We start from the raw sequence: 49,740 nt of genomic DNA, 5'->3' as shown, positions 1-49,740 counted from the left end.
CGGCAGCGCTGCGTTTTCAGCAGCAGAGAAGCGAGATTATGAATCGTGTTTCGCAGCTCGTCAACAACTTTCTGCACGACATCGTTGCGACTGCGGGGCCATCTTCCTGTGCCGTCGGGCTCGTTACTTCCGAACCTCAACAGCACCACTTCCCTTCCTCCCGCGCCGTGTTTCCGTTGGCGCGAAAGAGGCGTGATTCTATGCATCCGCCCCCGTCCACGCAAGCCTTTTGTGAAGAAAGTTTGAAAAAGCCTCCGTGCGCTACCGCGCACGGAGGCTAGGGTGCGACGCACGATGTCGCGCTATCGGCTCGCAGGCCGTCGGCAATCTTTCTCTCTATATATAGAAGCCAGAAGCGCGTCACTTGCCGCCCGCCGCAGCCCGCAGTTGTTCGATCGGCACCGCGTCGGCCATCGCCGCGTAGCCCGCATCGCTCGGATGGATACCGTCGCCGCTATCGTATCGGCGCGGCAGCACGCTCGGGCGCGCCGGATCGCGCAGCACCGCGTCGAAATCCACCACGCCGTCGAACCCGCCGCCGCTGCGGATCCACCGGTTCACCTCGAGCCGAATCGCTTCGCGTCCGGCCGGCAACGCCGCCGGCGTGAGCGTCGCGCCGAAGACCTTCACGCCCTGTCGGTGCGCCGCCTCGATCAGCCGGCGATAGCCGTCGATCAACGACGCGGCCGTCACCTGCGTATGCGGGTGATCGCAGTCGAGCCCCGCGCGCGGCGGCATCGCCGCGAAGTTGATGTCGTTGATCCCGATCAGCACGATCGCCGCCTTCACGCCCGAGCGTGACAGCGCGTCACGCTCGAACCGCGACGCCAGCGATGTGCCGTAGCACGCGGAATCGCTGAGCAACCGGTTCCCGCTGATGCCGAGATTCACGACGCCGATCGAATCGGCGCCCGACGCCATCAGCCGGCGCGCGAGCGCGTCGGGCCAGCGACGGTTCCGGTTCACGCTGGAGCGCAGCCCATCGGTGATGGAGTCGCCGATCGCGGCGACGCTGGCATGCGCGGAACCGACTTCGACGGCCAGCTCGGTCACCCACGCATATTGAGTAAAACGGGTGCGAAACGCGGCGGCGGCCGGATCGCTCACATGATCGCCGGGCCCAGACACATAGTTGAACTGGTTCGACACGCGATGCCAGACCGTCATCCTCTGGTTGGGCCCCATCCGGAGATCGATCGCATACGGCTGCGCGGCCGTCACGTCGATCGTCACCGGATCGCTTTCGAGCTCCTGACCCGGCGCGAGCGTCACCGACGCCTTGCCGCCGAACCGCACCGGCGCCGCCGCGCCGCCGGCCAGTGCCGCCCCTTCGCCGGCGCGCGCAAGGCTCGCGGCCTCGACGACCAGCGGCGCACGACCGTATGCGTTGCTCACGCGAATCCGCGCGGCCCGCCCCGACACGGTCGGGTAGACGATCTGGCGCACGGTCCGCCCGGCCACGTCCGGGGCGCGGTAGAGCGGCGGCGGGGAGGCGAGATCGGGAATCGGCTGCAGCGCGGTTGCCCACGCGGCGACCCAACCGGCCGGCGCGGCCGACGCCGCAAGCGGCGACACGAAAACGGCCGCGCCCAGCGCTACCGCGGCGAAACTGCTTCGAAATGACATCGGCAAAATCCTCATCGGAAAGCGGGCATTGTGCCGCAGAAGACCCGAGGCTCACTTGCGAGGCCGCACTCGCGGCGCCTGATCTCAACCCAATTCCCCTCGTTTACCCGAGTCTCGCTGCAAATCCTCAAGAAATTTATTAACCGACCGGTCGGTTGGTTTATACTTCGCAACACATTCAACCGGACGAGAGCTTTCGCCATGTACACGCAATCCCTCGACATCCCCGGCAACGTCGCGCCGCTCGACGCCGCAGCCGAGTCGCCCGAGCAGGCGCGGTTCGATGCGGTGATGGCCGCGGACGGCAAGATCGAACCGCAGGACTGGATGCCCGACGCGTATCGCAAGACGCTGGTACGCCAGATCTCGCAGCACGCGCATTCGGAAGTCGTCGGCATGCTGCCGGAAGGCAACTGGATCTCGCGCGCGCCGAGCCTGAAGCGCAAGGCGATCCTGCTCGCGAAGGTGCAGGACGAAGCCGGCCACGGCCTCTATCTTTACAGCGCGGCCGAAACGCTCGGCGTATCGCGCGATGCGCTGATCGACGCACTGCACGCCGGCAAGGCGAAATACTCGAGCATCTTCAACTATCCGACGCCGACCTGGGCCGACGTCGGCGTGATCGGCTGGCTGGTCGACGGCGCCGCGATCATGAACCAGATCCCGCTGTGCCGCTGCACGTACGGCCCGTACGCGCGCGCGATGATCCGCGTGTGCAAGGAAGAGTCGTTTCACCAGCGCCAGGGTTTCGATGCGCTGCTGTCCATGATGAAGGGCAGCGACGCGCAGCGCGCGATGGTCCAGCAGGCCGTCGACCGCTGGTGGTGGCCGGTGCTGATGATGTTCGGCCCGAGCGACGCCGATTCGGTCCACAGCAGCCAGTCCGCGAAATGGGGCATCAAGCGGATCTCGAACGACGATCTGCGGCAGAAATTCGTCGACGCGACGGTCGACCAGGCGAAGGTGCTCGGCGTGACGCTGCCCGACCCCGACCTGAAATGGAACGAGGCGCGCGGCCACCACGACTACGGCACGATCGACTGGGACGAATTCTGGCGCGTGGTCAACGGCGACGGCCCGTGCAACAAGGAGCGCCTCGCGACTCGCGTGAAAGCACACGAGGACGGCGCCTGGGTGCGCGAAGCCGCGCTCGCGCACGAAGCGAAGCGCCGCGCCCGCGCCGAACAGCACGCCGCCTGAGCGGCACCCCTCGAATTCAGGAATCAGGAGAAAGCGATGAACAAGGAATGGCCGATCTGGGAAGTGTTCGTGCGCAGCAAGCAGGGCCTCGACCACAAGCATTGCGGCAGCCTGCACGCCGCCGACGCGACGATGGCGCTGCGCATGGCGCGCGACGTCTACACGCGTCGCCAGGAAGGCGTGAGCATCTGGGTGGTGCCGTCGTCGGCGATCACCGCGTCGGATCCGAACGAAAAGGCCGAACTGTTCGAGCCGGCGGGCGACAAGATCTACCGTCACCCGACGTTCTATACGCTGCCCGACGAAGTCAACCACATGTAACGCGCGCGCCATGACGATCACGCCCGAACACCTCTCCTACGTGCTGCGCCTCGCGGACAACGCGCTGATCCTCGGTCAGCGCAACGCCGAATGGTGCGGCCACGGCCCGATCCTCGAGGAAGACATCGCGCTCACCAACATGAGCCTCGACCTCATCGGCCAGGCGCGCATGCTGTATACGCACGCGGCCGAACTCGAGCGCCAGCTCACCGGCGCGACGAAGACCGAGGACGACTACGCGTACTTCCGCGCCGAGCGCGAGTTCGCGAATTTCACGCTCGCCGAGTTGCCGCACTACGGCCCGGTGTCCGGCACCGCGCACGCCGACAAGGACTACGCGGTGACGATCGCGCGCAACTTCCTGTACGCGGCGCTGATGCTGCACGTATGGAGCGCGCTGGAAACGTCGACCGACACGCAACTGGCCGCGATCGCCGCGAAATCGGTGAAGGAAACCCGCTATCACGTCCAGCATGCGCGCGAATGGCTCGTGCGCCTCGGCGACGGCACCGACGAATCGCACCGCCGCGCGCAGGCCGCGCTCGACTACCTGATGCCGTACACGCGCGAATGCTTCGCCGCCGATGCGATCGACGACGCGATCGCCGCCGCGGGCATCGGCCCGGCACCGGCCGCGATCGAGGCCGCGTGGCGCGCGGACGTGGACGACGCGCTCGCGGAGGCCACGCTGACGCTGCCGGCGCCGGTGAAGCATGTGACGACCGGCAAGCGGGGCGAGCACTCGGAACACATGGGCTATCTGCTCGCGGAAATGCAGAGCCTCGCGCGCCAGCACCCCGGCGCGAGCTGGTAACCGGCCCACGCCACGGAGCCCGACGATGTCCGCCCAGACCGCTGCCCCCGCCCCCGCCGCGCACAGCGACGATCCGCTGCTCGCCCGTGCGTGGGACGTGCTGGAAGCCGTGCCCGACCCGGAGATCCCGGTCGTGTCGATCCGCGAGCTCGGCATCCTGCGCGACGTCCGCCGCGCCGACGACGGCCGGCTCGAAGTCGTGATCACGCCGACCTACTCGGGCTGCCCGGCGATGTCGCAGATCGCCGAGGACATCGCCGCCGCGCTGCAGGCCGCCGATCTGCCGCCGCACCGGATCGAGACGGTGCTCGCGCCCGCATGGACGACCGACTGGATCACGCAGGAAGCGCGCGACAAGCTGCGCGCGTACGGCATCGCGCCGCCGGTCGGCCAGTGCGGCAGCGCCGCGCCGCGGGAGAACGTCGTGCGCTTCGTGCCGCGGCCGGTCGCGGCGCCCGCCTGTCCGCGCTGCGGCTCCGTGCGCACCGAGCGTCTCGCGCAATTCGCGTCCACGGCCTGCAAGGCGCTGTATCGCTGCGTGGACTGCCGCGAACCCTTCGACTACTTCAAACCCTACTGAATATGGCGACCCCGCAATTTCATCCGCTGCGTATCCGCGACGTGCGGCCCGAGACCGCCGACGCCGTGACCGTCTCGTTCGACGTGCCGCCCGAGCTGCGCGACGCGTACCGCTTCACGCAGGGCCAGTTCGTCACGCTGAAGACCCACATCGACGGCGAAGAGACGCGCCGCTCGTATTCGATCTGCGTCGGCACGACGGACTACGACCGTGACGGCGAACTGCGCATCGGCATCAAGCGCGTGCGCGGCGGCCGCTTCTCGAACTTCGCGTTCGACACGCTGAAGCCCGGCCACACGATCGACGTGATGACGCCGGACGGCCGCTTCTTCACGCACCTGAACGCCGACCACGGCAAGCAGTACGTCGCGTTTTCCGGCGGCTCGGGGATCACGCCGGTGCTCGCGATCGTGAAAACGACGCTCGAACTCGAGCCGCGCAGCACGTTCACGCTGATCTACGGCAACCGCAGCGTCGACGCGATCATGTTCGCGGAGGAGCTCGAGGACCTGAAGAACCGCTACATGAACCGCTTCGTCCTCTATCACGTGCTGTCCGACGACCTGCAGGACGTCGAGCTGTTCAACGGCGTGCTCGATCAGGCGAAGTGCGCGGAGTTCCTCGCGACGCTGACGCCGGCCGACGCGATCGACGAGGCGTTCATCTGCGGCCCGGCGCCGATGATGGACGCCGCCGAAGCCGCGCTGAAGGCGGCCGGCGTGCCGCAGGCGAAGGTGCACGTCGAGCGCTTCGGCACACCGCTGCCGCAGGCCGGCGCACCGGTCGTCGAGATCACCGACCAGACGCCGGCCGCCGACCTCGAAATCGTGCTCGACGGCAAGAAACGCAAGCTGCGTTTGCCGTACGAAGGCGTGAGCCTGCTCGACGTGGGCCTGCGCGCCGGCCTCGCGCTGCCGTACGCGTGCAAGGGCGGCGTGTGCTGCACGTGCCGCGCGAAGGTGGTCGAAGGCGAAGTGCGGATGGAGAAGAACTACACGCTCGAGGACCACGAAGTGAAGGACGGCTTCGTGCTCACGTGCCAGTGCCACCCGATCAGCGACAAGGTCGTCGTGAGCTTCGACGAACGTTGAGCGGCATCGCGTCGCGGCGCCCGACGGTTTCTCGCCGTCACACATCTCGCTTACACTAGGGGCCGCCAGCCGGGCGGACGTTGCGACGTCCGCCCGGCTGGCGGTTTTCTTTTGTTGACGACAGGCCGATGAGTACCATTCATGTGATTCAGGGCGGCACCGCCGCCGCGTCGCTGCGCGAGGCCCTCGCGCAAGCCGGACGCGACGAGCGCGTCGTCGGTTTGCTCGACGATCTCGGCGTCGGGCCGCTGAAGGGCGCCGACGAGACGCCCGACACGCGCGCCGCCTTCTGGCAACACGTGCTCGGCGACCAGATTCCCGACTGGAACGCGGAAATCGAAGGCGAATTCGCACGCCTCGGCCAGCTCGCGACGGAGACCGGCCAGGTCGTCGTGTGGCACGCGCCGAGCGTCGGCGACAAGCTGCTGCTGCGCCGCGTCGCCTATCACCTGCGCAACGTGCCGCAGCGCCTGAACGAGGTGCGGCTGTCGGCCGCCGATCTCGACGCCGCGCAGCGCGCGTCGCTGTCGCGCACCGACCAGGCATGCGCGACCGGGATGTTCTCGCCCGCGGAACTGGCGCGCAAGCGGCCGGCGGCCGCGCCGGTCTCGGTCCTGCGCATCGGCCGCCTCGCGCTGGAATGGCAGGAAGCGAAGCACCTGAACGCCGAACTGCGCTATTGGGTCAGCAACACGATCAAGAGCGGCCACTACGCCGATCTCGACGCACTGATCGTCGCGCGCGCGGAAACCGACTGGCAGCCCGCGCGGCGCCTCGTCGGCAGCATCATGGCCGCCGCCGACCGCGGCGGGCTGTTCGTCAGCGACTCGATCGCCTGGTGGCGTTGCCGCGAGCTGGCGGTCGCCGGACGGCTCGAACTGCAGGACGACGCGCCCGACGCCCTCTCTTCCACGCAGGTGCGCGCAGTCCGCGCCGCGTCGCACCGCTAATCTTCCGTATTCGACCATGGCCCGAACCCGAGCGCCCGACCACGAATCCCAGCGCGAGCAGATCCTCGACCTGGCCGCCGAGAAATTCGCGCAGACAAGCTACCCGAGCACGTCGATGTCCGATCTCGCGACCGCGAGCGGCACGTCGAAGGCGCGGCTCTATCACTATTACGAGAGCAAGGAAGCGATCCTGTTCGATCTGCTCGACCGCTACACGAAACGGCTGATGCTGATCATCGCCGAGGTCGAGGGCGCGAGCCAGCGGCGCGGCCTCAGCGAGCGCGACGCGTTCGCCGAACTCGTACGCGCGTTCCTCGCCGAATACGAGACGTCGCACAGCCGCCACGTCGCGCTGCTCAACGACGTGAAGTATCTCGAGGACGCGCAGCGCGAAATCGTGCTCGACCGCCAGCGCGACATCGTCGCGGCATTCACGCGGCAGCTCGCGCGCGCGTACCCGGACCGCATCTCGAAGGAAAACCAGACCTCGGTGACGATGATGGTGTTCGGGATGATCAACTGGACCTTCACGTGGCTGAAGCCGGGCGGGCGCCTCGGCTATCGCGACTTCGCCGAACAGGTGATCGACCTGATCGAGCGCGGGCTGTCGACAGCCGCCTGATTGCCGCGTAGCAGCATGCGTTGCGTGGCGGGCACAGTGCGGCCGCCCGTCGCGCATTTCATATGATGAATTTTATATCCGTTAAAAATCAAACAGATAGAGAATGAACTAAGCGGATTTAGAATTCCCCCTCGGCATAAACACTGTCAAATACGGGTTTTCCCCAACCCCGCTCGGGTAAAATGCTGTTGCATTGCACAACCCGTTTGTGCGCCCACACTGAGGAACCCACGATGAACACGCAATTCAACGGCCGTGCCGATGCTGTCGGCAAGGTCGGTACTGCGCCGGTTCTCGTCAGGGAACTGGCTTCCAAAGACCGTGAGCACATGCTCACCCACTTTCTCTCGCTCGACGAAGAGGACCGCCTGCTGCGCTTCGGCCAGATGGTGCCCGACCACGTGATCGAGAACTATGTCCGCACGATCGACTTCGGTCGCGATACCGTGTTCGGCGTGTTCGACCACGACCTCGAACTGATCGGCGTCGGCCATCTGGCCTATCTGCCGGCCGAGGGCGACACGCGCACGGCGGAATTCGGCGTGTCGGTGCTCGAAAGCGCGCGCGGCCGCGGCGTCGGCTCGAAGCTGTTCGAGCGCGCGGCGATCCGCAGCCGCAACACGCACGTGACGATGCTGTACATGCACTGCCTGTCGCGTAACGCGACGATGATGCACATCGCGAAGAAGTCCGGGATGCGGATCGAGTACGCGTACGGCGAAGCCGATGCGTACCTGTCGCTGCCGCCGGCCGACCACTCGACGATCATCGCCGAGATGCTGCAGGAGCAGGCCGCGGTGTTCGACTACGCGATGAAGCGCCAGGCGCGCCGCACGACGAAGTTCATCGAATCGCTGATGCCCGCCGCACTCACGGCCTGACGTCGACCAGCCGGGCCGCGCCTGCGGCGCGCCCGGCGCTCTCCCTTCCCCGCCGCGCTAGCGCACCGAACGAATCGGCAACGCCGTCGTTTCCTTGAAGCAATCGAGCGAAAAGCTCGTTTTCACGTCGATCACCGACGGATGATGCAGCAGATGCTCCTGCACGAAGCGGGAGAAATGCGCCATGTCCTCGACCTGCACGCGCAGCAGGTAATCCATGTCGCCCGTCATCGCATGGCACGCGACCACTTCCGGCCAGGCCTGCACGGCCGCGCGAAACAGTTCCGCGTGGGTCGCGCCCGCGCGCGCCGACGTCTCGTCGGCCCGCATCGGCGCGAGGCCGCCGCGCTTTTCGAGCCGCACGCTCACGTAGGCCAGCAGGTCGAGCCCGAGCTTCTGCGGATTCAACAGCGCGACGTAGCCCGTGATCACGCCGATTTCCTCGAGCCGCCGGATTCGCCGCAGGCACGGGCTCGGCGACAGGTTCACGCGTTCGGCGATCTCCTGGTTCGACAGGCGCCCGTTCTCCTGAAGAATCGCGAGAATTCGCCGATCGATGGCATCCAATTCGGCCTGCGCCATCTTCTGCCCTCCGATGAGTATTTTGAGACTGGAAATTGCGCCATCGTAGGCCCGGGCGATTAAGTTCGCAAGTTTCCGCTCGCAGCCGCCCGCTACACTCTGTCGCATGCTTCGACTCGCCGCGCACGCGCGCTGCCGGCGCGGCCGTCGACATCGAACCACGCCGGGCACGCGCACGCCGCCCCGGCCGATCGCCCCGCACAGGAGACACGACATGCAGATCCCCACCTGGGACAACCCCGTCGGCACCGACGGCTTCGAATTCATCGAATACACGGCACCGGACCCGAAAGCACTCGGACAACTGTTCGAACGGATGGGTTTCACCGCGATCGCGCGCCATCGCCACAAGGACGTGACGGTGTACCGCCAGGGCGATATCAATTTCATCATCAACGCCGAACCCGATTCGTTCGCGCAACGCTTCGCGCGGCTGCACGGCCCGTCGATCTGCGCGATCGCGTTCCGCGTGCAGGACGCCGCCAAGGCGTACCAGCGCGCGCTGGAGCTCGGCGCATGGGGCTTCGACAACAAGACGGGCCCGATGGAGCTGAACATCCCCGCGATCAAGGGCATCGGCGACTCGTTGATCTACTTCGTCGATCGCTGGCGCGGCAAGAACGGCGCACAACCGGGCGCGATCGGCGACATCAGCATCTACGACGTCGACTTCGAACCGATTCCCGGCGCGAACCCGAACCCGGTCGGCCACGGCCTCACCTACATCGACCATCTGACGCACAACGTGCATCGCGGCCGCATGCAGGAATGGGCGGAGTTCTACGAACGCCTGTTCAACTTCCGCGAAGTGCGCTATTTCGACATCGAAGGCAAGGTGACGGGCGTGAAGTCGAAGGCGATGACGTCGCCGTGCGGCAAGATCCGCATCCCGATCAACGAGGAAGGCTCGGATACGGCCGGCCAGATCCAGGAATATCTCGACGCGTATCACGGCGAAGGCATCCAGCACATCGCGCTCGGCGCGAGCGACATCTACCGGGCGGTCGACGGGCTGCGCAGCAAGGAAGTGAAGCTGCTCGACACGATCGACACGTATTACGAGCTGGTCGACCGCCGCGTGCCGAACCACGGCGAATCGCTGGACGAGCTGAAGAAGCGCAAGATCCTGATCGACGGTGCGCGCGACGACCTGCTGCTGCAGATCTTCACCGAAAACCAGATCGGGCCGATCTTCTTCGAAATCATCCAGCGCAAGGGCAACCAGGGCTTCGGCGAAGGCAACTTCAAGGCGCTGTTCGAATCGATCGAACTCGACCAGATCCGCCGCGGCGTCGTGCAGGACAAGGCCTGACGCTGCCGCCGCGCGGCGGCAGCCCCAGGCAACGGGTGGCCGCGCGATCCGGCGGCACAAAGAAAAAGGGCGGGAACCCTGGGATTCCCGCCCTTTTTGCATTCCGGCGCAGCCCGCGGGCCGCGCGATCGCATCAACGCACGTTCGCCTTCGACTCGGCGGCACGTTCGGCCGACGGCTGGGCTGCGGTGTCCTGGGCCGGCACGATCTGACGCATCTGCGCGCCGGCTGCCGCCAATGCGCTCGCGCCGCGCGCGTGCACCGGGCCGGTCATCGCGAAAAACGCGGCGGACACGATCAGGAAACTCTGGATATGACGTGTGTTCATTGCACCTCCTGTAAAACTGCCGGCGCCTCCCCGACTGAGTCGGAACGAACCGACGCGGCCGGGCACCTCCGGCAGGCCGACAAGATTAACGGCATTTGCCGGCAGATCAACGCGGCTTTACATGCTTTTACATGATGTAACGCATCATCCCGCCCTGTTTTGCGGTGCGCCGCCCTCATTTCCCCGCGTTGCGACCGATGGGCGGCGGGTTTGCCCCAGTGCTACCATCCGTTGAAACCGGCGAACATGCCGGCCACTGCTGACGCGTCCAAAAGATGCCGACGCAACCGAAGTTTTGGTGATCCCAGACCGGGTGGAGGAGACAGTTAATGAATGCCCCGCTAGACGCAGACCAACGCGCGTCGCTAGAAGCCGCGCTGAAGTCCGTCACGCTTGACGACAAATACACGCTGGAACGCGGCCGCGCGTACATGAGCGGCATCCAGGCCCTCGTGCGCCTGCCGATGCTCCAGCAGGAACGCGACCGCGCCGCCGGCCTCAATACGGCCGGCTTCATCTCCGGCTACCGCGGCTCGCCGCTCGGCGGCCTCGATCTGTCGCTCTGGAAAGCCAAGCAGCATCTGGCCGCCCACCAGATCGTCTTCCAGCCCGGGCTCAACGAAGATCTCGCCGCCACCGCCGTGTGGGGCTCGCAGCAGGTGAACCTGTACCCCGGCGCGAAATACGACGGCGTGTTCGGCATGTGGTACGGCAAGGGCCCGGGCGTCGACCGCACCGGCGACGTGTTCAAGCACGCGAATTCGGCCGGCTCGTCGCAGCACGGCGGCGTGCTGGTGCTCGCCGGCGACGATCACGCGGCGAAATCGTCGACGCTCGCGCATCAATCCGAACACATCTTCAAGGCCTGCGGGCTGCCGGTGCTGTTTCCGTCCAACGTGCAGGAATATCTCGATTTCGGCCTGCACGGCTGGGCGATGAGCCGTTATTCGGGCCTGTGGGTCGCGCTCAAGTGCGTGACGGACGTGGTCGAATCGTCGGCGTCGGTCGACATCGACCCGCATCGCACCGAGATCGTGCTGCCGACCGATTTCATCCTGCCGGAAGGCGGACTGAACATCCGCTGGCCCGATCCGCCGCTCGTGCAGGAAGCGCGGCTGCTCGACTACAAGTGGTACGCGGCGCTCGCGTACGTGCGCGCGAACAAGCTCGACCGGATCGAGATCGACTCGCCGCATGCGCGCTTCGGGATCATGACCGGCGGCAAGGCGTACCTCGACGTGCGCCAGGCGCTGATCGACCTCGGCCTCGACGACGAAACCTGCGCGCGGATCGGCATCCGGCTCTACAAGGTCGGCTGCGTGTGGCCGCTCGAAGCGCAGGGCGCGCAGGCGTTCGCGCGCGGGCTCGACGAAATCCTGGTCGTCGAGGAAAAGCGCCAGATCCTCGAATACGCGATCAAGGAAGAGCTGTACAACTGGCCCGACGCGCAACGCCCGCGCGTGTTCGGCAAGTTCGACGAGAAGGACGGCGCCGGCGGCGAATGGTCGGTGCCGATGGGCAACTGGCTGCTGCCCGCGCACTACGAGCTGTCGCCGGCGATCATCGCGAAGGCGATCGCGACGCGGCTCGAGAAGTTCGAATTGCCGTCCGACGTGCGCGCGCGCATCGCCGCGCGGCTCGCGGTGATCAACGCGAAGGAAATGGCGCTCGCGAAGCCGCACGTGCAGACCGAGCGCAAGCCGTGGTTCTGCTCGGGCTGCCCGCACAACACGTCGACCAACGTGCCGGAAGGCTCGCGCGCGATCGCCGGGATCGGCTGCCACTACATGACCGTGTGGATGGACCGCAGCACGAGCACCTTCAGCCAGATGGGCGGCGAAGGCGTGCCGTGGATCGGCCAGGCGCCGTTCACGGACGAAAAGCACGTGTTCGCGAACCTCGGCGACGGCACCTATTTCCATTCAGGCCTGCTCGCGGTGCGCGCGGCGATCTCGTCGAAGGCGAACATCACCTACAAGATCCTCTACAACGACGCGGTCGCGATGACGGGCGGCCAGCCGGTCGACGGCGTGCTGACGGTGCCGCAGATCACGCATCAGCTCGCGTCCGAAGGCGCGAAGAAGATCGTGATCGTCACCGACGAACCGGAGAAGTACGACAGCCAGAAGGCGCTGCTCGCGCCGGGCGTGACGATCCATCACCGCGACCGGCTCGACGACGTGCAGCGCGAGCTGCGCGAGATCGAAGGCACGACGATCCTGATCTACGACCAGACCTGCGCGACCGAGAAGCGCCGCCGTCGCAAACGCGGCACGTATCCGGACCCGGCCAAGCGCGTCGTGATCAACGAAGCGGTGTGCGAAGGCTGCGGCGACTGCTCGGTGCAGTCGAACTGCCTGTCGGTCGAACCGCTGGAAACCGAATTCGGCACGAAGCGCCAGATCAATCAGTCGAGCTGCAACAAGGACTTTTCGTGCGTGAAGGGCTTCTGCCCGAGCTTCGTCACGGTCGAGGGCGGCCAGTTGAAGAAGCCGAAGGCCGTGTCGGTCGACGGCAGCGCATTGCCGCCGATCCCCGAGCCGACGCTGCCGGACATCGAGCGCGCGTACGGCGTGCTGGTCACGGGCGTGGGCGGCACGGGCGTCGTCACGATCGGCGCGCTGCTCGGCATGGCCGCGCACCTGGAAAACAAGGGCGTGACCGTGCTCGACGTCACCGGCCTCGCGCAGAAAGGCGGCGCCGTGATGAGCCACGTGCAGATCTCGCACGCGCCGACCGACATCCACGCCACGCGGATCGCGATGGGCGAAGCCGATCTCGTGATCGGCTGCGACGCGATCGTCACGGCCGGCGACGAGTGCACGTCGCGGATGCGGCACGACGCGACGCGGGTCGTCGTCAACAGTGCGCAGACGCCGACCGCCGAGTTCATCAAGAACCCGAACTGGGCATTCCCCGGCGTGTCCGCCGAGAACGACATTCGCGCGGCGGCGGGTGACGCGGTCGACTTCATCGACGCGAACCGCTTCGCGGTCGCGCTGCTCGGCGACGCGATCTACACGAACCCGTTCGTGCTCGGTTACGCCTGGCAGAAGGGCTGGCTGCCGCTGACGCTCGCGTCGCTCGAACGCGCGATCGAGCTGAACGCGGTATCGGTCGAGAAGAACCGCGCGGCGTTCGACTGGGGCCGCCGCGCCGCGTACGACCTGGCCAGCGTGAAGCAGGCCGCGGCCGGCGACGCCCGCCCCGCGCAAGGCGCCACGGTGATCTCGCTGCACACGAAAAAGGCGGTCGACGCGCTGATCGCGAAGCGCGTGGCATTCCTCACCGCGTACCAGAACGCCGCGTACGCGTCGCGTTATGCGGCATTCGTCGACAAGGTGCGTGCCACCGAGCGCGCGCTGGCGGACGGCGACACCGTGCAGGAACCGCTGACCGAAGCGGTCGCGCGCAACCTGTTCAAGCTGATGGCGTACAAGGACGAATACGAGGTCGCGCGGCTGCAGTCCGATCCAGCGTTCCTCGCGTGCCTGACCGCGCAGTTCGAAGGCGACTGGAAGCTGAAATTCCACCTCGCGCCGCCGCTGTTCGCGAAGACGGATGCGCACGGCCATCTCGTGAAGAAGGCGTACGGCCCGTGGATGATGACGGCGTTCCGGCTGCTCGCGAAGGCGAAGTTCCTGCGCGGCACGGGGCTCGATCCGTTCGGCCGCACCGCGGAGCGCCGCACCGAGCGCGCGCTGATCGGCGAGTACGAAGCGCTGATCGGCGAGGTGCTGGCCAAGCTGAACGCGGCCAACCGCCCGCTCGCGCTCGAGCTCGCGGTGCTGCCGGACGGCATTCGAGGCTACGGTCACGTGAAGGAGAACAACCTGCGCGCGGTGCGCCAGAAGTGGCACACGCTGCTCGCGAAGTGGCGTTCGCCGGCAGGGGGCGAGTCGCACCAGCAGGTCGCGTAACGGTACGCGGCGGGCGACGCGTTCGCGGCCAGAACGACCCGCCCGCGCCGCCCTTTACGGTTCACCCGAAAAAAAACGCCACGGAACGCAGGTTCCGTGGCGTTTTTCATTGCGCCGCGCCTGACGCGCGGCACACGTGGGCGTGGACTTACTTCGTGTTCGCGTTCGCGGCGGCAACGGCCGTCATGTTGATGATCCGGCGCACGGTCGCGGCCGGCGTCAGGATGTGGACCGGCTTCGCCGCGCCGAGCAGGAACGGGCCGACCGTCACGCCTTCGCCGCCGACCATCTTCAGCAGGTTGTACGCGATGTTCGCCGCTTCGACGTTCGGCATGATCAGCAGGTTCGCTTCGCCCGACAGCGTCGTGCCCGGGAACGCCTGCTTGCGGATCATTTCCGACAGCGCCGCGTCGCCGTGCATTTCGCCGTCGACTTCGAGGTTCGGCGCACGTTCGACGATCAGCTTGCGGGCCTCGGCCATCCGGCGCGACGACGCCGACGGCGCGCTGCCGAAGTTCGAGTTCGACAGCAGCGCGGCCTTCGGCGCGATGCCGAAGCGCTCGATCTCGGCCGCGGCCTGGATCGTCATGTCGGCGAGCTGCTCGGCGCTCGGCTGCTCGTTCACGTACGTGTCGCACACGAACAGGTTGCGGCCCGGCAGCATCAGCAGGTTCATCGCGGCGAAGTGCTCGGCGCCCTTCGCACGGCCCAGCACCTGCTCGATGAACTTCAGGTGGCTGTGGAACGTGTCGATCATCCCGCAGATCATCCCGTCCGCATCGCCCAGGTGCACCAGCATCGCGCCGATCAGCGTGTTGAACTTGCGCATCGCGGCCTTCGCGACTTCCGGCGTCACGCCGTCGCGCGCGCCGATCTCCTGATACGCCTGCCAATAGCGGTGGTAGCGCGCATCGTCTTCCGGATCGACGATTTCGAAATCGGTGCCGGCCTTCAGCTTCGAACCGATCTTCGCGAGACGCATGTCGACGACCGACGGACGGCCGATGATGATCGGCTTCGCGATCTTCTCCAGCAGCACGAACTGCGCGGCACGCAGCACGCGCTCGTCCTCGCCCTCGGCGAACACGATGCGGGCTTCCTTCTGCTTCGCGGTCGCGAACACCGGGCGCATCACCATGCCGGTGCGGTAGACGGTCGCGCCGAGCTGCTCGCGGTAGGCGTCCATGTCCTGGATCGGGCGCGTGGCGACACCCGAATCCATCGCGGCCTGCGCGACGGCCGGCGCGATCTTGATGATCAGGCGCGGATCGAACGGCTTCGGAATCAGGTATTCCGGGCCGAATTCGAGCGAATGGCCTTCATACGCCTTCGCGACTTCCTCGCTCTGGTCGGTTTCCTCGGCCAGCTCGGCGATCGCGCGCACGCACGCGAGCTTCATTTCTTCGGTGATCGTCGTCGCGCCGACGTCGAGCGCGCCGCGGAAGATGAACGGGAAGCACAGCACGTTGTTGACCTGGTTCGGGTAGTCCGAACGGCCGGTCGCGACGATCGCGTCCGGGCGCACGGCCTTCGCGTCTTCCGGGCGGATTTCCGGTTCCGGGTTCGCGAGCGCCAGGATCAGCGGGCGATCGCCCATCGTCTTGACCATGTCCTGCTTCAGCACGCCCGCGCTCGAGCAGCCGAGGAACACGTCCGCGCCGACGATCGCGTCGGCGAGCGTGCGCGCGTCGGTGTTCGCCGCATAGCGCTGCTTCGACGGATCGAGGTTGCCGCGCCCTTCGTAGATCACGCCCTTCGAATCGGCGACGAGGATGTTCGACTTCGTGAGGCCGAGGTTCACCAGCAGGTCCAGACACGCGATCGCCGCGGCGCCCGCGCCCGAGCACACGAGCTTCACTTCCGACAGCTTCTTGCCGACGACCTTCAGGCCGTTCAGGATCGCGGCCGACGCGATGATCGCGGTGCCGTGCTGGTCGTCGTGGAAGACGGGGATCTTCATGCGCTCGCGCAGCTTCTGCTCGATGTAGAAGCATTCCGGCGCCTTGATGTCCTCGAGGTTGATGCCGCCGAGCGTCGGCTCGAGCATCGCGATCGCCTCGACGAGCTTGTCGGGGTCGGACTCCGAGAGTTCGATGTCGAACACGTCGATGCCCGCGAATTTCTTGAAGAGGCAGCCCTTGCCTTCCATCACCGGCTTCGCGGCGAGCGGGCCGATGTTGCCGAGACCGAGCACGGCTGTGCCGTTCGTGATGACGCCGACGAGGTTGCCGCGCGACGTGTACTTCTGCGCGTCGAGCGGATCGGCGTGGATCGCCTCGCACGCGGCGGCGACGCCCGGCGAATACGCGAGCGACAGATCGAGCTGGTTCGACAGCGGCTTGGTCGGGGTGACCGAAATCTTGCCGGGTTTCGGGTTCAGGTGATAAGCGAGAGCGGCCTGCTTCAGTTGTTCGTCCATGATTGACCTGCGAGAGACATGCGAAATTGTGACGATTCAGTACACAGCACCTTCGGCCGCGTCTGCTTGAATCGAGGGGATGGTCGACTGCGAGACGGCCCGCGACGCGCCGGATCGGCGCGCCATCGAACCTTGGCGGATGGCAAGAGGAAAGTACAAAGTACTGAACGATTTCCAAGGGTCGCCTAGTGTACACCCCCTAAATGACCTCTGTTGGTGCACCGCCGCATCCCCGGCATCAGCACCGGGACGGTCGCACCCCATTTGTTTCGCCGGTGGTGAGCGACATCGCGAACCCGCGCGAATTCCGCCGAAAACCGGCCTGAATCGGGTAAAATAGCCGGCTACGCGCGCAGCGATGCGATCGGTCCGCCGATCGCGCCCCGGCCCCCCGGGCGGGTTCCCTTGCTGCGCCACCGGGCCCGCGCCCGCTCCTCGCTCATCACCCAAGGAATGCCCATGACAGGCTACGATCGTCAGTCGATCTCGGATACGACCGCCAAAATCCTGCTCGAAGTGCAGGCGGTGCACTTCAATGCCGAAAAACCGTTCATCTTCACGTCCGGCTGGGCAAGCCCCGTCTACATCGACTGCCGCAAGCTGATCTCGTATCCGCGCGTGCGCCGTGCGCTGATGGAAATGGCGGAAACGACGATCACGCGCGACATCGGCTTCGAGCAGATCGACGCGGTGGCGGGCGGCGAGACGGCCGGCATCCCGTTCGCGGCCTGGATCGCGGACCGGATGATGGTGCCGATGCAGTACGTGCGCAAAAAGCCGAAGGGTTTCGGCCGCAATGCGCAGATCGAAGGCCATCTCGAGGAGGGCTCGCGCGTGCTGCTGGTGGAAGACCTGACGACCGACAGCCGCAGCAAGATCAACTTCGTCAACGCGCTGCGCACCGCCGGCGCGACGGTGAACCACTGCTTCGTGCTGTTCCACTACGACATCTTCAAGGAAAGCGTGTCGGTCCTGAAGGACATCGACGTCGACCTGCACGCGCTCGCCACGTGGTGGGACGTGCTGCGCGTCGCGAAGGCCTCGGGCTACTTCGAGACGAAGACGCTCGACGAAGTCGAGAAATTCCTGCACGCACCGGCCGAGTGGTCGGCCGCGCACGGCGGCGCGACGGCGCCGAAGGAATGACGCCACGCCGGCATGCGTGCCGGCGCACTGGCCGAGACAGCCGCCTGCTTCATCGCAGGCGGTTTTTTTTCGTCCGTCGGCCGGCGCGCTGACCGATCGCAATCGCGCTCGCCGGCGTGCGTCGCTCATCGAACCCTAATGCTAGACTTGATCCATCGCCGCCATCGGCGGCGCGGGCAACATACAACGCCAACAATGCCGGGAGCCTCGGCCCGGCCCACGTGACGGGAGAAGCGCCATATGCGTGTGGATCGCCGGATCACTCCGCCTGCGCCATCGGGTCGCCCGTCTCCGCTCCGCCTCCCCGCCCTCCTGTACGCCGCCGTTTTCGCGGTGCTGCCCGCGCATGCGGAAGGCCCGTTCACCGTGACGAGCGACGACCTGACGCCCGGCGCCCACGTGCGGGCCGCGAACGTGTTCGACCGCGGCGACTGCAAGGGCGCGAACCGCTCGCCGCAACTCGCGTGGCACAACCCGCCGCCCGGCACGCGCGGCTACGCGGTCACGATCTTCGATCCCGACGCGCCGGGGCACGGCTGGTGGCACTGGGCCGTCGCGGGCATCCCCGCGACCGTCACGAGCCTGCCGGCCGACGCGAGCGCATCCGGCTTCCTGCGCCGCATCGGCGCGAGCGAGGCGCGCAACGATTTCGGGATCGACGGCTACGGCGGCCCGTGCCCGCCGCCCGGCAAGCCGCATCGCTACGTGATCACCGTCTACGCGCTGAAAGGCACCGACCTGCGCATCTCGCAGGGCCGCCCCGCGCCGATGTTCGAACACGAGATCGGCACGCTCGCGATCGGCGCCGCGCAACTCACGGTCACTTACGGACAGTAGGCACTCGCGCGCCGCCGCCCGTTGCGCGGCACGATTGCCCGCGCCGGCGAATTTCAGTGCGCGGCGTGCGCGCTTTTTCCCGTCATTTCGGCTTGCTAGACTCGGCAGCACCGGTCGCGGCGCCCCGCCGCGCATCCGTCGCGCCGACCGAGTGCGGCGCGCGACGCGGCGAGCCTGCGCTCGGCCGCTCCCATCCCTTTCCGGAGAACGCTTCATGTCGAACATCGTCATCGTCTATCACAGCGGCTACGGTCACACACAGAAACTGGCCGAGGCCGTGCACGCGGGTGCGCAGGATGCCGGCGCCACCGCACGCCTCATCGCCGTCGGCGAGCTCGACGACGCGGGCTGGGCCGCGCTCGACGCGGCGGACGCGATCGTCTTCGGCGCGCCGACCTACATGGGCGGCCCGTCCGCGCAGTTCAAGCAGTTCGCCGATGCCACGTCGAAACCGTGGTTTACGCAGAAATGGAAGGACAAGATCGCCGCGGGTTTCACGAACTCGGCGACGATGAACGGCGACAAGTTCTCGACGATTCAGTATTTCGTCACGCTGGCGATGCAACATGGGATGGTGTGGGTCGGCACGGGCATGATGCCGGCCAACTCGAAGGCGGCCACGCGCAACGACATCAACTACGTCGGCGGCTTCACGGGCCTGCTCGCGCAGTCGCCGGCGGACGCGACGCCCGACGAGGGCCCGCTGCCCGGCGACCTCGACACCGCGAAAGCGTTCGGCCGGCGCGTCGCCGACGCGACGGCGCGCTGGGTGGCCGGCGGCCGCTGAGCGCGCCCGGGCGCCGCCGCCGTTCGCGCGGCGACGCGGCGCGGGCCGCGTCGAAGGGACACAAGACGGCCTGCAGGCCGTCTTTTTTCGCCCCGTGCGGTGCAGTGCCGCCGGATGACGTCTTAAAATGGCGGTTTCAGGGCGCCGCGGCTCCCGTTTCATTCAGTGAGAGCGAAATGAGCACCAAAGTTTTTGTCGACGGCCAGGAAGGCACGACCGGCCTCAAGATCTTCGAATACCTGTCGGCACGCAGCGACATCGAGATCCTGCGCATCGATGAAGCGAAGCGCAAGGACGTCGACGAGCGCCGCCGCCTGATCAACGCGTCGGACGTCACGTTCCTGTGCCTGCCGGATGTCGCGTCGCGCGAATCCGCATCGCTCGTCGAAAATCCGAACACCACGCTGATCGACGCGAGCACCGCGTTCCGCACCCACGCCGACTGGGCCTACGGCCTGCCCGAGCTGACCCGCGCGCAGCGCGAGAAGATTCGCACGTCGAAGCGCATCGCGGTGCCCGGCTGCCACGCATCGGCGTTCGTGCTCGCGATGCGTCCGCTCGTCGATGCAGGCATCGTCGCGCCGACGTTCGCCGCGCACAGCTACTCGATCACCGGCTACAGCGGCGGCGGCAAGTCGATGATCGCCGAATACGAAAGCGCCGCGCCGGGCGGCAAGCTCGCGAGCCCGCGCCCGTACGCGCTCGGCCTCGCTCACAAGCACCTGCCGGAAATGGCCGCGCATACCGGCCTCGCGAACGCGCCGATCTTCACGCCGATCGTCGGCCCCTTCCTGAAGGGCCTCGCGGTGACGACCTACTTCACGCCCGAGCAGCTCGCGAAGCGCGCGACGCCGCAGGACGTGCAGCGCGTGTTCGCCGAGTACTACGCGGACGAAGCGTTCGTGCGCGTCGCACCGTTCGACGCGGAGGCGAACCTCGACAGCGGCTTCTTCGACGTGCAGGCGAACAACGACACGAACCGCGTCGACCTGTTCGTGTTCGGCAACGCGGAACGCTTCGTCACGGTCGCGCGCCTCGACAACCTCGGCAAGGGCGCATCGGGCGCCGCGATCCAGTGCATGAACCTCAACATCGGCGCGGCCGAGGACGCGGGCCTCAAACGCTGATTCAGCATCGCACGCGACGCAAAGCCGGCCACTGGCCGGCTTTTTATTTACTCGTATCAGGCAATATACAAAAACACCGGGCCGCGCATTTACAAATATTTACAAGCTTTCCATTGCGCGATTACCAGTGAATTAAACCAGCCTGCTTCCTTATCCAGTCAATCCCGAATAGGGATAAACCGGATACCGTCGATTTAAACGCTGCCGTTATACGCAGGAAGGCGCTGCGAGAGCGCGCCGGGCGTCGAGCATCCCCCGCCGCGGCAGCTTTCGACAGCCCGTCTCGCGTTTAAATTCTTACCAATTGCCTTATCGGACAAGGATTCAAATCGCAGATCCCGTTTCAATCGCCTTTTTTAGACGGGTTCATCAATTGACAGCAAAAATCCAGGCGGCGACATTAGCTCGCACAATTAAACGATTGGAGACAGCGGCATGTCGCACGCCTTATCGAAGGGGGTGGCAACGGCCTTTGCCATTGCCCCTTTCCTGGTTGCATGTGGTGGGGGGGACTCCGGTGGCGCGCTCGCGCCGATCAATGCCCCCCAATGTTCCGGCTCGAGCTGCGGCACGCAAGGGCCGCCGCCTTCGCAGCCCATCAACGGCGCACTCTGCCCGGCCAACGCGGATATCGTGAAGAGCACGTATCTCGGCGGCGCAGGGAGCGGCGAGATCGTCAGCGTCAACATCGACGCGGTCGCGATGACGTACACGCTCACGTGGCTCGAATCGCCGATTCCGCTGAAGACGGGCACCGTCACGCCGAGCCGCGTCGGCACGACCATCACCGGCAAGGTCGTCCACCCGCCGACCGGCACGCTGCCGACCGCCGAGCAGACGCGCTGCGCGTTCGTGCTCACGCCGGGCACCGGCCCCGCGCCGGACGGCTCGACCTACTCGACGGCCGCCGACTTCAACCAGGCGAACCCGCCGATGCTGCTGGTCGGCATGGGCGTGGCGGGCGGCGGCATTCCCGGCGCGACGATCCAGTACGACGGGCTGACGATCATCCCGGGCGTCGTGCAGAACGTCGGCCAGGTGCCGAACCGTCACTTCGACTTCTATCCGTTCCTCGGCTTCGCGAACACGACGACCGACCTCTCGAAACTGCCGGGCACGTACAACGCGCTGCTCTACCACCTCGTGCCGTCGGGCAATTACGCGACGAAGGGCTCGAATTCGAGCGAGACGTTCGATGCGAACGGCGCCTGCACGTCGAGCGGTTCGGGCGGCTGCCAGACGACCGGCGATCCGTGGAAGACGAGCGCGAAGGGCGGCTACTTCGACAGCACGAAGGCGCCGCAGACGCTGCCGCAGACGCAACTGCCGATCGTCGGCGCGACCGGCAAGTCGGCGACCGCGCACATGGTGATCGGCCAGCTCAACGGCGCGACGGTGCCGGTGATCGTGCGCACGGGCAACGTGAACCTCGGCACGCCGCCGCTGCACCTCGACGCGCAGGTCGACGACGAATCGGGCATCGCGGTGCTCGGCGCGGCGACGGCGATCACGTCGGGCGCGATCGACGGCGGCTACGCGGGCGCGGACTCGAACTTCAAGTACACGGCCGCGCTGATCCGCGGCAGCAACGCGTCGTTCATCAACCCGTCCACGCAGGCCGAGGAAGACGGCTTCACGCTCGACTACGGCCAGACGACGCCGGGCCTGCTGAACGCGACGACGACACCGAAGCCGCCGCCCGGCACGAACTACCCGTCCGCATCGGGCGTCGTGATCGCGACGGGCGGGCTGTACGCGGCGCTGATCCAGGGCACGGTGAACGGCGGCGTCACGTCGACGTCGGCGAATTCGACGACATCGTCGACCCCGTACTTCGGCGTGGGCGCGCAGATCAGCAAGTAGCGATCGAGGGCGCGGCGGCCGGCCCGCCGCCGCGCGCAGGGAAGGCACGAAGGCGCTCGGCTCGGCGCCGGCAGGACGAGCACACGACAGAAGCGGCCGACAGGGAGCTGGCCGCCGCACAAGACAAATCTGGAGGAGCAACATGAAGCGCAACCTCATTCTGGCGGCGGCCCTTGCCGCCCCCCTTCTTTCCGCATGCGGTGGCGGCAGCGACAATCCGCCGCCGCTCGTCGAGGATCGGCTCTGCCCTGCCACGCTCGACTACAACACCGTGTTTACGGGCGGCGCGGGCAGCGGCGAACTCGCGAAGGTCCAGCTCGACACGACCAAGATGACCTGGCAGGTCACCTATGTCGAATCGCCGGTGCCGCAAAAGACCGGCACCGTCGTGCCGACCCGTGCGGGCACCGTCGACAGCGGCACGCTCACGCAGGAAACGCTGTTGCCGACCAACAAGCTGAACCAGTGCGCGTTCCGCCTGAACGGCGCAAGCCTCGATGCGTCGCGTCCGGCGCGCATCTTCGTCGGCTTCGGCGTCGCGGGCGGCACGATTCCCGGCAAGGAGATCCAGTTCGACGGCGTGCTCGGCCAGGCCGCGGTGCCCGACACGAAATTCCCGTACTACCCGTTCATCGGCTTCTCGTCGATCGAAACCGACATCACGAAGGTCGCGGGCACGTACAGCCACATCGGCTTCGGCGAAGTGCCGTCGCAGAAATTCGCGCCGGCATCGATCGACGCGAAGGTGACGATCAACGCGGACGGCACGTGGACCAAGTGCGACACGACCGGCCAGTTCGCCGGCGGCGCGTGCGCGCAGCAGGGCACGAACTTCGTGCAGTCGGCCGACGGCAGCGGCGCGTTCCAGTCGAACAACTACGCGAGCCAGTTGAAGCCGACGCTGTCGGCCACGCCGCAGGGCAAGGGCTTCATGATCGTCGGCAAGCTGCGCAACCAGCTCGTGCCGATCCTCGTGCGCACGGGGGTCGCGAACCCGAACCCGACGCCCGACAGCAACGGCGTGCCGGGCCTGACCGCCGACGACGAATCGAGCATCTCGATCCTCGCGCCGCAGACGGCCGTGGCGGCCGGCTCGCAGAACGGCGAGTACATCGGCGTCGACAGCCAGTTCGATTACCGCACCACCGCGCTGATCGACAAGCAGGCCACGCTGCTCGATCCGTTCCAGCCGTCGCAGGCGTCGCTCGCGACCGCGCTCGACCTCGACTACACGCAGAAGGTGCCGGGCACGGTCACGACGATCCACACGGGTTCGGGCAGCACGTCGCCGACCGGCAAGTTCATCTTCACGGGTGGCGTGTTCGGTTTCCTCGACAACGCGGGATCGACGCCGTATTTCACGATCGGCGCATTCGTCCAGTAAGCGGAGGGAGAAGCCGTGATGAAGAAAACCCTTCTCTGCGCGGCGGCGGCCGCCGCCGCGCCGCTCGCGGCGCACGCGCAGAGCGCCGGCAGCAACGTCGTCACGCTGGGCTGGTTCCACATCATGCCGCAGCAGAGCAGCACGCCGATGACGACCAACGTCGCGCCGACGCCGATCAACACGCCGCTGCGGCTGCCGCCGTCGTTCACGTCGCCGGGCACGGGGCTGCACACGAGCGGCGCCGACACCGTCGGCCTGACGGTCAGCCACTTCCTGACCGACCACATCGCGGTCACGTCGGTGGCGGGCGTGCCGCCGGTGTTCAAGGTGTCGGGCCAGGGCACGATCAAGCCGCCCGGACCCGCCGGCGCGCTCGGCACGCAGAACATCGGGCTCGGATCGGTCAACCCGATCGTCAAGAGCGTGCGGCAGTGGAGCCCGGCGGTGATCCTGCAGTACTACTTCGGGCAGGCCACCGCGAAGTTCCGGCCGTTCCTCGGCCTCGGCGTGTCGTACAACTGGTTCAGCGACCTGCAGCTCAACACGAACTTCATCAAGCAGACGCAGGACAACCTCGGTGCGATCCTCGCGGCGGGCGCGGGCAAGCCGGGAACGACCTCGGTGGAAGCGAAGGCGTCGTCGTCGTGGCAGCCGGTGTTCAACGCGGGCCTGCAGTACAACCTGACCGAACACTTCGGGCTGGTCGCGTCGGTGACCTACATCCCGCTGAAGACGACGTCGACGGTGACGATCAAGGCGGCCGACGGCTCGGTGCTCGCCGAGTCGAAATCGGACCTGAAGGCGGACCCGATCATCAGCTACGTCGGGATGACCTACAAGTTCTGAGCGCGGCGAGAGCCGGCAAATGGAGCGCCGCGACAAAATCGCAGGCAAAAAAAAGCCCGCCTAAGCGGCGGGCTGAATCCATATCAGAGGAGACATGGAGGAGACAGGTGCAACTATAGCGAATCGGTTTCCGCAATGCAACATTTCCGTAGAGAAAATAAGGATTTTCCCTCGAACGCGGCCTCTAGTTCGCCGTGACGGCACCCGACCCCTTCTCGTTCTCCCGTTCGAGGACCTCGGCCAGCGCGTCGCGCAGCAGCGCGACCGGCCGCGCCAGCCGGCCCGGCAACGTGCCGTGCACGATCCACACGTTGATCCGCGTTTCCAGCCCCGTCGTTTCCACCACCCTCAGCGCATCGCGATGCGCGCTACGCGCCAGCGCGTTCGGCGCCGCGATCCCGATGCCGGCGCCGCGCGCGACGAGCGACAACTGCAACTCCGAGCCGAATGCCTCGACCGCGACGTCGAACGGCAGCCCGGCCGCGCCGAGCGCCCGGCTCAGCGCCGAACGCATCCCGCAGCCGTCCTGGCTCAGCACCCACGGAAAACCCGACAGCGTGTCGAGCGACAGCGGGCCCGCCGGCAGCGGGAAATCGCGCGCGGCGACGAGCACCGTCGGCTGCGTGGCGATGAGCGTCGCCGTCAACGCGTCCGGTAGCGCCGCGCTCGCGGGCACCATCACGGTGGCGACGTCGAGCGCGCCGCGCTCGATGCCCTGCACCAGCGCGGGCGACCAGCCGGCCGTCACGCGCAGCGTGAGGCGCGGGAACGCGTCGCGCAGCCGATCGATCGGCCGCTCCAGCGCGAGCTCGGACAGAAACGGCGGCACGCCGATGCGCAGCTCGCCCGACGGCTCGCCGTCCGGCGCACCCGCCGCCATCAGCTCGTCGACCGCGCCGAGCACGTTGCGCGCGAGCGCGTAGACGTCGCGCCCGGCCGCGGTCGGCTTCAGCGGCTTGCTCTGCCGCTCGAGCAGTGGCACGCCGAGCAGCGATTCGAGGTTCTGCACGCGCCGCGTCAGGCCCGGCTGCGTCAGATGAAGCTTCGCGGCCGCGGCGACCATCGACCCGCTGTCGACGACCGCGACGAACGCCTGGAGATCACGCGTATTCAAAACAAACTCGCATAATCATGTTAGACATATTTCAATTGTCGCATAAACATCGGGCACCTACGATGGGAGTTCCTTCGACCTCCCCGTCAGGCTTCCGATGAACTGCCCTGCCACCCGTTGCTCCGCCCCCGTTTCCTCGTCCGTCGCCGCGCCGCCCGCGCTGAGCACGGGCATGACGCTGTTCTTCGCCGCGACGGTCGGCGTGATCGTGATGGATCTGTTCGCCGCGCAACCGCTGACCGGCCCGATCAGCGCGGACCTGCACCTGCCGCCCGGCCTCGCCGGGCTCGTCGCGATGCTGCCGCAACTCGGCTACGCGGCCGGCCTCGCGTTGCTCGTGCCGCTGGTCGACCTGCTCGAGAACCGCCGCCTGATCGTCGCGACGCTCGCCGTCTGCGCGGCGGCGCTCGCGCTGCCCGCCGTCACGCGCTCGGGCACCGTGTTCCTGCTCGCGACGCTCGCGGCCGGCGCCGCGTCGAGCGTGATCCAGATGCTCGTGCCGATGGCCGCGTCGATGGCGCCCGAAGCGCAGCGCGGCCGCGCGGTCGGCAACGTGATGAGCGGGCTGATGCTCGGGATCCTGCTGTCGCGGCCGCTCGCGAGCCTGATCGCGGGATCGGCCGGCTGGCGCGCGTTCTATCTGCTGGCCGCGCTCGCGAACGCGGCGATCGCCGTCGTGCTCGCGCTGCGCCTGCCGACGCGCACGCCGTCGATCACGGTCGGCTACCGTGCGTTGCTCGCATCGATGGGACGCCTGCTCGCCGACGAGCCGGTGCTGCGTCGGCATGCGCTGTCGGCCGCGCTCGCGATGGCCGCGTTCAGCGCGTTCTGGACCGCCGTCGGGCTGCGGCTCGCGCAGCCGCCGTTCGCGCTCGACCTGCACGGGATCGCGCTGTTCGCGTTCGCCGGCGCCAGCGGCGCGATCGTCACGCCGCTCGCCGGCCGCGCGGGCGACCGCGGTCAAGGCCCGGCCGCGCAGCGGCTCGCGCACGGCACGATGCTCGCGGCGCTCACCGTGCTCGGGATCGCCGGCGCCGGCTGGTTCGGCTTCGACGCGCATGCGCATCGCGGCGTCGCGCTCGCGCTGCTGGCCGGCGGCGCGGCGCTGCTCGATGCGGGCGTCATCGTCGACCAGACGATCGGCCGTCGCGCGATCAACCTGCTGAACCCGGCCGCGCGCGGACGCCTGAACGGGCTGTTCGTCGGGCTGTTCTTCGTCGGCGGCGCGCTCGGCGCGGCGCTCGCGGGCAGCGCGTGGGCATGGGGCGGATGGAGCGCGGTGTGCGGTGTCGGGTTCGCGTTCGCCGGCGCGGCGGCCGTGTTCGGGCTGACGGCCGGACGCGGCGCCGGCGCGGCAGCGCTGGATCGCCCGCGTGCGTGAGCGGACAGCGGTGCGACGCGGCGCCCGAAAACCGAACGCCCCGCCCTCTTGCGAGGGACGGGGCGTTCGGTACGCCGGTGGGGGCCGGGAATCAGTGACGAACCAGCGCCATCATCGCGCCGAAGCCGACGAACAGCCCGCCCGTCAGCCGGTTGAACACCTTCGCGACGCTCTGGCTCTTCAGCGTGGCGCCGATGCGCGTGCCGAACGCCGCGTAGACGAGATACCAGCTCACTTCGATCACCGCGAACGTGACGACGAGGATGCCGAACTGCGGCAGCGTAGGCTCGGCCGCGTTGATGAACTGCGGCAGCAGCGCGGCCGCGAACAGGATCGCCTTCGGGTTGCTGCCCGCGACCAGGAAGCCGTTGCGGAACAGCGCCACGCGCGATGCCGACGCCCCTTGCGACACGGCATCGGCGTCGGCCGCCGGCGCGTCGTCCACGCGCGCGCGCCACGCCTTCACGCCGAGATAGATCAGGTAGGCCGCGCCCGCGAAGCGCAACGCATTGAACATCGCCGGCCATGCCTCGAGCACCGCGCCGAGCCCCGCCGCGGATACCGCGAGCATCAGCACCAGCGCGCTCAGGCAGCCGGCCATCGTCGCGGACGCGCGCCGCAGCCCGTGCCGCGCGCCGTGCGTCATCACGAGCAGCATGTTCGGGCCCGGAATCGCCGACACGACGAACACCGTCGCCACGAAAAGCCACCACGTATGCAAGTTCATGAACTGCCTCTGCCTGGAATGATGTAAGGGAAAACCGGACTGCCGATTATGCCGTGCGCACGGCGCTTCTGTCGCGTGTCAGCGGCCGGCGCGGCGCAGCGCGGCCTCGCCGAGCACCGCGAAATCCTGGTCGCCGCCGCCGTGCGCGAGCGCATCGAGCAGGCTGTCGCGCACGACGCTCGCCACCGGCAGCGGCACCGACGTCGCGTCGCCGGCTTCCAGCGCGAGCCGCACGTCCTTCAGCCCGAGCCGCGCCTTGAAACGCGCAGGCTCGTAGCGCCGCTCCGCGATCATCGCGCCGTAGCCTTCGTAGACGGGCCCCGGGAACACGCTGCTGGTGATCACGTCGAGGAAATCGCGCATCGCGACGCCGTGCGCGCCCAGCAGCGCGGACGCCTCGCCGAGCGTCTCGATCGCCGACGCGAGCGTGAAATTCGCGGCGATCTTCGCGACGTTCGCGTGCTGCGGCAGCGAACCGAAGCGCCAGGTCTTCTGACCGATCGCGTCGAACAGCGGCTGCACGCGGTCGATCGCCTCGGCCGGGCCGCCCGCCATGATCGTCAGGCGCGCGGCGGCCGCGACGTCGGGCCGCCCCATCACCGGCGCGGCGACGTAGTCGATGCCGTGCGACGCATGTGCGTGCGCGAGCGATTCGGCGAGCGCGACCGACACCGTCGCCATGTTCACGTGGATCAGCCCGCGCGGCGCCTGGACCAGCAGCGCGTCGTCGAATACCGCGCGCGCGGCCGTATCGTCGCCGAGCATCGAGAACACGGCGTCGCCGCGAAACGCGTCGGCCGGCGTGTCGACGACACGCGCGCCGAATGCGGCCAGCGGCTCGGCCCGCTCGCGCGACCGGTTCCAGACCCGCACCGTGTGGCCCGCCTTCAGCAGGTTCGTCGCGATCGCCTGCCCCATTTCGCCCAGCCCGATAAACCCGAGATCCATGTCCCGCTCCTTCGCTCCGTGAAGCCGCGAGTTAAACACAGATGCCGGCGCTTTGCAGCGCCTGCCGCCGGCCGGGCGCGGTGCGATACTGCACGGATGGCGACCGCGACCTTCCGCTTTCACGGCGAACTGAACGCCTTTCTCGCGCGCCCGCAGCGCGACCGGGCGTTCGCGCACGCGTGCGCCCGCGATGCGACGGTGAAGCATGCGATCGAGGCGCTCGGCGTCCCGCATACCGAAATCGGCCGGCTGTGCGTGAACGACGCGCCGGCCGCGCTCGACCGGCCGCTCGGCGACGGCGACCGCGTCGAGGTCTTTCCCGAGCGCGCACGGCCGGCGGTCAACGGCGCGGCCGCGCGGCAACCGGCGTCATGGCGCTTCGTGGCCGACGCGCATCTCGGCGGCCTCGCGCAACTGCTGCGCCTCGCCGGCTTCGACACCTGCTACGACAACCACTACCGCGACGACGAACTCGCGGCGCTCGCCGAGCGGGAGAACCGGATCGTGCTGACGCGCGACCGCGAGCTGCTCAAGCGGCGCGCGGTCGTGCGCGGCTGCTATCTCCATGCGCTGCAGCCGGCCGACCAGTTGCGCGAACTGTTCGAGCGGCTCGATCTCGCGCCGCACATGCGGCCGTTCCGGCTGTGCCTGCGCTGCAACGCGCCGCTGCATCCGCTCGACGCGGCGGCCGCGGCGCCGCGCGTGCCGGCCGGCATCCGGCAGCGGCACCGGCGCTTCGCCGCGTGCGACGTGTGCCGGCGCGTGTTCTGGGAAGGCTCGCACTGGCGGCGCATGCGCGCGGTGGTCGACGCGATGCGCATGCCGCCGCCCGCCCGGCTCGACGACCCCGCCGAACCCGGCGCCTGAAAAAACAAAACCCCGCATACCGGAGCATGCGGGGTTGGCCGATCCGTGACCGGCGATGCCGGTCGTGGGAGCGAACTGCTTAGTTCTGCGTGCCTGCGTCGTTCGTGCCGGCGGCCGATGCGGCTGCAGCCTTCGCCTGGCCCTTCTTCGAACCGTGGTGCTTCAGCTGGTGCTTCGGCTTGCTGTGATCCTTCTTGGCCGGTGCCGAAGCGGCGGCCGACGTGTCGGCTGCCGGCGCGGACGCCTGTGCGAATGCCGAAACCGATGCGAGCGCGAATGCTGCGGCGATGATCGAAGCGAGCGTCTTCTTCATTGTTCTTCCTTTAGCGGAGAAAAAATCAAACGTACCGGTAATCAAAGATGCGAGGCATTCGCACCGGAGCCCCAGGCCGCGAGGCCGGCTTTCGCCGTTTCCGTCGCGACAAAACCTGACGCACTGGTTCCATAACGCACCGCGTTCGCGGCAAGTTGACACGTTGCTTGCATCCTCGGGTTTCCCCGGGGGGCCGGCGCGTCGGCCGGCGCCGGCAGGCCGGACAGGCCGCCGCCGCACGGCGCCGCAAACCGGCTCGCGCGGCGCCGGGGCGACGCTTATACTGGCGTCCATCCGTCCCTTTCCCCGGAAACCGGATCGCGCCGGTCACACGACCGCCGCCGTCTCGAGGCGCTCAAATTGCCCGATCACAATCTGGACAAACTGAAAATCGACCGGCGTCCGATCGCACCGGTGCCGCGCCGGCGCCGGTGGGTCCGCTATGCGGTCGCCGCCGCGCTGATCGTCGTCGCGATCGTCGCCGGCCTCGCCGTCACCGGTCGGCCGACCGTCGACACCACGTCCGTCACGTCCGCCTACCCGTACCAGAACGACACGCAGCTTAATGCGACCGGCTACGTCGTGCCGCAACGCAAGGCCGCAGTCGCGTCGAAGGGCCAGGGGCGCGTCGAATGGCTCGGCGTGCTCGAAGGCACGCGCGTGAAGCAGGACGAGATCATCGCGCGGCTCGAAAGCAGCGACGTGCAGGCGTCGCTTGCCCAGGCGCGCGCGCAGGTGCAGGTTTCCCGCGCGAACCTCGGCGTCGCGCAGGCGGAACTCAAGGATGCGGAGATCGCGTTGCGCCGCACCGCCGCGCTCGCGCCGCGCGGCGCCGTGCCGGCCGCGCAGCTCGACACCGACACGGCGCGCGTGAACAAGGCGCGCGCGACGCTCGCCAGCGACCGGGCCGCGATCGCGTCCGCCGAAGCGAACGCGCAGGCCGCGCAGGTCGCGGTCGACCAGACGGTGATCCGCGCGCCGTTCGACGGCATCGTGCTCGCCAAGCACGCGAACGTCGGCGACAACATCACGCCGTTCTCGTCCGCGTCGGACAGCAAGGGCGCGGTCGTGACGATCGCCGACATGGAGACGCTCGAGGTCGAGGCCGACGTCGCCGAATCGAACATCGCGAAGATCCGCGCCGAGCAGCCGTGCGAGATCCAGCTCGACGCGCTGCCCGACATGCGCTTCGCCGGCCGCGTGTCGCGGATCGTGCCGACCGTCGACCGCTCGAAGGCCACCGTGCTCGTGAAGGTGCGCTTCGTCGACCGCGACGAGCGCGTGCTGCCCGACATGAGCGCGAAGATCGCGTTCCTGTCGAAGCCGGCGTCGCCGCAGGACCGGCAGCCGGTGACCGCCGTGCAGGCGAGCGCCGTGGTCGAGCGCGACGGCCGGCCGGTCGTGTTCGTCGTGAAGGACGACGCCGTGCATGCGGTGGCCGTGACGCGCGGCATGCGGATCGGCGAGCTGGTGGCGATCCGTGGCGTGAAACCCGGCGACACGGTCGTGCTCGCGCCGGGCGCGAAGCTGAAGGACGGCGCGCAAGTGACCGTCGCGAAGAAGTAGCGCGCGTGAACGACGCCCCGCCGCCCCTCGTCGAGATCAGCCACGTCGCGAAGTCGTACCGGCGCGGCAACCAGATCGTGCCCGTGCTGACCGACATCTCGCTCGACATCGGCGAAGGCGACTTCGTCGCGCTGATGGGGCCGTCCGGCTCCGGCAAGAGCACGCTGCTGAACCTCGTGGCCGGCATCGACCGGCCCGACAGCGGCGAGTTGCGCGTCGGCGGCCTCGACATCTCGCAACTCGCCGAGGCCCAACTGGCCGAATGGCGCGCCGCGAACGTCGGCTTCATCTTCCAGTTCTACAACCTGATGCCCGTGCTCACCGCGTTCGAGAACGTCGAACTGCCGCTGATGCTCACGCACCTGTCGCGCCGCGAACGGCGCGAGCGCGTCGAGCTCGTGCTCGACATGGTGAATCTCGGCGATCGCACGCGCCATTACCCGTCCGAGCTGTCGGGCGGCCAGCAGCAGCGCGTCGCGATCGCGCGCGCGCTGATCACCGATCCCGTGCTGATCGTCGCCGACGAGCCGACCGGCGACCTCGACCGCGCGTCGGCGACCGACGTGCTCGCGATGCTGCAGCGGATGAACGCCGAACTCGGCAAGACGATCATCATGGTGACGCACGACGCGCATGCGGCCGGCGCCGCGCGTTCGCTCGTCCATCTGGAAAAAGGGGAGCTGATCGATGGGCACGCCGGCTGACCGGCGGCGGGAGCGCGCAAGATGGTCGTGAAGCTGATCGCGCGCAACGCGCTGCGGCACCGGCTGCGCACGCTCCTGACCGTGCTCGGGCTGACCATCGCGGTGCTCGCGTTCGGGCTGCTGCATACCGTGGTCGACGCGTGGTACGCGGGCGCGGCGGCCGCGTCCAGCGGCCGGCTCGTCACGCGCAACGCGATCTCGCTGGTGTTTCCGCTGCCGGTGAGCGACGAGAGCCGGATCCGCGGCGTCGACGGCGTGACGGCCGTGGTCCGCTCGAACTGGTTCGGCGGCATCTACCGCGACCCGAAGAACTTCTTCGCGAGCTTCGCGGTATCGGACAACTATCTCGACCTGTATCCCGAATTCATCCTGCCGGCGCAGCAGCGCGCCGACTACGACCGCGACCGCCGCGGCTGCCTCGTGGGCCGCCAGCTCGCGACGCAGTTCGGCTTCAAGGTCGGCGACGTGATCCCGCTGAAGGGCACGATCTATCCGGGCACGTGGGACTTCGTCGTGCGCGGGATTCTCGACGGCCGCGACGATTCGACGATCACGCGCCAGTTGGTGTTCCACTGGGATTACCTGAACGAGACGGTGCGCAAGCGCACGCCGAAGCAGGCCGACCAGGTCGGCGTGTTCGTGCTCGGCATCGCGAACCCCGACGACGGCGCGTCGATCGCGCGCAACGTCGACGCGGTGTTCAAGAACTCGCTCGCCGAAACGCTGACCGAGACCGAACAGGCGTTCCAGCTCGGCTTCGTCGCGATGTCGAACCAGATCATCGCGGCGATCCGCCTCGTGTCGTACGTGGTGATCCTGATCATCATGGCCGTGATGGCCAACGCGATGGCGATGAGCGCGCGCGAGCGCACGGCCGAATACGCGACGCTGAAGGCGCTCGGCTTCGGCCCCGGGTTCCTCGCGCTGCTCGTGTTCGGCGAATCGGTCGCGATCGCGGTGGCCGGCGGCGCGCTCGGCATCCTCGCGACGTCGCCCGCCGCGAGCCTGTTCAAGCAGGCGGCCGGCGGCATCTTCCCGGTGTTCAAGGTGTCGACCGAGACGGTCGTGCTGCAGGCCGCGTGCTCGGTCGCGGTCGGTCTCGCGGCCGCGCTCGTGCCTGCGTGGCAGGCCGCGCGCGTGCGCGTCGTCGAAGGCCTGCGGGCGATCGGATAGAGGCGCGCATGGCGATCCCGCTCACCTACATCGCGCGCAACCTGTGGACCCGGCGGCTCACCACCGCGCTCACCGCGGGCGGGATGGCGCTCGTGATCTTCGTGTTCGCGACGGTGCAGATGCTCGACGCGGGGCTCACGAAAACGCTCGTGTCGACCGGCGAGCCCGACAACGCGGTGGTGATCCGCAAGGGCGCCGAGACCGAGATCCAGAGCTCGATCGACCATCAGCAGGCCAACGCGCTCGAGATGCACCCGGCCGTCGCGCTCGGCCCCGACGGCCGGCCGCTCGTGTCGAAGGAAGCCGTCGTGCTGATCTCGCTCGTCAAGACGTCGACCGGCAAGCCGTCGAACGTCGTGATCCGCGGCGTGTCGCCGGCCGGCCTCGCGCTGCGGCCGCACGTGAAGCTCGCGGCCGGCCGCCCGTTCGCGCCGGGCTCGTCGGAGATCGTCGTCGGCAGCGCGATCGCGAAAGGCTTCAGCGGCACGCAGCTCGGCGACCGCCTGCATTTCGCGCAGCGCGACTGGACCATCGTCGGCGTGTTCGACGCGGGCGGCAGCGGCTTCGACTCGGAGATCTGGGGCGACGTCGACCAGCTGATGCAGTCGTTCCGGCGCACCAGCTATTCGTCGATGGTGCTGCGCATCCCGAGCGCCGACGGCTTCGCGCGCTTCAAGGCCGACATCGACGTCGACCCGCGGCTGACCGACGAGGCGAAGCGCGAACAGACCTTCTACGGCGACCAGTCGAAGGCGCTGTCGACGTTCATCAACATCCTCGGCATCTCGCTGTCGACGATCTTCTCGATCGCCGCGATGATCGGCGCGATGATCACGATGTATGCATCGGTCGCGAACCGCGTGGCCGAGATCGGCACGCTGCGCGCGCTCGGCTTCAAGCGCACCAACGTGCTCGTCGCGTTCCTGCTGGAGGCGCTGCTGCTCGGCTTCGTCGGCGGCGTGATGGGGCTCGCGTGCGCGTCGCTGATGCAGTTCGCGTCGTTCTCGACGACCAACTTCCAGACCTTCTCGGACCTGTCGTTCCGCTTCGTGCTGACGCCCGCGATCGTCGTGAAGACGCTCGTGTTCTCGCTCGTGATGGGGCTCGTCGGCGGCTTCCTGCCGGCGATGCGCGCCGCGCGGCTGAAGATCGTCGACGCGCTGCGCGCGCAGTGACGCGCGCCGCCGCTCACGTTCGACGTTCGCGCGGCACCCACGCGCCGTGGAACCCGGCCGGCACGCGGCGCGGCAGATGCACGGTCGCGAGCGGCCCCGCATCGATCGCGCGCGCATCGAGGATCACGACGTCGCTCGTGTCCGTCGCCGCGCGGTAGACCATCACCAGCAGCCAGCCGTCGTCCTCGTCTTCGTCGCGACGGCCCGGACGCGGCACGAACACCGGCTCGCCGTTCTGGTCGCCGGGCGGCACCGCGTAGTGCATCGTCGTGCCGCGCACGTGATCGAAACGCATCACGCCGCGCATTTCGGCGTTGTTCGGCTGCTCGGCCGCATACAGGTAGCGATAGCGGCGCCCGGTCCGGCTTTCGTCGATGCGCGGCAGCTCGATGCCGCCGTCGGCGAGCGGTCCTTCGTCGACCAATCCGTTCGCCGTATCGATCACGTAGCGCCACAGCTCGCCGACCGGGTTGTCGGCGAAGCGGCCCGTGCGCGCGTCGAGCCGCAGGAACGACGGATAGCGCACCGCGTCGAGCACGATGCACGACGCGTCGCAATCGTACGCGTTCACGACGTGCTGGATGAAGCACGGCTCGACGCCGAACCAGCGCACGTCGCCGCCGTGGCGCGGAATCACGCCGATGCGCGCGGGCCGGTCGTCGTGCCAGCGCAGCGGCATCCGGTGGCCTTGCTTCAGCAGCGAGAAGTCGTAGCCGACGTTCAGGTCGAGCAACAGGCTGCGGGTTTCGGTGATCGCGAGGTCGTGCATCATCGACGGCGCGCTCAGCTCGATCTCGAGCTCGACGCGCGGCACGCCCTGCGCATCCGCGACGCCGTAGCGCAGCCACGGCGCACGCCAGTCCGCGCGGAACAGGATCAGCTCGCCGGTCACCGGATCGACCTTCGGATGCGCGGTCATCCCGCCGTCGAAACCCGCATGCCGCGCCGGCAGGCCGAGCGAATCGAGCGCGGCGGTGATCGCGAGCGGCGCGCCGCCCTCGGCCAGCGCGATCAGTTCGCCCGCATGCTGCAACAGGCTCACGTTCGGATTGGTGTCGGGCAGATGCGGCACTTGCCCGGGCGCGTGCACGGCGGCCCAGCGCTGCGTGCGCGCCCAGCGGTTCCGGTAGCCGGCCGCGCGGCCGCCGTCGAACGCGATCGCATGCAGCATCGCGGCCTCCGGCCACCACGACAGCATGTCGTTGCCTTCGAAACGGCCGCCGGGTGGGTTCGGGCCGTTGCGCAGCAACGTGCCGCAGAGTTCGTGCGGAATGGCGCCCGTCACACGCAGATCGACGAGGTCGACTTCGTCGGCGACCGGCGCGATCGCGCCACGGTTCAGGTCGAATACGGTCATGGCGTCGGCGCTCCGTCACTGGCCTTCGGTGGACGGCGGCAGGTCGCCGCGCGCCAGCGCGAGCGCATGGTCGCGTACGTCGTCGGGCCAGCCGGCGACGCACTCGGCCAGTCGCGCCGGATCGTTCGCATACAGCGCCCGCGCGGCTTCCTCGAAACCGGGCAGGTCGCCCGCCATCGCCGACATGAAGTGGTAGGCACGGGCCTGCGCGTCGCGCTGCCGGTCGGCCGCCGCATGCGTACGCCGCGCGTCCTCGACGAGCTTGCGCAGCGCGACCGACGCGCCGCCCGGCTGCGCGCCGAGCCATTCCCAGTGACGCGGCAGCAGCGTGACCTCGCGCGACACGACGCCGAGCTTCGGCCGGCCGCGGCCGCGCTGCTCGCCCGCGCCGGCCGGCTCACCGGCGCCGCCGGATGCATCGCCCGACGGCACCGCGTAGCGCGCGCGAATGTCGTCCGCGGTGCCGCGCAGGTCGAGGTCGATCGAGCGGCCCGTCGCGTCGTCGAAGATCAGGATCGAACCGGGCATCGCGTCGCCGGCCGTCTGCCGGACCGCGAGCGCGACCGTCGCGAGCGGGCCGGACGCGAGCCGCCGGTGGCCGTCGAAGGCCGTGTACGAAGGAAGGAGCGTGGAAGTCGTCATGGTGGTCGCCCGCGGGCTGGAATCGGAATGACGTTATTTTTATCCGGGTATTAATTGGATGTCAATATTGCCCGGGTAAAAATATCGCCAGCGGATTCCACCCTGACGCGCGGCCGAGGTGGCCGATCAGGCAGCCCGCGCCGGCACCGCGATGCCGTGCGCGCTGGCCAACGCGTCGTCGAGCGACACATGCCCCTCGAACGCGGACGACACCGGCGGCGGCAGGTTTTCCTCGATCGCGTGCGCGAACCGCACGCCGGCATCGTCGGCCAGCCGCGCGCGCAGCGCGGCGACACGCGGGAACGCATCGCGCTCGAACACCGCGTGATAGTCGGCCCAGCGCGCGATCCCGGCAAAGTACGCATCGGCCAGCGTGCGCCGCGCGCCCAGCAGCCACGGGCCTTCGCCGCGTTCGAGCAGCGCTTCGAGCTGCCGGTGCGCCTTCAGCACCTTGCCGCGACCGTACGCCTGCAGCGCCGCTTTCTCGGCGCCTTCGGTGTCGTGTTCGTACACGTACCAGAGCGCACCGAACGCGTTGAAGAACGTCGTATTCAGCCACGCCAGCATCCGGTTCAGCCGGTCGAAATCCGCGCTGCCCTGGCGAAACGCGAGGCCGCTGTCGAGCGCCTGCGCGCCGATATGGCCGAGGATCGCGATGCTTTCGGTCAGCACGTCGCCGTTCGAGGTGACGAACGCCGGGGTTTCGGCGACGGGGTTCAGGGCGACGAACGCGTCGCTCGTCACGGCGCCCGGCATCGTGATGCGCGACAGCCGGTACGGGCGAGCGACCCATTCGAGCGCGACGATCGAGCCGAACGAGCAGCCGGCGGGAATACCGTAGAGAAGGATCGGAGACATCGGGGAATTCCGCGAAAGTTGAACGAGCCGTCATGCTCCCATGGCGGACGATGACGCAGTAGTCGCTAAAATCGAAACCCGTCGTTTCTCCATGTGGACGCTGGAAGTGAATCTGAACGATCTCTACCTGTTCGTGCAGGCGGTGGATGCCGGCAGCATGTCGGCGGCCGCGCGCCGGCTCGACCTGCCGAAATCGACGGTCAGCAAGCGCGTGGCCGAGCTCGAGCGCACGCTCGGCGCGCGGCTCGTGCATCGCACGTCGCGCAGCTTCCGGCTCACGCCGGTCGGCGCCGAATTCTTCGAGCATGCGCGCGCCGCCGTGATCGAGGCCGAAAGCGCGCGCGACGCGGTGCTGCGGCAGGCCGCCGAGCCGGCCGGCGTCGTGCGGATCACGAGCTCGGTGCCGGTCGCGCAGCACATCCTCGCGCCGTGCCTGCCGGCGCTGGCGATCGCGCACCCGAAGCTGCTGCTGCAGATTCATGCGAGCGACCGCCTCGTCGACATCGCGCAGGAAGGCTTCGACATCGCGGTGCGCAGCCATTTCGCGCCGCTGCCCGATTCCGCGCTCGTGCAACGGCCGCTCGCGGCGTCGCCGATCGTCGTCGTCGCCGCGCCGGCCTATCTCGCGCGGGCCGGCACGCCCGACACGCCGGCCGATCTCGCACAGCACGACGCGCTTCACCCGGGCCCGCAGCCATGGCGGCTCCAGCGCGGCGGCGACGCCGGCGACGCCGTCGACGTGACGCCGCGCTTGCGGCTGCAGGCCGACGAATCGACGCTGCTGCTACAGGCGGCGACGGCCGGCCTCGGCCTCGCCTGCCTGCCCGACTGGATCGCCGGGGCCGCGCTCGCGTCCGGCACGCTCGTGCGCGTGCTGCCCGGCTGGTGCGCCGGCACCGTCACGACGACGCTGCTGATGCCGCATCGGCGCGGCCAGTTGCCGGGCGTGCGCGCCGCCGTCGAGTTTCTCGCGCAGCACGTCGCGCGCCACCACCGCAACAGCCCGGACGACGCGCACGCGTGACCGCTCACCGCCTTCGATCGATTCAAATGCTGAATCGATCAAGTCAGCAATTGGCATGAAAGCGCAAATGTCGACATGACAGAATGGCCGGGACGCCCCGCCTGCATCGGCGTCCGGTGCCCGGCCTCCCGTCGGCGGCATCCACACACATCACGCGCGCACCCGACGCGCCTGCCGCACGACGGCACCTTCCGCCCTTCGGAGGAGACAAGTCATGAATCCGCTTCACGCGCTGCCGGCGTCCGCGTCGGCAACGGCCCGGCGCACCCGCGTGCGCTGGCTGGTGCTGGCCGTCCTGTTCGCGATCACGACGATCAACTACGCGGATCGCGCCGCCATCGCGATCGCGGGCCCGGCGCTGGCCCGCTCGATGCACCTGAGCCACGTGCAGATGGGCTTCATCTTTTCCGCGTTCGGCTGGTCGTACGTGATCGCGCAATTGCCCGGCGGCTGGCTGCTCGACCGCTACGGCTCGCGCATCGTCTACGCGTTCAGCATCTTCTTCTGGTCGCTGTTCACGCTGCTGCAAGGCGGGATCGGCTTCTTCGGCGGGGCGGCCGCGTTCGCGCTGCTGTTCGGGCTGCGTTTCCTGGTCGGCGCGGCCGAGGCGCCGTCGTTCCCCGCCAACAGCCGGATCGTGTCCGCGTGGTTCCCGGCGCCCGAGCGCGGCACCGCGTCGGCGATCTTCAACGCCGCGCAGTACGCGGCGACCGTCGTGTTCGCGCCGCTGATGGGCTGGCTCGTGCATGCGTTCGGCTGGCAGTCGGTGTTCGCGGTGATGGGCGTGCTCGGCTTCGTGTTCGTGCTGGTGTGGAACCGCACGATGTACGACCCGAAGCATCACCCGAACATCAACCGCGCGGAACTCGACTACCTCGCCGAAGGCGGTGCGCTCGTCAACATCGACCAGGCGACGGGCGGGCGCGACGGCGGCCCGTCGATGCGCCACGTGAAGGCGCTGCTGAGGAACCGGATGCTGGTCGGCGTGTACGTCGCGCAGTACTGCATCAACGCGCTCACCTACTTCTTCATCACGTGGTTCCCCGTCTATCTCGTGCAGGCGCGCGGGATGTCGATCCTCAACGCCGGCCTCGTCGCGTCGATCCCCGCCGTATGCGGGTTCCTCGGCGGGATTCTCGGCGGCGTCGTGTCCGATGCGCTGCTCAGGCAGGGCCGGTCGCTGTCGGTCGCGCGCAAGGTGCCGATCGTGATCGGCATGCTGCTGTCGATGTCGATGATCGTCTGCAATTACACCGATTCGCACGTGCTCGTCGTGGTGTTCATGGCGCTGTCGTTCTTCGGCAAGGGGCTCGGCGCGCTCGGCTGGGCCGTCAACGCCGACACCGCGCCGCGCCAGATCGCCGGCCTGAGCGGTGCGCTGCTCAACACGTGCGGCAATCTTTCCAGCATCACGACGCCGATCGCGATCGGCTATATCGTCGACCGCAGCGGCTCGTTCAACGGCGCGCTCGTCTATGTCGTCGCGCATGCGCTCGTCGCCGTGATCTGCTACCTGTTCGTCGTCGGCGAGATCCGCCGCGTCGAGCTTCAATGAACGGCGCGGGCCGCGCCGGCGCGTCCGGCGGCCCGCGCGCCACCGGAACCAGGAGCGAACCGATGTCCGAACCCAGCCGTGCCGGCACCCCGCGCGTCACCCGCATGCAGGTGATTCCCGTCGCGGGCCGCGACAGCATGCTGCTCAACCTGTGCGGCGCGCACGCGCCGTACTTCACGCGCAACCTCGTGATCCTCGACGACGGCAGCGGGCATACGGGCGTCGGCGAAGTGCCGGGCGGCGAAGGCATCCGCCACGCGCTCGAGCGCATGACGGATCTCGTGGTCGGGCAGCCGATCGGACGCTACCAGGCCACGCTCAACGCGGTGCGCGCGGCGCTGTCCGGCGCGGGCGCCGGCGCCGGGCGCACGATTCGCCACGAAGTGACATCGGCCGGCGAGGCGGCGGTGCTGCGTCAGCCGCACGAGATCAACCTGCGGCTCGACAACGTGATCACCGCGATCGAAGCCGCGCTGCTCGACCTGCTCGGCCAGCACCTCGACGTGCCGGTCGCGGCGCTGCTCGGCGAAGGCCAGCAGCGCGACGCGGTGCCGATGCTCGCGTATTTGTTCTACATCGGCGACCGGCGCCGCACCGATCTGCCGTATCGCGACGAAGCGCAGGCGTCGGCCCCGTGGTTCCGGCTGCGCAACGAAGCGGCGCTGACGCCGGCCGCGATCGCTCGGCAGGCCGAAGCCGCGGTCGAGCGCTACGGTTTCGCCGATTTCAAGCTGAAGGGCGGCGTGATGGCCGGCGCCGACGAGATGGAAGCGATCGCGGCGATCAAGGCGCGCTTTCCCGACGCGCGCGCGACGCTCGACCCGAACGGCGCATGGTCGCTCGACGAGGCCGTCGCGCTGTGCCGCGGACAAGGCCATCTGCTCGCGTATGCGGAAGATCCGTGCGGGCCGGAAGGCGGTTATTCGGGCCGCGAGGTGATGGCCGAATTCCGCCGCGCGACGGGGATTCCGACCGCCACCAACATGATCGCGACCGACTGGCGGCAGATGGATCATGCGGTGCGGCTGCAGGCGGTCGACATTCCGCTCGCCGATCCGCATTTCTGGACGATGCAGGGCTCGGTGCGGCTCGCGCAGCTGTGCCGCGACTGGGGGCTCACCTGGGGTTCGCACTCGAACAACCACTTCGACGTGTCGCTCGCGATGTTCACGCATGCGGCGGCGGCCGCGCCCGGCACGATCACCGCGATCGATACGCACTGGATCTGGCAGGAAGGCGACGCGCGGCTCACGCGCGAGCCGCTCGCGATCGTCGGCGGCAAGGTGGCCGTGCCGGAACGGCCGGGGCTGGGCATCGAACTGGACATGGCGCAGGTCGAGGCCGCGCACGCGTTGTACAACGAGGTGGGCGGCACCGCGCGCGACGATGCGGTCGCGATGCGCTATCTGGTGCCGGGGTGGACGTATGATCCGAAGCGGCCGAGTTTCGGGAGGGTTTAGGGTGGAGTGGCGGGACGGCGGGTGGCGTGACGGGTGGCGGTTGCCAAACGCGGCAAACGGCCGCATTCTGCCGGCTGCCTGAATCGGCCTGCGCGGCGGGCGGTCGGGCGCCTTCGTCCATCCGCAAAAGAACACCCTCGCCATGACGTCATCCGAGCCGACACCGCGACAGATCATCGTCCTCGTGCTGTATTCAGTGCTGTGCCTGCCCGCGAGCATGACCGTCGCCGGGTATCTCGCGACCCGGATCACGCAGAACGTATCGAACTTCGAAGGCGGGGCGGGCTACGCGGCGCTGTGGTGGATCGTCATTCTGACCTGCGCGTTGTATGGACTATCGATCGCCCTCTGCGCGCTGCTGCGGAAGAGGACCGCGGTGCTCGCGGTCATGACGGCGGGGTTCGCCGTGTTGTCGGTGCCGACGTTCAGGGTGATCCATGAATTGGCGACTTAGCGCGCAGGCCGAGCGCCCGCGGACAAACAAAAAGGCCCGATCTCGCGATCGGGCCTTTCAAATTCCGTTGGTGGAGCGGAGGAGGATCGAACTCCCGACCTTCGCATTGCGAACGCGACGCTCTCCCAGCTGAGCTACCGCCCCAACAGTCGACCATCATACACACGCATTTCCGCGCTTGGCAATAGGGGTTACGTCACTCCCGTCGCGTTACTTCGACGGCGCCCCCGCAAGCACCCATTCAACCACCGAACGGACGTCGGCATCGCTCATGCGCGGATGCGCCGGCATCGGAATCGCGCCCCAGACGCCCGAGCCGCCGTCCTTCACCTTCTTCGACAGCTTGGCCACGGCCTGGGGATCGGACTTGTAGCGCGCGGCGATATCCTTGAACGACGGGCCGACGAGCTTGCGGTCGACCGCATGGCAGCCCATGCACGCGTTGCTGCGCGCCACCTTCAGGCCGTCGCCGACGTCCGCATGCGCGACGCCCAGCGTGCCGGCCGCGAACGCCGCGGCTGCGGCGCCCTGCGCCATCCATCGTTTCATCTGCTTCATCCGCATGCCCGTCATTGCGCCTTCGCCTTCGGATTGCCCGGATGCACGCTCGACGAATTCGAGATCGGCGCGGGCGACTGCAGCGGCGCGGACTGCACCGACGCGTCGGGCACCGCGCCGACCGTCGCGCTGTCCGCCGGCGCGGCGGCCGCCTGCGCGCCGGATGCGCCGCTCGCCGGCGACGCGTCCTGCAGCGCCTGCGCGTCCTGCGGCTTCACGTACTGGAACACCTTCACGACCTTCTCGACGCCCGGCACCTGGCTCGCGGCTTCCGCACCGCGATTGCCTTCGTCCACCGTCACGAGGCCCATCAGGTAAACATTGCCGCGTTCGCTGACGACCTTGTAGTAGTTCGCCGAGATGCCCTTCGTCGCGATCAGCTCCGACTTCACGCGCCCTTCGAGGTACGAGTCGTTCGCGCGCGACGATAGCGACGACGCCGGCTCGACCGACAGCTCGTTGACGATGCCGTTCACGTTGTTGATGCCGCGCACGATTTCCTCGGCGCGCTGCTTCGACGCATCGTTCGGCACTTCGCCCGTCAGCAGCACGCGACGGTTGAACACCGTCACGTTCACGTGCGACTGGTCCGGCAGCCCGTTGTTGATCTGCGTGAGCGACTTGACCTGGATCTCGCGATCCTCCGTCTGCGCGCCGAGCGTACGGCGATCGGTCGCGATCAGCGCGCCGCCGCCCGCCGCGGCGCCCACGACTCCGAGCACACAACCCTGCAGCGACACGGCGAGGCCCGCCGTCAGCGCGGCGAGCAGCGTGGTTCTGACGAGCGTCTGTTTGACGCGGCTTTGATTCATCGACGGCTCTCCTTCGTTCAATCCTCACCCAGCAGCATCGCGTCGATGCCGTCGCACAGGCAGTGGATGGTCAGCAGATGGACTTCGTGGATGCGCGCCGCGCGAACGGCGGGCACGCTGATCGGAATATCGGTGTCGGACAGCGCGGCCGCGACCGTGTGGCCGTTGCCGCCCGTCAATGCGACGACGGTCATCTCGCGCTCGTGCGCTTCGTCGATCGCCGCGAGCACGCGCGGCGATGCGCCACCCGCGTCGAGCACCAGCAGGACGTCGCCCGTCTGGCCCAGCACGCGCACCTGCTGCGCGAACAACTGCTCGACGGCCGCCGCGCCCGCGAGGCCGGCCTGCGACGCGTCGGTGGCCAGCGCGATCGCGGGCAAGCCCGGACGCTCGCGCTCGAAACCGCCGACGAGCGACGCGGCGAGGTATTGCGCGGCGGCGGCCGACGGGCCGTCGCCGCACGCGACGATCTTGTTGCCGTTCGCCAGTGCGGCGAACATCGCATCGACCGCGGCTGCGATCGGCAGCGACAGCGCGTCGGCCGCTTCGGCATGAAGCGCGGCGCTGTCGCGGAATTGTTGCTGAATACGTTCGACTGACATCGATTCCTGGTGAACTGGGCGCGCGGCACAACTCGCGCGACATCGTGGGTGCGGCGAGTTTACCGTACTCCGGCGCCCTCTCCGGGGGTCCGGCAAGAACTCTTTACATCTCGTCACAGCTCGCGGCTACGCGTCGTCGGTACGAAATGCGTCGCGCAGCCACGCGAGCCGTCCGGCCTCGAACGCGACGACGTCGAAACGGCACGCGGCGCCGGCGCCGTGCCGCGACCAGAACTGCAACGCGGCCGCGACCAGACGCCGCCGCTTGCGCCAGCCGACGCTCGCGGCCGCGCCGCCATGCCGGGTGCTGCGCCGCGCGCGCACCTCGACGAACACGAGCATGCCGTCGGGCTCGCGCATCACGAGATCGAGCTCGCCGCCGCGCATCGTCACGTTCGCGGCGACGAACCCGAGACCGCGGCGCTCGAGAAACTGCCGCGCGCGCTGCTCGAACGCCGCGCCGACCGGCTTGGATCGCGCCGCGCCGGAAAAGTTGTCGCCCGAAGGCGGCCGACCGCGTGCGCCTTCCGGCCCGGCCGGCGCCGCGTGGCACAATGCCGTCCTTGTTCCGTTCGTGCCGCGATTGCGTGCCTTGCCTGCCATGACTGCCCTCCTCGAACTCGCGCATACGCAGCACTACCCGGACGCCGCGCTCTACGTGGTCGCCACGCCGATCGGCAATACGGCCGACATCACGCTGCGCGCGCTGCACGTGCTCGGCCTCGCCGACCGCATCGCGGCCGAAGACACCCGCAACACGGGCCAACTGCTCGCCCGCTACGGGATCTCGAAACCGCTCGTCGCCGTGCACGAGCACAACGAACGCGAAGCCGCGCAGCGCGTGATCGAGCTGCTGCGTGGCGGCGAACGCGTGGCCTACGTGTCGGACGCCGGCACGCCCGGCATCTCGGACCCCGGCGCGCGGCTCGTCGACGCCGTGCGTGCCGCCGGCTTCACGGTGGTTCCGCTGCCGGGCCCGAGCGCGGCCGTGACCGCGCTGAGCGTGGCCGGCGACTGGGCCGGCGCGTTCACGTTCGCGGGCTTCCTGCCGCCGAAGGCGAAGCAGCGCGCGACCGCGCTGCAGGCGCTGGCCTCGCACCCGTACGCGCTGGTGTTCTATGAAGCACCGCACCGGATCGCCGAAACCGTCGCCGCGCTCGCCGACGCGTTCGGCCCCACGCGCCGGCTGCTGATCGCGCGCGAACTCACCAAGCTACACGAGGAGTTGTTCCAGGGCACCCTGGCCGAAGGACAGAGCTGGCTCGCCGGCGACGCGAACCGGCAGCGCGGCGAGTTCGTGCTGGTCGTCGAAGGCGCGCCGGCGGCAAGCGGCGAAGCCGACGATACCGCGCACGACGCGCTGCTCAGGCTGCTGCTGGAAGAGGTGCCGGTGAAGAGCGCGGCGAGGCTCGCGGCCGCGCTCACGGGTGCGTCGCGCAACACGCTGTATGCGCGTGCGCTCGTGCTGAAGGAAGGCTGACGCGCGACGCCGGCGCGCGGAAACGACGAAGGGCTGCCGGCAGGCAGCCCTTCGTGCATGAGCGGACGATCCGCCGCGTTACTTCGCCGAGATCGACGCGAACATTTCGTCGCGCGCCTCGCGCGCTTCCTGCGGCGACAGCCCTTCGATCTTCACGCGGCCCGTGCCGGCGTGCACGAGGCCGATCACCTTGGCCGCCGCGTACGACAAGTCGAGCACGCGGCCGCGCTTGAACGGCCCGCGATCGTTGACCTTCACGACGACCCACTTGCCGGTCGATGCGTTCGTCACCTTGATGTACGACGACAGCGGCAGCGTGCGGTGCGCGGCGGTGAACGCATTCATGTTGAAGCGCTCGCCGTTCGCGGTGCGGCGGCCGTGAAAATCCCGCCCGTACCACGATGCGCGGCCGGTCTGGCGGAAATCGGATACGTCCTTGCCGTCGATCGGCTCGGCGTCCGCCAGCGACGACTTCTTCGCGTCCTTGCTGTCGGCGGCCGGCATCGATGCCAGCGCGGAATCGAAATTGAGCGGCTGCTTGTCGTCGTCCGCCTTCGCGGCAGCGGCCGTCTTGTCGACCGCCTTCTTCTGGCTCACGCTGCCGGTGGTCTGGCTGGGTGGCACCGCACAGCCCGTCAGCGCAAAAAATAATGCAATGGTTCCGAATCGGCTCGGAAAACGTAAATTCATCGACGTGTCGCCTTCTGGTTCGGGCCGCATCGATACAACGCTGCTTCACAACGCAGCGATGCGGCCCGGACGGCAAATGCGTGCACGCCCCGCTCGAGTGCGAGCAGGCGGCTAGCATGGGCGCGGCGTTCGTCTAGGCCGCAACCGTCCTGATTAGCTTTCACGTCTGGCGCAACCTGTCCCCAACAGCCTGACCAGACCCCACATGCCGCCATCGAACATGGCTTCACGTTCGCGCGCGTCGATACGACCAACGCACAGGAACGGCGGCACAGGCCTCATCCGGCGGCGCGGCAGCAGGGCCGCAGACGGGCGCGCAGCACCCGGCCGGACAAGACGTGAGCACCGAATGCTCGGTGCTGGATACACCGCCGGACTCCCCGGCGGCCGATGCTTGACGGTGAATCGGATGCCTCGTTTAACGGGGCCGAAACACCAGCGAATTGCGTGAAATTCACGCGCAATGGGGCGCATTATACATAAATCAAAACCTTGTCTCGAAAAGCGCCCCCGGCGGACCATTGATTCTCGCTATGGCTGTAACAATCGACATGCTCCGGGAATGCCCTCATCCGCACGCCGCGGCATGCGTCGCACGCACGGCAGGCGGCGCGCGCGACCGGTACAATCGGTCCTTTTAGCCGCCGGTGCCTCCATGAAAGTCACGCTCATTCCGGTCACGCCATTCCAGCAGAACTGTTCGCTGCTCGTCTGCGAGAAGACGGGCCGCGCCACCGTCGTCGATCCGGGCGGCGATCTCGACCGGATCGAACAGGAAGTCGCGCGGCAGAACGTGCAGGTCGAGAAGGTGCTGCTCACGCACGGGCACATCGATCACTGCGCGGGCGCGAAGACGCTCGCGACGCGCTACGGCGTGCCGATCGAGGGGCCTCAGGAAGAAGAGCGCTTCTGGATCGAGAAGCTGCCGATGCAGAGCGAACGCTTCGGCTTTCCGGCCGCCGACAGCTTCGAGCCCGACCGGTGGCTGAACGACGGCGACACCGTGCAGTTCGGCGACGAGACGCTCGAGGTCTATCACTGCCCGGGTCACACGCCCGGCCACGTCGTGTTCTTCAGCCGCGCGCATCGCGTCGCGATCGTCGGCGACGTGCTGTTCGCGGGCTCGATCGGCCGGACCGATTTCCCGCGCGGCAATCACGAGGATCTCGTCCGTTCGATCAAGGAAAAGCTGTGGCCGCTCGGCGACGACGTCACGTTCGTGCCCGGTCACGGCCCGGTGTCGACGTTCGGCGACGAGCGCCGCACGAACCCGTTCGTGTCGGACAAGGTATTCGGATGAACCAGACCGCCATCCCGGAAATTTACGTCAGCACCGACGTCGAAGCCGACGGCCCGATTCCCGGTCCGCACTCGATGCTGAGCTTCGCGTCGGCCGCCTATACCGAGGACAAGCAGCTGATCGCGACGTTCTCGGCAAACCTCGAGACCCTGCCCGGCGCGCACGCGCACCCGGTGCAGGAGGCCTGGTGGAAGACCGAACCCGAAGCGTGGGCCGCGTGCCGGCGCGACCTGCAGACGCCCGAGACGGCGCTGGTCGCCTATGTCGAATGGGTCGAGGCGCTGCCCGGCAAGCCGGTGTTCGTCGCGATGCCGGCCGGCTTCGATTTCACGTTCATGTTCTGGTACATGATGCGTTTCGCGGGGCGCTGCCCGTTCTCGTGGTCGGCGCTCGACATCAAGACGCTCGCGTTCGCGATGACGGGCCTGCCGTACCGCAAGGCGATCAAGCCGCGCTTTCCGAAGCACTGGTTCGACGACCATCCGCACACGCACGTCGCGCTCGACGACGCGATCGAGCAAGGCGCGCTCTTCTGCAACATGCTCGCCGACCTGCGCCGTCAGCAGGCCGCGCTCGCGGGTCTGGCCGTGTCGGATACCGATCGGTCGGATCGCGCGGGGGCGGGACAAAATCCCACGGATCCGCGAGCAAATTAGCGAATCTCGCTCAACGGCGCGTCGCCAGATTGCCTTTCCTTCCCCGGCCCTCTAACATTCAGCGTGTTGTAGCTGCCGCATGGAGGCGCAGGTGACGCTCGATTCCTTTTCGCAAAAAATCCTTCGCCTGTTGCAGCTCGACGCGCGCCGTTCCGTGCAGGAAATCTCCGATCAGGTCGGGCTGTCGAGCACACCGTGCTGGCGCCGCATCAAGGACATGGAGCAGTCGGGCGTGATCCAGCGCTACACGGCGCTGCTCGATCGCGAGAAGCTCGGCCTGCACGTCTGCGCGCTCGCGCACGTGCACCTGACGCGCCACAACGAAGGCGGCGTCGAGCAGTTCGAGCGCGAGATCGCGACCTGCCCGGAAGTCACCGAGTGCTACAGCACGACCGGCGAAGCCGATTACATCCTCAAGATCGTCGCGCCGGACATCAAGGCCTACGACGTGTTCCTGCACGAACGCATCTTCAAGATTCCGGCCGTGTCGCAGGTGCGCACGAGCGTCGTGCTGCGCGAAATCAAGTTCGACACGCAACTGCCGCTGTAACGCGCGGGCCCGCCCCTGCGGCCGGCCCCGTTCGCGGCTGCCGGCTGCCGCTCAGGTCTGCACGGGCAACGTGCGCGTGAAGCCGATCCGGCGCGCACCGAACTCGCGCTTCAGCGTCTCGACGTCGAGCCGACCGGCCAGCGCCGCATCGGCGTCGCGCGGGTCGCTGTCGAGCGTCACGTCGACCTCGAGCCCCGTACTCAGGTAATGCAGGTTGATCGCCGCCGCGTGCAACCCGCGCTGCGCGAGCGCGGCCTCGAGCCGGGCCGCGAGCTCGCCGCGCGGCGGCAGCGCGAGCGCCGGACGGCGCGCCGCGTCGTTCTCGGGGTCGACATGGATCAGCGCATCCAGCACGCGCGGGTCGGACAGCACGCGCGCCCGCGCGGTTTCGGCGATGTAATGCCCTTCGGAGACGGAGATCTTCGGATCGACGAGGATGTGCGCATCGACGAGCGCGGCGTCGCCCATCTTGCGCGTGCGCAGGTCGTGCACGTCGCGCACGCCGGGCGTCGCGGCGAGCAGCGCGCGGATCTCGGCCGTGTCGGCCGTATCGAGCGCGCGGTCGGAGAGGTCCTGCAACGCGTCATAGCCGAACGTCCAGCCCATGCGCGCGACCATGAAGCCGACGATCGCCGCCGCGATCGGGTCGAGCAGCCGCACCCCGGCCAAGCTGCCGACGATGCCGATCGCGACGACGAGCGACGACGCGGCATCCGAACGCGCATGCCACGCGTTGGCGACGAGCATCGCCGAGCGCACGCGCCGCGCTTCGCGCAGCATGTAGCGGAACAACGCTTCCTTCGACACGAGCACCGTCAGCGCAACGATCAGCGCGGAAAAATGCACGGCCGGAATGTTTTCGAGATTAACGAGGCGGTCGCCGGCGCGCCAGAGCATGCCGATACCGACCGCAATCAGGATCGCGCCGAGAAACAGCGACGCGACCGTCTCGTAGCGGCTATGGCCGTAATTGTGGTCGGCATCCGGCGATGCGCCGCTATGCCGATTCGCAACCAGCACGACAAAATCCGAGATCAAATCGGAAATCGAATGCACACCGTCAGCAATCAATGCCTGCGAATGCGCAATCACGCCGACGACGATCTGAAATGTCGCAAGCACGACATTCAGGACAATA

48 protein-coding genes and 1 tRNA gene (1 of these 49 cut by a window edge) are annotated in these 49,740 nt (G+C 68.2%); 31 read left to right on the top strand and 18 right to left on the bottom strand.

Translation table 11 applies throughout. The features are described 5' to 3' along the window. Nucleotides 1–360: 360 nt before the first annotated feature. Nucleotides 361–1,626, bottom strand: a complete 1,266-nt coding sequence (locus WS96_RS01250) for an SGNH/GDSL hydrolase family protein (protein ID WP_059830025.1) — start codon at nt 1,624–1,626, stop codon at nt 361–363. 201 nt (nt 1,627–1,827) lie between these two features. Between WS96_RS01250 and paaA the strand changes: the two genes are divergently transcribed. From paaA to WS96_RS01210, 8 genes are all read left to right on the top strand, one after another. Then, a complete protein-coding gene (gene paaA / locus WS96_RS01245) occupies nt 1,828–2,826 on the top strand; it encodes a 1,2-phenylacetyl-CoA epoxidase subunit PaaA (protein WP_059830023.1) in 999 nt (332 codons plus the stop codon). Nucleotides 2,827–2,862: 36 nt separating this feature from the next. Continuing rightward, a complete protein-coding gene (paaB, locus tag WS96_RS33455; RefSeq protein ID WP_034188015.1) occupies nt 2,863–3,147 on the top strand; it encodes a 1,2-phenylacetyl-CoA epoxidase subunit PaaB in 285 nt (94 codons plus the stop codon). A gap of 10 nt (nt 3,148–3,157) precedes the next feature. After that, nucleotides 3,158–3,961, top strand: coding sequence for a 1,2-phenylacetyl-CoA epoxidase subunit PaaC (gene paaC, locus WS96_RS01235; protein ID WP_059830021.1), 804 nt, complete (start codon nt 3,158–3,160; stop codon nt 3,959–3,961). Nucleotides 3,962–3,986: 25 nt separating this feature from the next. Beyond that, nucleotides 3,987–4,541, top strand: a complete 555-nt coding sequence (gene paaD / locus WS96_RS01230) for a 1,2-phenylacetyl-CoA epoxidase subunit PaaD (RefSeq protein ID WP_059830019.1) — start codon at nt 3,987–3,989, stop codon at nt 4,539–4,541. A gap of 2 nt (nt 4,542–4,543) precedes the next feature. Further along, nucleotides 4,544–5,632, top strand: coding sequence for a 1,2-phenylacetyl-CoA epoxidase subunit PaaE (gene paaE, locus WS96_RS01225; protein ID WP_034209525.1), 1,089 nt, complete (start codon nt 4,544–4,546; stop codon nt 5,630–5,632). Between the two features lie 128 nt (nt 5,633–5,760). After that, nucleotides 5,761–6,582 (top strand): DUF1835 domain-containing protein, encoded by an 822-nt coding sequence (locus tag WS96_RS01220; RefSeq protein ID WP_059830017.1) that lies wholly within the window; start codon nt 5,761–5,763, stop codon nt 6,580–6,582. A 16-nt stretch (nt 6,583–6,598) separates the two neighbouring features. Beyond that, a complete protein-coding gene (locus tag WS96_RS01215; RefSeq protein WP_006482923.1) occupies nt 6,599–7,204 on the top strand; it encodes a TetR/AcrR family transcriptional regulator in 606 nt (201 codons plus the stop codon). A gap of 233 nt (nt 7,205–7,437) precedes the next feature. Beyond that, entirely contained in the window at nt 7,438–8,085 is a 648-nt protein-coding gene (locus WS96_RS01210; protein WP_034209527.1) for a GNAT family N-acetyltransferase, read from the top strand. A gap of 57 nt (nt 8,086–8,142) precedes the next feature. Here WS96_RS01210 and WS96_RS01205 read toward each other — a convergent pair whose 3' ends face one another. After that, nucleotides 8,143–8,667 (bottom strand): Lrp/AsnC family transcriptional regulator, encoded by a 525-nt coding sequence (locus tag WS96_RS01205; protein ID WP_059500083.1) that lies wholly within the window; start codon nt 8,665–8,667, stop codon nt 8,143–8,145. A 214-nt stretch (nt 8,668–8,881) separates the two neighbouring features. Here WS96_RS01205 and hppD point away from each other — a divergent pair, with 214 nt between their 5' ends. Beyond that, nucleotides 8,882–9,979: a 4-hydroxyphenylpyruvate dioxygenase gene (gene hppD, locus WS96_RS01200; protein WP_059780351.1), complete on the top strand. Its 1,098-nt coding sequence runs from the start codon at nt 8,882–8,884 to the stop codon at nt 9,977–9,979. Between the two features lie 133 nt (nt 9,980–10,112). On the opposite strand, the gene WS96_RS01195 is transcribed toward hppD, so the two are convergent. After that, nucleotides 10,113–10,307 carry a hypothetical protein gene (locus tag WS96_RS01195; RefSeq protein ID WP_034209530.1) on the bottom strand — a complete coding sequence of 65 codons (195 nt, stop codon included), beginning with the start codon at nt 10,305–10,307 and terminating at the stop codon, nt 10,113–10,115. A gap of 329 nt (nt 10,308–10,636) precedes the next feature. Between WS96_RS01195 and WS96_RS01190 the strand changes: the two genes are divergently transcribed. Then, the gene (locus WS96_RS01190; protein WP_059830015.1) at nt 10,637–14,227 is read left to right on the top strand and encodes an indolepyruvate ferredoxin oxidoreductase family protein; all 3,591 of its coding nucleotides are present in this window, start codon (nt 10,637–10,639) and stop codon (nt 14,225–14,227) included. A 148-nt stretch (nt 14,228–14,375) separates the two neighbouring features. On the opposite strand, the gene WS96_RS01185 is transcribed toward WS96_RS01190, so the two are convergent. Next, entirely contained in the window at nt 14,376–16,646 is a 2,271-nt protein-coding gene (locus WS96_RS01185) for an NADP-dependent malic enzyme (protein WP_059830013.1), read from the bottom strand. Between the two features lie 459 nt (nt 16,647–17,105). On the opposite strand from WS96_RS01185, the gene WS96_RS01180 reads away from it, so the two are divergent. From WS96_RS01180 to WS96_RS01150, 7 genes are all read left to right on the top strand, one after another. Beyond that, nucleotides 17,106–17,792: an orotate phosphoribosyltransferase gene (locus WS96_RS01180; RefSeq protein ID WP_011546659.1), complete on the top strand. Its 687-nt coding sequence runs from the start codon at nt 17,106–17,108 to the stop codon at nt 17,790–17,792. Between the two features lie 240 nt (nt 17,793–18,032). After that, on the top strand, nt 18,033–18,629 hold the full coding sequence (locus WS96_RS01175) for a YbhB/YbcL family Raf kinase inhibitor-like protein (protein WP_059830011.1): 597 nt from the start codon (nt 18,033–18,035) through the stop codon (nt 18,627–18,629). Between the two features lie 214 nt (nt 18,630–18,843). Continuing rightward, nucleotides 18,844–19,416 carry a flavodoxin family protein gene (locus WS96_RS01170; protein WP_027783284.1) on the top strand — a complete coding sequence of 191 codons (573 nt, stop codon included), beginning with the start codon at nt 18,844–18,846 and terminating at the stop codon, nt 19,414–19,416. A gap of 176 nt (nt 19,417–19,592) precedes the next feature. Further along, nucleotides 19,593–20,543 (top strand): N-acetyl-gamma-glutamyl-phosphate reductase, encoded by a 951-nt coding sequence (gene argC, locus WS96_RS01165; RefSeq protein ID WP_034209534.1) that lies wholly within the window; start codon nt 19,593–19,595, stop codon nt 20,541–20,543. 435 nt (nt 20,544–20,978) lie between these two features. Next, the gene (locus WS96_RS01160) at nt 20,979–22,406 is read left to right on the top strand and encodes a DUF2957 domain-containing protein (protein WP_059780354.1); all 1,428 of its coding nucleotides are present in this window, start codon (nt 20,979–20,981) and stop codon (nt 22,404–22,406) included. A gap of 142 nt (nt 22,407–22,548) precedes the next feature. Continuing rightward, the gene (locus tag WS96_RS01155) at nt 22,549–23,790 is read left to right on the top strand and encodes a DUF2957 domain-containing protein (protein ID WP_059780355.1); all 1,242 of its coding nucleotides are present in this window, start codon (nt 22,549–22,551) and stop codon (nt 23,788–23,790) included. 18 nt (nt 23,791–23,808) lie between these two features. Next, the gene (locus WS96_RS01150; protein ID WP_059503357.1) at nt 23,809–24,636 is read left to right on the top strand and encodes an OmpW/AlkL family protein; all 828 of its coding nucleotides are present in this window, start codon (nt 23,809–23,811) and stop codon (nt 24,634–24,636) included. Between the two features lie 184 nt (nt 24,637–24,820). On the opposite strand, the gene WS96_RS01145 is transcribed toward WS96_RS01150, so the two are convergent. Further along, the gene (locus WS96_RS01145; protein WP_059830009.1) at nt 24,821–25,750 is read right to left on the bottom strand and encodes a LysR family transcriptional regulator; all 930 of its coding nucleotides are present in this window, start codon (nt 25,748–25,750) and stop codon (nt 24,821–24,823) included. Nucleotides 25,751–25,847: 97 nt separating this feature from the next. Here WS96_RS01145 and WS96_RS01140 point away from each other — a divergent pair, with 97 nt between their 5' ends. Continuing rightward, nucleotides 25,848–27,131 (top strand): MFS transporter, encoded by a 1,284-nt coding sequence (locus tag WS96_RS01140; RefSeq protein WP_059830007.1) that lies wholly within the window; start codon nt 25,848–25,850, stop codon nt 27,129–27,131. Between the two features lie 91 nt (nt 27,132–27,222). Here the strand turns inward: WS96_RS01140 and WS96_RS01135 are convergent, their stop codons facing one another. Beyond that, complete coding sequence (locus WS96_RS01135) at nt 27,223–27,858, bottom strand: LysE family translocator (RefSeq protein WP_059830004.1); 636 nt, start codon at nt 27,856–27,858, stop codon at nt 27,223–27,225. Between the two features lie 78 nt (nt 27,859–27,936). After that, nucleotides 27,937–29,013 carry an NAD(P)-dependent oxidoreductase gene (locus WS96_RS01130; RefSeq protein WP_257127907.1) on the bottom strand — a complete coding sequence of 359 codons (1,077 nt, stop codon included), beginning with the start codon at nt 29,011–29,013 and terminating at the stop codon, nt 27,937–27,939. On the opposite strand from WS96_RS01130, the gene WS96_RS01125 reads away from it, so the two are divergent. Next, the gene (locus WS96_RS01125) at nt 28,903–29,673 is read left to right on the top strand and encodes a Mut7-C RNAse domain-containing protein (protein ID WP_059830000.1); all 771 of its coding nucleotides are present in this window, start codon (nt 28,903–28,905) and stop codon (nt 29,671–29,673) included. The two genes, WS96_RS01130 and WS96_RS01125, sit on opposite strands and share 111 nt — an antisense overlap. Before the next feature lie 79 nt (nt 29,674–29,752). Here the strand turns inward: WS96_RS01125 and WS96_RS01120 are convergent, their stop codons facing one another. Then, the gene (locus WS96_RS01120; protein WP_012327737.1) at nt 29,753–29,986 is read right to left on the bottom strand and encodes a hypothetical protein; all 234 of its coding nucleotides are present in this window, start codon (nt 29,984–29,986) and stop codon (nt 29,753–29,755) included. 360 nt (nt 29,987–30,346) lie between these two features. Here WS96_RS01120 and WS96_RS01115 point away from each other — a divergent pair, with 360 nt between their 5' ends. The 4 genes from WS96_RS01115 to WS96_RS01100 are packed head-to-tail and all read left to right on the top strand — an operon-like array spanning nt 30,347 to nt 34,604. Further along, nucleotides 30,347–31,552, top strand: coding sequence for an efflux RND transporter periplasmic adaptor subunit (locus tag WS96_RS01115; RefSeq protein ID WP_059829999.1), 1,206 nt, complete (start codon nt 30,347–30,349; stop codon nt 31,550–31,552). A 5-nt stretch (nt 31,553–31,557) separates the two neighbouring features. Next, a complete protein-coding gene (locus tag WS96_RS01110; RefSeq protein ID WP_034209543.1) occupies nt 31,558–32,256 on the top strand; it encodes an ABC transporter ATP-binding protein in 699 nt (232 codons plus the stop codon). A gap of 21 nt (nt 32,257–32,277) precedes the next feature. Continuing rightward, complete coding sequence (locus tag WS96_RS01105; RefSeq protein WP_059829997.1) at nt 32,278–33,429, top strand: ABC transporter permease; 1,152 nt, start codon at nt 32,278–32,280, stop codon at nt 33,427–33,429. A gap of 8 nt (nt 33,430–33,437) precedes the next feature. Continuing rightward, nucleotides 33,438–34,604 carry an ABC transporter permease gene (locus tag WS96_RS01100; RefSeq protein ID WP_059829996.1) on the top strand — a complete coding sequence of 389 codons (1,167 nt, stop codon included), beginning with the start codon at nt 33,438–33,440 and terminating at the stop codon, nt 34,602–34,604. A 13-nt stretch (nt 34,605–34,617) separates the two neighbouring features. Here WS96_RS01100 and WS96_RS01095 read toward each other — a convergent pair whose 3' ends face one another. The 3 genes from WS96_RS01095 to WS96_RS01085 all read right to left on the bottom strand — a co-directional run bounded on the left by WS96_RS01095 (nt 34,618) and on the right by WS96_RS01085 (nt 37,461). Next, nucleotides 34,618–35,961: a carotenoid oxygenase family protein gene (locus WS96_RS01095; RefSeq protein ID WP_059829993.1), complete on the bottom strand. Its 1,344-nt coding sequence runs from the start codon at nt 35,959–35,961 to the stop codon at nt 34,618–34,620. Between the two features lie 15 nt (nt 35,962–35,976). After that, the gene (locus WS96_RS01090; RefSeq protein ID WP_059829992.1) at nt 35,977–36,603 is read right to left on the bottom strand and encodes a DUF2239 family protein; all 627 of its coding nucleotides are present in this window, start codon (nt 36,601–36,603) and stop codon (nt 35,977–35,979) included. A gap of 126 nt (nt 36,604–36,729) precedes the next feature. Next, the gene (locus WS96_RS01085; protein ID WP_059829990.1) at nt 36,730–37,461 is read right to left on the bottom strand and encodes a glutathione S-transferase family protein; all 732 of its coding nucleotides are present in this window, start codon (nt 37,459–37,461) and stop codon (nt 36,730–36,732) included. 40 nt (nt 37,462–37,501) lie between these two features. Here WS96_RS01085 and WS96_RS01080 point away from each other — a divergent pair, with 40 nt between their 5' ends. The 4 genes from WS96_RS01080 (at nt 37,502) to WS96_RS01065 (ending at nt 41,954) form a co-directional block, all read left to right on the top strand. After that, nucleotides 37,502–38,485 carry a LysR family transcriptional regulator gene (locus tag WS96_RS01080; protein ID WP_059829989.1) on the top strand — a complete coding sequence of 328 codons (984 nt, stop codon included), beginning with the start codon at nt 37,502–37,504 and terminating at the stop codon, nt 38,483–38,485. A gap of 214 nt (nt 38,486–38,699) precedes the next feature. Next, nucleotides 38,700–40,040 (top strand): MFS transporter, encoded by a 1,341-nt coding sequence (locus tag WS96_RS01075; RefSeq protein WP_059829987.1) that lies wholly within the window; start codon nt 38,700–38,702, stop codon nt 40,038–40,040. A 62-nt stretch (nt 40,041–40,102) separates the two neighbouring features. Beyond that, nucleotides 40,103–41,500: an enolase C-terminal domain-like protein gene (locus WS96_RS01070; protein WP_059830043.1), complete on the top strand. Its 1,398-nt coding sequence runs from the start codon at nt 40,103–40,105 to the stop codon at nt 41,498–41,500. Between the two features lie 142 nt (nt 41,501–41,642). Continuing rightward, nucleotides 41,643–41,954, top strand: coding sequence for a hypothetical protein (locus WS96_RS01065; protein WP_059829986.1), 312 nt, complete (start codon nt 41,643–41,645; stop codon nt 41,952–41,954). A gap of 68 nt (nt 41,955–42,022) precedes the next feature. Here WS96_RS01065 and WS96_RS01060 read toward each other — a convergent pair. The 5 genes from WS96_RS01060 to WS96_RS01040 form a co-directional block, all read right to left on the bottom strand. Continuing rightward, nucleotides 42,023–42,098 (bottom strand) — tRNA-Ala (locus WS96_RS01060). Nucleotides 42,099–42,164: 66 nt separating this feature from the next. Beyond that, entirely contained in the window at nt 42,165–42,527 is a 363-nt protein-coding gene (locus WS96_RS01055; RefSeq protein WP_059829984.1) for a c-type cytochrome, read from the bottom strand. After that, nucleotides 42,524–43,324, bottom strand: coding sequence for a BON domain-containing protein (locus WS96_RS01050; protein WP_059830041.1), 801 nt, complete (start codon nt 43,322–43,324; stop codon nt 42,524–42,526). The genes WS96_RS01055 and WS96_RS01050 overlap by 4 nt, the downstream gene beginning before the upstream one ends. Before the next feature lie 17 nt (nt 43,325–43,341). Next, nucleotides 43,342–43,926 carry an SIS domain-containing protein gene (locus tag WS96_RS01045; protein ID WP_034209554.1) on the bottom strand — a complete coding sequence of 195 codons (585 nt, stop codon included), beginning with the start codon at nt 43,924–43,926 and terminating at the stop codon, nt 43,342–43,344. Nucleotides 43,927–44,052: 126 nt separating this feature from the next. Further along, entirely contained in the window at nt 44,053–44,481 is a 429-nt protein-coding gene (locus tag WS96_RS01040) for a YraN family protein (protein ID WP_179949904.1), read from the bottom strand. 46 nt (nt 44,482–44,527) lie between these two features. On the opposite strand from WS96_RS01040, the gene rsmI reads away from it, so the two are divergent. Further along, nucleotides 44,528–45,406 (top strand): 16S rRNA (cytidine(1402)-2'-O)-methyltransferase, encoded by an 879-nt coding sequence (rsmI, locus tag WS96_RS01035; protein ID WP_059829981.1) that lies wholly within the window; start codon nt 44,528–44,530, stop codon nt 45,404–45,406. Nucleotides 45,407–45,484: 78 nt separating this feature from the next. On the opposite strand, the gene WS96_RS01030 is transcribed toward rsmI, so the two are convergent. Further along, the gene (locus WS96_RS01030; protein WP_034209557.1) at nt 45,485–46,096 is read right to left on the bottom strand and encodes a septal ring lytic transglycosylase RlpA family protein; all 612 of its coding nucleotides are present in this window, start codon (nt 46,094–46,096) and stop codon (nt 45,485–45,487) included. A 655-nt stretch (nt 46,097–46,751) separates the two neighbouring features. Between WS96_RS01030 and WS96_RS01025 the strand changes: the two genes are divergently transcribed. The 3 genes from WS96_RS01025 to WS96_RS01015 all read left to right on the top strand — a co-directional run bounded on the left by WS96_RS01025 (nt 46,752) and on the right by WS96_RS01015 (nt 48,602). Beyond that, the gene (locus WS96_RS01025; protein ID WP_059829979.1) at nt 46,752–47,396 is read left to right on the top strand and encodes an MBL fold metallo-hydrolase; all 645 of its coding nucleotides are present in this window, start codon (nt 46,752–46,754) and stop codon (nt 47,394–47,396) included. Beyond that, entirely contained in the window at nt 47,393–48,052 is a 660-nt protein-coding gene (locus WS96_RS01020) for an exonuclease (RefSeq protein ID WP_034209559.1), read from the top strand. The genes WS96_RS01025 and WS96_RS01020 overlap by 4 nt, the downstream gene beginning before the upstream one ends. Nucleotides 48,053–48,131: 79 nt before the next feature. Further along, the gene (locus WS96_RS01015; protein ID WP_006477376.1) at nt 48,132–48,602 is read left to right on the top strand and encodes an Lrp/AsnC family transcriptional regulator; all 471 of its coding nucleotides are present in this window, start codon (nt 48,132–48,134) and stop codon (nt 48,600–48,602) included. Between the two features lie 51 nt (nt 48,603–48,653). Here WS96_RS01015 and WS96_RS01010 read toward each other — a convergent pair whose 3' ends face one another. Further along, nucleotides 48,654–49,740: the 3' portion of a cation diffusion facilitator family transporter gene (locus tag WS96_RS01010; RefSeq protein ID WP_034209560.1), read on the bottom strand. Its footprint extends 71 nt past the window's final position; only the last 1,087 of its 1,158 coding nucleotides appear in the window; its start codon lies off the right edge, out of view; its stop codon occupies nt 48,654–48,656.

Source organism: Burkholderia sp. MSMB1835, from assembly GCF_001526365.1.
Lineage (GTDB): Bacteria > Pseudomonadota > Gammaproteobacteria > Burkholderiales > Burkholderiaceae > Burkholderia.
This window is presented reverse-complemented; position numbering and strand designations above follow the sequence as displayed.

What these genes read in the sequence shown, in the direction of transcription:
- WS96_RS01250 (WP_059830025.1), bottom strand. Translation starts at nt 1,626, where the DNA reads ATGTCATTTCGAAGCAGTTTCGCCGCGGTAGCGCTGGGCGCGGCCGTT.
- paaA (WP_059830023.1), top strand. Translation starts at nt 1,828, where the DNA reads ATGTACACGCAATCCCTCGACATCCCCGGCAACGTCGCGCCGCTCGAC.
- paaB (WP_034188015.1), top strand. Translation starts at nt 2,863, where the DNA reads ATGAACAAGGAATGGCCGATCTGGGAAGTGTTCGTGCGCAGCAAGCAG.
- paaC (WP_059830021.1), top strand. Translation starts at nt 3,158, where the DNA reads ATGACGATCACGCCCGAACACCTCTCCTACGTGCTGCGCCTCGCGGAC.
- paaD (WP_059830019.1), top strand. Translation starts at nt 3,987, where the DNA reads ATGTCCGCCCAGACCGCTGCCCCCGCCCCCGCCGCGCACAGCGACGAT.
- paaE (WP_034209525.1), top strand. Translation starts at nt 4,544, where the DNA reads ATGGCGACCCCGCAATTTCATCCGCTGCGTATCCGCGACGTGCGGCCC.
- WS96_RS01220 (WP_059830017.1), top strand. Translation starts at nt 5,761, where the DNA reads ATGAGTACCATTCATGTGATTCAGGGCGGCACCGCCGCCGCGTCGCTG.
- WS96_RS01215 (WP_006482923.1), top strand. Translation starts at nt 6,599, where the DNA reads ATGGCCCGAACCCGAGCGCCCGACCACGAATCCCAGCGCGAGCAGATC.
- WS96_RS01210 (WP_034209527.1), top strand. Translation starts at nt 7,438, where the DNA reads ATGAACACGCAATTCAACGGCCGTGCCGATGCTGTCGGCAAGGTCGGT.
- WS96_RS01205 (WP_059500083.1), bottom strand. Translation starts at nt 8,667, where the DNA reads ATGGCGCAGGCCGAATTGGATGCCATCGATCGGCGAATTCTCGCGATT.
- hppD (WP_059780351.1), top strand. Translation starts at nt 8,882, where the DNA reads ATGCAGATCCCCACCTGGGACAACCCCGTCGGCACCGACGGCTTCGAA.
- WS96_RS01195 (WP_034209530.1), bottom strand. Translation starts at nt 10,307, where the DNA reads ATGAACACACGTCATATCCAGAGTTTCCTGATCGTGTCCGCCGCGTTT.
- WS96_RS01190 (WP_059830015.1), top strand. Translation starts at nt 10,637, where the DNA reads ATGAATGCCCCGCTAGACGCAGACCAACGCGCGTCGCTAGAAGCCGCG.
- WS96_RS01185 (WP_059830013.1), bottom strand. Translation starts at nt 16,646, where the DNA reads ATGGACGAACAACTGAAGCAGGCCGCTCTCGCTTATCACCTGAACCCG.
- WS96_RS01180 (WP_011546659.1), top strand. Translation starts at nt 17,106, where the DNA reads ATGACAGGCTACGATCGTCAGTCGATCTCGGATACGACCGCCAAAATC.
- WS96_RS01175 (WP_059830011.1), top strand. Translation starts at nt 18,033, where the DNA reads ATGCGTGTGGATCGCCGGATCACTCCGCCTGCGCCATCGGGTCGCCCG.
- WS96_RS01170 (WP_027783284.1), top strand. Translation starts at nt 18,844, where the DNA reads ATGTCGAACATCGTCATCGTCTATCACAGCGGCTACGGTCACACACAG.
- argC (WP_034209534.1), top strand. Translation starts at nt 19,593, where the DNA reads ATGAGCACCAAAGTTTTTGTCGACGGCCAGGAAGGCACGACCGGCCTC.
- WS96_RS01160 (WP_059780354.1), top strand. Translation starts at nt 20,979, where the DNA reads ATGTCGCACGCCTTATCGAAGGGGGTGGCAACGGCCTTTGCCATTGCC.
- WS96_RS01155 (WP_059780355.1), top strand. Translation starts at nt 22,549, where the DNA reads ATGAAGCGCAACCTCATTCTGGCGGCGGCCCTTGCCGCCCCCCTTCTT.
- WS96_RS01150 (WP_059503357.1), top strand. Translation starts at nt 23,809, where the DNA reads ATGAAGAAAACCCTTCTCTGCGCGGCGGCGGCCGCCGCCGCGCCGCTC.
- WS96_RS01140 (WP_059830007.1), top strand. Translation starts at nt 25,848, where the DNA reads ATGAACTGCCCTGCCACCCGTTGCTCCGCCCCCGTTTCCTCGTCCGTC.
- WS96_RS01135 (WP_059830004.1), bottom strand. Translation starts at nt 27,858, where the DNA reads ATGAACTTGCATACGTGGTGGCTTTTCGTGGCGACGGTGTTCGTCGTG.
- WS96_RS01125 (WP_059830000.1), top strand. Translation starts at nt 28,903, where the DNA reads ATGGCGACCGCGACCTTCCGCTTTCACGGCGAACTGAACGCCTTTCTC.
- WS96_RS01130 (WP_257127907.1), bottom strand. Translation starts at nt 29,013, where the DNA reads ATGCTTCACCGTCGCATCGCGGGCGCACGCGTGCGCGAACGCCCGGTC.
- WS96_RS01120 (WP_012327737.1), bottom strand. Translation starts at nt 29,986, where the DNA reads ATGAAGAAGACGCTCGCTTCGATCATCGCCGCAGCATTCGCGCTCGCA.
- WS96_RS01105 (WP_059829997.1), top strand. Translation starts at nt 32,278, where the DNA reads ATGGTCGTGAAGCTGATCGCGCGCAACGCGCTGCGGCACCGGCTGCGC.
- WS96_RS01100 (WP_059829996.1), top strand. Translation starts at nt 33,438, where the DNA reads ATGGCGATCCCGCTCACCTACATCGCGCGCAACCTGTGGACCCGGCGG.
- WS96_RS01095 (WP_059829993.1), bottom strand. Translation starts at nt 35,961, where the DNA reads ATGACCGTATTCGACCTGAACCGTGGCGCGATCGCGCCGGTCGCCGAC.
- WS96_RS01090 (WP_059829992.1), bottom strand. Translation starts at nt 36,603, where the DNA reads ATGACGACTTCCACGCTCCTTCCTTCGTACACGGCCTTCGACGGCCAC.
- WS96_RS01085 (WP_059829990.1), bottom strand. Translation starts at nt 37,461, where the DNA reads ATGTCTCCGATCCTTCTCTACGGTATTCCCGCCGGCTGCTCGTTCGGC.
- WS96_RS01080 (WP_059829989.1), top strand. Translation starts at nt 37,502, where the DNA reads ATGGCGGACGATGACGCAGTAGTCGCTAAAATCGAAACCCGTCGTTTC.
- WS96_RS01075 (WP_059829987.1), top strand. Translation starts at nt 38,700, where the DNA reads ATGAATCCGCTTCACGCGCTGCCGGCGTCCGCGTCGGCAACGGCCCGG.
- WS96_RS01070 (WP_059830043.1), top strand. Translation starts at nt 40,103, where the DNA reads ATGTCCGAACCCAGCCGTGCCGGCACCCCGCGCGTCACCCGCATGCAG.
- WS96_RS01065 (WP_059829986.1), top strand. Translation starts at nt 41,643, where the DNA reads ATGACGTCATCCGAGCCGACACCGCGACAGATCATCGTCCTCGTGCTG.
- WS96_RS01055 (WP_059829984.1), bottom strand. Translation starts at nt 42,527, where the DNA reads ATGACGGGCATGCGGATGAAGCAGATGAAACGATGGATGGCGCAGGGC.
- WS96_RS01050 (WP_059830041.1), bottom strand. Translation starts at nt 43,324, where the DNA reads ATGAATCAAAGCCGCGTCAAACAGACGCTCGTCAGAACCACGCTGCTC.
- WS96_RS01045 (WP_034209554.1), bottom strand. Translation starts at nt 43,926, where the DNA reads ATGTCAGTCGAACGTATTCAGCAACAATTCCGCGACAGCGCCGCGCTT.
- rsmI (WP_059829981.1), top strand. Translation starts at nt 44,528, where the DNA reads ATGACTGCCCTCCTCGAACTCGCGCATACGCAGCACTACCCGGACGCC.
- WS96_RS01030 (WP_034209557.1), bottom strand. Translation starts at nt 46,096, where the DNA reads ATGAATTTACGTTTTCCGAGCCGATTCGGAACCATTGCATTATTTTTT.
- WS96_RS01025 (WP_059829979.1), top strand. Translation starts at nt 46,752, where the DNA reads ATGAAAGTCACGCTCATTCCGGTCACGCCATTCCAGCAGAACTGTTCG.
- WS96_RS01020 (WP_034209559.1), top strand. Translation starts at nt 47,393, where the DNA reads ATGAACCAGACCGCCATCCCGGAAATTTACGTCAGCACCGACGTCGAA.
- WS96_RS01015 (WP_006477376.1), top strand. Translation starts at nt 48,132, where the DNA reads ATGGAGGCGCAGGTGACGCTCGATTCCTTTTCGCAAAAAATCCTTCGC.